General features: G+C 43.7%; 37 protein-coding genes and 1 pseudogene (2 of these 38 cut by a window edge). 25 read left to right on the forward strand and 13 right to left on the reverse strand.

The annotated features are described in order from the left end of the window. Both SD449_RS09240 and galE read left to right on the forward strand, forming a co-directional pair. A protein-coding gene (locus tag SD449_RS09240) for a glycoside hydrolase family 2 TIM barrel-domain containing protein (RefSeq protein WP_318310149.1) crosses the window boundary here: on the forward strand, nt 1-1112 show its end. It extends 1336 nt beyond the left edge of the window; 1112 of the gene's 2448 nt are visible here — the last part of the coding sequence; its start codon lies beyond the left edge, outside the window; it ends in the stop codon at nt 1110-1112. Nucleotides 1113-1193: 81 nt separating this feature from the next. Beyond that, on the forward strand, nt 1194-2222 hold the full coding sequence (gene galE / locus SD449_RS09245) for a UDP-glucose 4-epimerase GalE (protein WP_318310244.1): 1029 nt from the start codon (nt 1194-1196) through the stop codon (nt 2220-2222). Nucleotides 2223-2330: 108 nt separating this feature from the next. Here the strand turns inward: galE and SD449_RS09250 are convergent, their stop codons facing one another. Further along, a complete protein-coding gene (locus SD449_RS09250) occupies nt 2331-2936 on the reverse strand; it encodes an RNA polymerase sigma factor (protein WP_318310150.1) in 606 nt (201 codons plus the stop codon). Nucleotides 2937-3052: 116 nt separating this feature from the next. On the opposite strand from SD449_RS09250, the gene SD449_RS09255 reads away from it, so the two are divergent. The 12 genes from SD449_RS09255 (at nt 3053) to SD449_RS09310 (ending at nt 26047) form a co-directional block, all read left to right on the forward strand. Next, on the forward strand, nt 3053-4219 hold the full coding sequence (locus SD449_RS09255; RefSeq protein WP_318310153.1) for a FecR family protein: 1167 nt from the start codon (nt 3053-3055) through the stop codon (nt 4217-4219). 198 nt (nt 4220-4417) lie between these two features. Beyond that, nucleotides 4418-7726, forward strand: coding sequence for a TonB-dependent receptor (locus tag SD449_RS09260; RefSeq protein WP_318310154.1), 3309 nt, complete (start codon nt 4418-4420; stop codon nt 7724-7726). Nucleotides 7727-7748: 22 nt separating this feature from the next. Then, complete coding sequence (locus SD449_RS09265; RefSeq protein WP_318310155.1) at nt 7749-9227, forward strand: RagB/SusD family nutrient uptake outer membrane protein; 1479 nt, start codon at nt 7749-7751, stop codon at nt 9225-9227. A gap of 209 nt (nt 9228-9436) precedes the next feature. Beyond that, nucleotides 9437-12829 (forward strand): VCBS repeat-containing protein, encoded by a 3393-nt coding sequence (locus SD449_RS09270; RefSeq protein WP_318310157.1) that lies wholly within the window; start codon nt 9437-9439, stop codon nt 12827-12829. After that, on the forward strand, nt 12826-15006 hold the full coding sequence (locus SD449_RS09275) for an outer membrane protein assembly factor BamB family protein (protein ID WP_318310159.1): 2181 nt from the start codon (nt 12826-12828) through the stop codon (nt 15004-15006). The genes SD449_RS09270 and SD449_RS09275 overlap by 4 nt, the downstream gene beginning before the upstream one ends. 6 nt (nt 15007-15012) lie before the next feature. Beyond that, nucleotides 15013-16329, forward strand: coding sequence for a DUF4380 domain-containing protein (locus tag SD449_RS09280; RefSeq protein WP_318310161.1), 1317 nt, complete (start codon nt 15013-15015; stop codon nt 16327-16329). Between the two features lie 12 nt (nt 16330-16341). Beyond that, the gene (locus SD449_RS09285) at nt 16342-18258 is read left to right on the forward strand and encodes an SMP-30/gluconolactonase/LRE family protein (protein ID WP_318310163.1); all 1917 of its coding nucleotides are present in this window, start codon (nt 16342-16344) and stop codon (nt 18256-18258) included. 56 nt (nt 18259-18314) lie between these two features. Continuing rightward, complete coding sequence (locus tag SD449_RS09290) at nt 18315-21419, forward strand: glycoside hydrolase family 2 protein (protein WP_318310164.1); 3105 nt, start codon at nt 18315-18317, stop codon at nt 21417-21419. A 1-nt stretch (nt 21420) separates the two neighbouring features. Beyond that, on the forward strand, nt 21421-22914 hold the full coding sequence (locus tag SD449_RS09295) for a hypothetical protein (protein WP_318310166.1): 1494 nt from the start codon (nt 21421-21423) through the stop codon (nt 22912-22914). Nucleotides 22915-23080: 166 nt separating this feature from the next. Continuing rightward, on the forward strand, nt 23081-23746 hold the full coding sequence (locus tag SD449_RS09300) for a bifunctional 4-hydroxy-2-oxoglutarate aldolase/2-dehydro-3-deoxy-phosphogluconate aldolase (RefSeq protein ID WP_318310167.1): 666 nt from the start codon (nt 23081-23083) through the stop codon (nt 23744-23746). A gap of 22 nt (nt 23747-23768) precedes the next feature. After that, a complete protein-coding gene (locus SD449_RS09305; RefSeq protein WP_318310168.1) occupies nt 23769-24905 on the forward strand; it encodes a bile acid:sodium symporter family protein in 1137 nt (378 codons plus the stop codon). Nucleotides 24906-25006: 101 nt separating this feature from the next. After that, nucleotides 25007-26047, forward strand: coding sequence for a sugar kinase (locus SD449_RS09310; protein ID WP_318310170.1), 1041 nt, complete (start codon nt 25007-25009; stop codon nt 26045-26047). A gap of 783 nt (nt 26048-26830) precedes the next feature. On the opposite strand, the gene SD449_RS09315 is transcribed toward SD449_RS09310, so the two are convergent. The 4 genes from SD449_RS09315 to SD449_RS09330 form a co-directional block, all read right to left on the reverse strand. Beyond that, on the reverse strand, nt 26831-27007 hold the full coding sequence (locus SD449_RS09315) for a Lacal_2735 family protein (RefSeq protein WP_318310172.1): 177 nt from the start codon (nt 27005-27007) through the stop codon (nt 26831-26833). Between the two features lie 297 nt (nt 27008-27304). Beyond that, a complete protein-coding gene (locus SD449_RS09320) occupies nt 27305-27907 on the reverse strand; it encodes an integrase core domain-containing protein (protein WP_318310173.1) in 603 nt (200 codons plus the stop codon). A gap of 24 nt (nt 27908-27931) precedes the next feature. Next, a complete protein-coding gene (locus SD449_RS09325; RefSeq protein ID WP_318310175.1) occupies nt 27932-28141 on the reverse strand; it encodes a hypothetical protein in 210 nt (69 codons plus the stop codon). A gap of 10 nt (nt 28142-28151) precedes the next feature. Further along, complete coding sequence (locus tag SD449_RS09330; protein ID WP_318310246.1) at nt 28152-28394, reverse strand: transposase; 243 nt, start codon at nt 28392-28394, stop codon at nt 28152-28154. Nucleotides 28395-28679: 285 nt separating this feature from the next. Between SD449_RS09330 and SD449_RS09335 the strand changes: the two genes are divergently transcribed. From SD449_RS09335 to SD449_RS09355, 5 genes are all read left to right on the forward strand, one after another. After that, nucleotides 28680-31880, forward strand: coding sequence for a SusC/RagA family TonB-linked outer membrane protein (locus SD449_RS09335; protein WP_318310176.1), 3201 nt, complete (start codon nt 28680-28682; stop codon nt 31878-31880). Between the two features lie 14 nt (nt 31881-31894). Then, nucleotides 31895-33454 carry a RagB/SusD family nutrient uptake outer membrane protein gene (locus tag SD449_RS09340; protein ID WP_318310178.1) on the forward strand — a complete coding sequence of 520 codons (1560 nt, stop codon included), beginning with the start codon at nt 31895-31897 and terminating at the stop codon, nt 33452-33454. A gap of 90 nt (nt 33455-33544) precedes the next feature. Continuing rightward, nucleotides 33545-36844: a VCBS repeat-containing protein gene (locus SD449_RS09345; protein WP_318310180.1), complete on the forward strand. Its 3300-nt coding sequence runs from the start codon at nt 33545-33547 to the stop codon at nt 36842-36844. A 197-nt stretch (nt 36845-37041) separates the two neighbouring features. Then, nucleotides 37042-38178 carry a glycoside hydrolase family 26 protein gene (locus SD449_RS09350; RefSeq protein WP_318310181.1) on the forward strand — a complete coding sequence of 379 codons (1137 nt, stop codon included), beginning with the start codon at nt 37042-37044 and terminating at the stop codon, nt 38176-38178. 36 nt (nt 38179-38214) lie between these two features. Beyond that, nucleotides 38215-39405 (forward strand): glycoside hydrolase family 130 protein, encoded by a 1191-nt coding sequence (locus tag SD449_RS09355; protein ID WP_318310183.1) that lies wholly within the window; start codon nt 38215-38217, stop codon nt 39403-39405. A 116-nt stretch (nt 39406-39521) separates the two neighbouring features. Here SD449_RS09355 and SD449_RS09360 read toward each other — a convergent pair whose 3' ends face one another. Genes SD449_RS09360 through SD449_RS09370 form a run of 3 tightly spaced genes read right to left on the reverse strand, consistent with a single transcriptional unit; the run spans nt 39522 to nt 44967 of the window. Next, nucleotides 39522-41486 (reverse strand): hypothetical protein, encoded by a 1965-nt coding sequence (locus SD449_RS09360; RefSeq protein WP_318310184.1) that lies wholly within the window; start codon nt 41484-41486, stop codon nt 39522-39524. Further along, on the reverse strand, nt 41458-42459 hold the full coding sequence (locus tag SD449_RS09365) for a glycosyl hydrolase (RefSeq protein WP_318310186.1): 1002 nt from the start codon (nt 42457-42459) through the stop codon (nt 41458-41460). Before SD449_RS09365 ends, SD449_RS09360 begins: the two co-directional genes overlap by 29 nt. 18 nt (nt 42460-42477) lie before the next feature. Then, nucleotides 42478-44967 carry a glycoside hydrolase family 9 protein gene (locus SD449_RS09370; protein WP_318310188.1) on the reverse strand — a complete coding sequence of 830 codons (2490 nt, stop codon included), beginning with the start codon at nt 44965-44967 and terminating at the stop codon, nt 42478-42480. 138 nt (nt 44968-45105) lie between these two features. Between SD449_RS09370 and SD449_RS09375 the strand changes: the two genes are divergently transcribed. The 4 genes from SD449_RS09375 to mgrA all read left to right on the forward strand — a co-directional run bounded on the left by SD449_RS09375 (nt 45106) and on the right by mgrA (nt 49530). Continuing rightward, the gene (locus SD449_RS09375; protein WP_318310189.1) at nt 45106-46467 is read left to right on the forward strand and encodes an AGE family epimerase/isomerase; all 1362 of its coding nucleotides are present in this window, start codon (nt 45106-45108) and stop codon (nt 46465-46467) included. Between the two features lie 80 nt (nt 46468-46547). Further along, nucleotides 46548-47417: a helix-turn-helix domain-containing protein gene (locus SD449_RS09380; RefSeq protein ID WP_318310191.1), complete on the forward strand. Its 870-nt coding sequence runs from the start codon at nt 46548-46550 to the stop codon at nt 47415-47417. Next, a complete protein-coding gene (locus SD449_RS09385) occupies nt 47414-48532 on the forward strand; it encodes an SGNH/GDSL hydrolase family protein (RefSeq protein ID WP_318310192.1) in 1119 nt (372 codons plus the stop codon). The genes SD449_RS09380 and SD449_RS09385 overlap by 4 nt, the downstream gene beginning before the upstream one ends. A gap of 5 nt (nt 48533-48537) precedes the next feature. After that, complete coding sequence (gene mgrA, locus SD449_RS09390) at nt 48538-49530, forward strand: L-glyceraldehyde 3-phosphate reductase (RefSeq protein WP_318310193.1); 993 nt, start codon at nt 48538-48540, stop codon at nt 49528-49530. 140 nt (nt 49531-49670) lie between these two features. On the opposite strand, the pseudogene SD449_RS09395 reads toward mgrA, so the two are convergent. The 4 genes and pseudogenes from SD449_RS09395 to SD449_RS09410 all read right to left on the reverse strand — a co-directional run bounded on the left by SD449_RS09395 (nt 49671) and on the right by SD449_RS09410 (nt 53981). Further along, nucleotides 49671-50756 (reverse strand): annotated as a pseudogene (locus SD449_RS09395) (glycoside hydrolase family 26 protein). A 54-nt stretch (nt 50757-50810) separates the two neighbouring features. Further along, the gene (locus SD449_RS09400) at nt 50811-50933 is read right to left on the reverse strand and encodes a hypothetical protein (RefSeq protein ID WP_318310194.1); all 123 of its coding nucleotides are present in this window, start codon (nt 50931-50933) and stop codon (nt 50811-50813) included. 7 nt (nt 50934-50940) lie between these two features. Continuing rightward, nucleotides 50941-52122, reverse strand: a complete 1182-nt coding sequence (locus SD449_RS09405) for an AGE family epimerase/isomerase (RefSeq protein WP_318310196.1) — start codon at nt 52120-52122, stop codon at nt 50941-50943. A 26-nt stretch (nt 52123-52148) separates the two neighbouring features. After that, a complete protein-coding gene (locus tag SD449_RS09410) occupies nt 52149-53981 on the reverse strand; it encodes a sodium:solute symporter family protein (protein ID WP_318310197.1) in 1833 nt (610 codons plus the stop codon). A gap of 624 nt (nt 53982-54605) precedes the next feature. On the opposite strand from SD449_RS09410, the gene SD449_RS09415 reads away from it, so the two are divergent. Further along, entirely contained in the window at nt 54606-55853 is a 1248-nt protein-coding gene (locus SD449_RS09415) for a glycoside hydrolase family 27 protein (RefSeq protein ID WP_318310198.1), read from the forward strand. A 5-nt stretch (nt 55854-55858) separates the two neighbouring features. Here the strand turns inward: SD449_RS09415 and SD449_RS09420 are convergent, their stop codons facing one another. Then, nucleotides 55859-56872, reverse strand: a complete 1014-nt coding sequence (locus SD449_RS09420) for a glycoside hydrolase family 5 protein (RefSeq protein WP_318310200.1) — start codon at nt 56870-56872, stop codon at nt 55859-55861. Nucleotides 56873-57142: 270 nt separating this feature from the next. Between SD449_RS09420 and SD449_RS09425 the strand changes: the two genes are divergently transcribed. Next, on the forward strand, nt 57143-57671 hold the beginning of the coding sequence (locus SD449_RS09425) for a multiheme c-type cytochrome (protein ID WP_318310201.1). Its footprint extends 638 nt past the window's final position; only the first 529 of its 1167 coding nucleotides appear in the window; it begins with the start codon at nt 57143-57145; its stop codon lies off the right edge, out of view.

The following is a 57671-nucleotide window of genomic DNA, read 5'->3' on the forward strand; positions in this document are numbered from 1 at the left end:
GTCCGGTAACCTTGGTGAACGATAGCTGGCGGAGTGCTGGGCTAAGACATTTTGAGTACTATGATGTACATGCTTGGAACTACGATAGGCGTTACCGACTGGCGCGTCAATTGGAACCCAACAAATCAGTGGTTATCAGTGAATCGGCCTCTACACTCAGTACCAGGGGACATTATGAACTGCCGCTGCCAGAAGAGAAGACGGATTTCAGCAAATCCCTACAGGTCAGTTCATATGACCTGCACGCACCCTATTGGGCTGAGATAGCCGATGATGATTTCATGTGGCAACAGGAAGAGGAATATATTGCGGGGGAATTCGTGTGGACCGGTTTTGATTACCTGGGCGAGCCCACTCCCTATGGAAATCGTTCTGTAGAGGCCATGGGCTTCGATGACACGGCTGCGTCCAGAAGTTCCTATTTCGGTATAGTCGATTTGGTGGGAATACCCAAGGACAGATATTACCTCTACAAAGCGCATTGGAAGCCCCAGGAAGATTTCGTGCATATTTTACCGCATTGGAACTGGAAAGGAAAAGAGGGGGACACCATTCCTGTCTTTGCCTATACCAATGGGGATTCGGCCGAATTGTTCATCAATGGAAAATCACAGGGGATCAGGGAAAAAAAGCCAAAGTCCCCAACGTCGGTGGAGCGATTCAGGCTTATGTGGAAACAAACCACTTATGAGCCCGGTGAAGTAAGGGTGGTTGCTTATTCCAACCACAAAAAGATAGCAGAAAATAGTATACGAACCGCTGGCAAGCCTTTTAGGATTCAGTTGGCACCGGATAGAACACGATTAAAACCCAATGGCGTCGATCTTTCCTATGTTACCGTTTCCGTTCTTGACAAAGATGGCAACCTGTGTCCCAAAGCGGACCATGAAATACGTATTTCGGTAGAGGGACCCGCTGATATTGCAGGAGTCGGCAATGGTAATCCACAGTCTTTCGATTCCTTTATTTCAAATCGGTTGCAGCTGTTCAATGGTAAGGGGATGATCATCCTGCGGAGTGGGGAAGAAGCTGGAAATGTGGTTCTCAAGGTACAATCGGATGGATTACGATCAGCGACATCGACCTTACGGGTCAATGATGATGATAAGTGAAAGATAGGATTTTAGCAAGTGTTCACAATATCAATTGGACCTTTTGTCCAAGCAGGATTTGACCTATAAACCTAAAATCGAATTGAGATGATATTGGTAACTGGGGGACTTGGTTACATTGGTTCCCATACAACTGTGGAACTATTGAAGTCCGGAGAAAGGGTGCTTGTGGTGGACGACCTTTCAAATTCTTCCATACAGGTTCTTAAAGGTATTGAACGGGCCTCTGGGAAGGTTCCTTTGTTTGAAAAAACATGTGTTAGCGACCGTATGGCGGTAAAGTCTCTTTTTCAAAAGTATAGAGAGCTAAAGGGCATTATACATTTTGCCGCATCAAAGGCCGTGGGTGAAAGCGTCGAACGGCCGTTGCAGTACTATGACAATAACTTGACCTCCCTGATCTATCTTCTTGAGGAAGTGGAAAACATCGATCGCCCGTTCCATTTTATTTTCAGTTCTTCCTGTACTGTTTACGGTGATACTGAGCAGCAGCCCATAACGGAATCGACACCCCTAAAGAAGGCGGCTTCCCCTTATGGCAATACCAAACAGATAGGTGAAGAGATACTTTTGGATGCCACAAAAAGCAATAGTGACCTTTCCGTGATTGTCCTGCGATATTTCAACCCTATAGGCGCACACGAATCTTTGGAAATAGGCGAGCTTCCTATGAACAAACCCCAAAATCTGGTCCCATTCATCACACAGACCGCAGCAGGTCTGCATGCTAAGCTGACCGTTTATGGGGATGATTATCCAACCTGGGACGGTACCTGTGTAAGGGATTATATCCATGTAGTAGACCTGGCCAAGGCCCATGTAATGGCCATGAACAGGCTGATGGAAGGAAAAAATCAGTTATCATGGGAGGTATTCAACCTGGGTACTGGAAAGGGAAATACGGTATTGGAGGTCATAGCCGGTTTTGAAAGGGTCTCGGGAAGGAAACTCCATTATGAAATTGGGCCGAGACGGGAAGGAGATGTGGTCGAGGCCTATGCGGATGTATCCAAAGCCAAGGAGGTGCTTGGATGGACTGCAGAAATGAATATGGAACAGGGGTTGGATTCGGCATGGAAATGGGAAAAGAAGATTAGGGGCCTAGACTAAAGGTATCCCAAGTCTTTTGTTTCAGGATGGAACAACCGAGCTAGATAGCGCTGACGTTCTTTGACATTGATCAACAAAAAAATGAAGTCGCTGAAATCAAAATACGCCTTAGGAGGAAAGGTCAGTTGACCTTTGGATGTGTTTTAGACCAAAAACCAACACAAAAATGGACTCGAACTGTTCTCCCAGATTTGATCTCAGGATGTTAAAGGCCTTTGTGATCTGTGCCTCAACGGTCTTGATGGAAATGCCTAAATGTGCCGATATCTCATTGTTTGTCAGCCCTTCCCTTTTGCTTAAATTGAACACCTCTCGGCATTTTGGGGGGAGTTTTTCAATTTCACGATGTACAATCTTGATCATTTGTATGATTGTATTTTCGTCGGATTCCTCAACAATTTGATTCAGTGTTTCGATATACTTGTACTGCAGCAGCATTTGCGCCTTGTCCTTCTGATACTGATTGATAAACTCATTGTGGACGGATCGTAAAAGGAAATTTTTGATGTCATATTCATGGCTCAGTTTTTTCCGATGTCTCCAAGTGTTCAAAAAAACGTTCTGGACAATGTCCTTGGCCAGTGGTGGATTTTTAACCAATGTGAGGGCATAGGCATACATTCGGTTTCCGTAGGTATCCACCAAATACCCATAGGCTTGCTCCTTTCCATTGTTCAAGGCCTTGATCAATTCCTTATTGTCCTTAAAATCCATGCAACGTTCATTTTGTGAAAATAAAGGTAATAATATTGATAATATAAAAAAAAATACGCCAATTAATTAGGGTATTGTGATTTTGCTTTGTAATACTTAAAACAACTGAAACCAAAATGCCATCTAGGAATATAGATTTGCTTCTTGTCAATTTTCTTTGTGACTCTGCGGATAGCCATGAGTTGGACAAGCTGAATGTTTGGATAAACAACTCAGAGCATGAAACTTCCTTCAAGCAATATGTAAAAACCTACTATGCAATCACGATCTCAATGAATGAACTGGATAAGAAAGAAATAAAGCAAAAGCTTTTCAAGGATATTAGGAAAGAAAAGAATCTGTTTTACCAGAAAAGAATAGGTTCTTTTTTGCGTTACGCAGCCATGGTTTTGATTTTGATTGGGATAGGTTTTGTCTACAAACAACAAAAAAATGATATGGTGGAAGTCTCTACAGCCAAAATAGTACCCGATACAGATCAGATCACAGTACAATTGGCGAACGGGGAAACCCAAGTGCTCGAATATGGAGGCAATGGAACCATCCAGGCCACTGATGGAACAGTTGTGGGAACCCAGCAAGGCAATATGTTGAAATACGATGCAACAACACGGCAGGAAGAGATTGTTTACAATACCTTGAACGTTCCCAATGCCAAACGGTTTGACCTCATGCTTTCCGATGGAACAATGGTCCGCTTGAACTCGGGGAGTTCCATCCGGTATCCGATAAATTTTATTCCTGGTATGAAACGAGAGGTATTTTTGGAGGGAGAGGCCTTTTTGGAAGTGGCACATGATGAGGAGCACCCTTTTGTGGTCAATCTACACGATTTAAATGTAGAGGTCCTAGGTACTCGATTTAATCTCTCGGATTACAAGGAGAACAGGGATACTGAGGTTGTCCTCGTTGACGGAAGGGTTAGTCTCGAACCGCTCAACACTGTACAAGGAAGTGAAAAAGTTTTTCTTGAGCCCGGTTACAAGGGATCTTTTGACCGTTCGGGCAAGGATATCACCACTTCCAAGGTCAATACCTCTTTGTACACGTCGTGGATTGACGGAAGGATAGTGATTCGGGACGAGCCTTTTGAGAATATTTTGATCAAGCTTCAGCGTTATTATAACGTGAACATCATCAATAACAACGAATCATTGGCCAAAGAACGGTTCAATGCAACCATTGAAACCAATGATGAGACCATTGAACAGGTCATGAATTATTTCAAACAAGTATACCAAATAGACTATGAAGTAGTCGAAAACAAAGTAGTAATTAACTAAACATCAAAAGTCATGCAATACTCACAATCACCATTCTACTGAACGCTGGACATAATAAAATCGGGAAATGCGGCAACATTTCCCGATAAAAATCAGTGACCTCTAACTAAAAATAATCACTAAAATTTAACCAAAGTTATGAAAAGCTTCTGGAAGTCCGGGCAATTTTCGCCTTGGACGAAAAATCTAAACCTTAAAATGAAGATATCGCTTGTTGTATTATTTACGATAACTATATCGCTACAAGCCAATAATTCCTATTCTCAATTAACCAAAGTGACATTGGACATGGAATCGGCCACTGTGGCAGAAGTAATTGATGAAATAGAATCTACCACAGAGTTTACCTTTATATTTAAGACCACTGCGGTCAACCTTGACCACAGGGTCTCCCTAAAATTCAGAAAGGCCAATATAGAGCGGGTGTTGAACAAACTTTTCGCAACATCCGATACGGTTTATGAAATTCTTGATCGAAAAATCATACTTACCGAAAGTCCGCCCGTGCGCAATGATGATCCAAATCCCGGGGGCGAAAAGACCCCTTCCATACAATATCAGGTTTCGGGTACTGTGGTGGATAGTCAAAATATTCCGCTTGGGGGTGCCAATATCATTGAAAAAGGGACCACCAACGGTACACAGGCTGATTTCGATGGAAATTTTGAACTCACCCTTTCAGATCAAAATGCGGTTCTGGTGGTCTCCTTTATCGGATACGGCAGGAAGGAAATAGCGGTCAATGGACAATCGAACCTTACCGTTATGCTCGAAGAAAGTGCTGCAGGGCTCAATGAGGTCGTGGTGGTAGGCTATGGATCACAGCGTAAGGTGGACCTGACCGGATCGGTCGTTTCCGTGGCTACCGAAGAACTGGAAGAGCTGCCTGTAACAAGGACAGATCAAGCTCTTCAAGGCAGGGTTCCGGGCGTATTTATACAAAGTACGGACGGATCTCCCAATGGCGAGGTCAATATACGTATACGGGGTTCCAACTCCTTGAGCGCTGGGAATGACCCCCTCATTGTTATCGATGGTTTTCAAGGAGGGTCGCTGAACAATTTGAACCCGAACGATATTGAATCGATACAAGTGCTTAAAGATGCCTCTGCGACGGCAATCTATGGTTCCCGAGGTGCCAATGGGGTTATTTTGGTAACGACCAAGACGGGTAAGATTGGAAAGCCGGTATTTACTTACAATACGTTTTTTAGCGTGCATACCGTTAGGAGAAAACTGGATTTGATCAATGCCGCCCAATATGCCGAAACGGTGAACGCCAACAGGATTGCCCTGGGAGGCAGTGCGGTCTTCAGCGATACCGAGATAGCTGACTACAGGGCAAATGGTGGAACGGATTGGCAAGATGAAATCTTTAAGAATGGATTTGCACAAAATCATGTATTGAGCATAAGTGGTGCGAGCGACAATGTGGATTATTACATTTCTGGCAATGTGACCGACCAAGAGGGTATAATCCTCAATACAGGATATACCCGATACTCGCTTCGTTCCAATATAAAGACTAAATTAAGTGATAAATTCAGTGTAGGTGTGAATGCCTTTTTGGCTCGTGAGGAAAACAATCCCACCACCTTGAACGGACTGAACAGCCCCATCTTCTCCGCACAGCTTTTTGCTCCTGTACTTCCAGTTTACGAAGAAGACGGAACTTACAGCCAACCTTCTGGTAGTTTTGGCCCTCCAACACAATTCAACCCCGTTGGTGTTGCACAGGAACCCATCAACCAAAATATCTCCAATACGGTCAGTGTCAATGCCAATGTGGAGTATAAGATCATCGATGACCTGACGTTGACGGTTCGAGGTGCCTATCGCTCCATTGATTTGGAAAACAGCGCTTACAATAATCAATTGGCCACCAACAAGACCCAGTTGGAAACTGCTTCCATCACCAACCAAAGGAGCATGACGCTACAGAATACCAATCAATTGACGTACACCCCAGATCTTGGTGAGGCCCATAGGCTGACCATCACGGGAGTACTTGAGCAGCAGTACGAGAGGAATAATGGCAGTACCGCTGCTTCAACGGATTTTTTAACCGATGGGGTCACCTTCAATAATTTGGCCCTTGGAGCCAATCCACAGGTGCCTACCTCTTTTCACGATGAGCGCTCTTTGCTCTCCTATGTGGGAAGGTTGAGCTACGCCTATGATGACAGGTATTCCATCAATTTGACGGCACGTTCCGATGGTTCCTCAGTGTTTGGGGCAAACAACAAGCGTGGATTTTTCCCATCTGCAGGTTTTGCTTGGAACATGTCCAATGAAAGTTTTTTGGAAGACTCAGAAGTAGTCAACAATTTCAAATTAAGAGGTAGCTATGGTATCATAGGCAACCAGAACATCGACCCCTTTCTGTCTTTGGCACGACTTTCAACCACGATTGCCATCTTGGGAAATGGTGATCCTTCGGTCGGGGTAATCCAAGCAGCAACTGCAGGTAACCCCAATCTGAAATGGGAACAGACCCGACAGTTCAACGTTGGGGTGGATCTTGACCTTTTTAACAACCGGTTGAACTTGGTTGCGGACTATTACAACAAAACTACCGAGGATCTACTATTGTTCGTTCCCCTTCCAGGCACATCAGGTGTTGATAATATCCTTCGCAACATTGCCGAGGTGGAAAATAAAGGTTTCGAGTTTTATTTGGGCGGAACTCCCATCGAGGCAGGAAAATTCACGTGGGATTCCGGTTTTAATATTGCCTTTAATAGAAACAAGGTACTCTCTTTGGATGGAGATCGGGACGAAATTCCAGTGGCTGGGGTAAATTCCCTACCTAATTTTGGAAATGTCCTTTGGTTGGAAGTGGGTGAACCCATAGGCCAGATGCGTGGATTCGTCCAAAATGGGGTTTGGCAAAGTTCCGAAGCGGCCGAAGCTGCCACCTATGGCTCGTTTCCAGGTGCACCCAAATATCTGGACGTGAACAATGACAACCAAATTAACGGTGATGATATCACCTTGATTGGGAGTGCCCTTCCCGACTATACCTTTGGTTGGAACAATACCTTTAGATATGGAAATCTTGACCTTAATGTTTTTGTACAAGGGGTTCAAGGAAACGATATTTACAATCTTGGCCGGGTAAGGTCGGATAGGACCTCTGGCGATGCTGATGCCACAGGCGTGGCCATCTTGGACAGGTGGACACCACAGAATGAGGACACCAATGTTCCTTCTTTCGAAGGTACCAACTCCCAAGAGCAGCTACAATCCACCAGATGGCTTGAGGATGGCTCTTACATCAGATTCAAGAATATAGCATTAGGATACAGCTTCCCTTCGGAAGTTCTGGATAAACTGAACGTCTCTAGGGCGCGATTGTATGTGTCGGGAACCAACTTGATAACTTTTACGGATTATAGTGGTTATGATCCCGAATCTACCAATCAAGTGGATACACAGGCAGGTTTGGATACTTCATCCTACCCTTCCCAAAAGGTGATAACCATCGGTGTGGATTTAAGTTTTTAAGAAATAATAAAAATTGATATCAATGAAGAAGTTACATATTAAGCAATTTTTGCTAGGAATTACAGCCGCTTTTTGTTTGGTCGGTTGTACCGAGTTGGAGGAGCAGCCCGAAGGCCTCCTTGCACCTGAAAGTTTCTTTGCCACCGAGGCTGATTATAATGCAGCTGCGGTCGGAATTTATAGGAATCTATATGGAAATTGGTCCAATTTCGATTTTAACAATACGTTTTTGATGAGCGGTGGAAGCGAGGATGTCACCTCGAGACCGCCGGCAGCTAACCTGAAACAATATGATGAGTTCAATGCCGATCCCAACAACAGCCTACATGTCAATGTTTGGAGGTCGTTGTACCGGGCCATCAACAATGCCAACTCCCTAATTGCCAATGCTGAATCAAGCGAGTTGTCCAACTTAGATGGTGCAGTTGGCCAGGCTTATTTTTTAAGGGGGATGTCCTATTTCTATCTTACCCAATGGTGGGGAGAAGTACCCATCATAACCATCGAGAACCAAAGCGATGCAGCCAATGTCGGTCAATCGCCGGTAAGTGATATATATGCAGTGATCATATCAGATCTGCAAAACGCGGAAAGTCTCTTGCCCAATGCCTTTCCAGAAGAAGGAAAGGCAGATAGGTGGTCCGCCTCGGCTTTATTGTCCAAGGTTTATCTTACCATGGCAGGCTGGCCATTAAAGGATGCGTCGGGTTATGCGCTGGCCAGGGACAAGGCGAAGGAAGTCATCGATAGCGGCGCATTCAGTCTTGAAAGCGATTTTGCGGATCTTTGGCGGGCCGATAATAAATTTACCAGCAGTGAGTGGATCTTTTTGTTCGCGGGCAGTTCCACCGCTGGTAGTAGTACAGGCAGTAAACACCATCATGCCACAAGGCCAGGTAGCGAGGGTGGATGGTCCGATTGGTTTTCTGAAGCCAGGTTTTTTAACGAATTCCCTGATAGTTATCGTAAAGAAATCTCTTTCCATACTGAATTTGCCGATGGCACCCCATGGCAAGATGGTCAATTTGGACAGCCCTATATCGCCAAGTTCAGGGATGCCGGAGGCCCCTGTGGTTTTAACGATGCACCCTGTGGTGGTGGAGAAGGTGATGGTTTCACCCCCATCATCAGGTATGCTGATGTAATGCTCATCTATGCCGAGGCTGCCAATATGGCCGGCAGCGGACCAACGTCAGAGGCGTACGAGATGGTCAATATGATACGTAGAAGGGCCAACAACCAGGATATTGGATCTCCTGATCCTGCAGTGGACTTAGCTCCCGGTCTTTCCCAAGCTCAGTTTGATGAAGCCGTTCTGGCCGAACGGAAATGGGAACTGGCCTTCGAAAACAATCGTTGGTTCGACCTTGTCCGCAAGGAGATGGTAGTCGAGGTCAATGAAGGACTATATCCCAACGTCAGCGAGAACAACCGATTGTTGCCCAAACCGGGTACTGAGGTGGAACTCATCAATGGTCTTGAACAAAATCCCGGCTATTAGACAGAAAACAGCATTGGATCAGAGGAATTCTAAAACAGCGGTCAAAATGGATTTGACTGCTGTTTATGAGCCTTTGACATGATACGCATCGCAAGCTAAACGTAATTTCCAAACCATACAAGATATGAATGCCCATCAGGTATCTGCTGCCTCGATGCTACGGTGTGTATGGTGCGGGACGATAAATGTATTGAACAAAAACAATCACTATGGATTTAAGCAAAGGATGTCGGGTTTTTCTTTTGACCGTATTGTTCCTCAGTTCCTGCTCTGAAGCTACCGATCATACGGATGAACTTTTTGAAGTGCTTGATGGCGATTACACGGGCATTGAGTTCAACAATCAGTTGGATGAAAACACTTTTTTGAACGGTTTTGTATACGAATACTATTATAATGGCGCAGGGGTGGCCACGGGCGATTTCAACAATGATGGCCTTCAGGATATCTATTTTGTAAGCAACCGCAGGGCAAACAGTCTCTACATGAACCAAGGCGATATGAAATTCAGGAACGTGACACGTTCATCCAACACCATGGGTGGGTTCGGATTTCCTACAGGTGTTACTGTTGTTGATATCAACAATGATGGCTTTTTGGATATATACATTAGCAAATCAGGTAGGATCGATGACCTGGAGCATCTAAGAAATGAACTTTTGGTCAACCAGGGCGTGAACGAAAAGGGCATCCCGGTATTCAAAGAAATGGCCAGTGCCTACGGATTGGATATCCCATTGAATTCCACACAGGCTTCCTTTTTTGACTACGACCGTGACGGGGATTTGGACATGTTCCTGGCCAACCACGATATAGACACCTATAGTTTGGACAATATCAAAAACAGAATGCTTTCACTGCCCGACAATACCGGTGAAAGACTCTATAGGAACAATGACGGAGTATTTACCGATGTGACCATGGAAACCGGTATTGTTTCCAATAAACTTGCTTTTACCTTGGGAGTGGGCGTTGGTGATATCAACAATGACGGTTGGCCCGATATATTTACAAGCAATGATTATTCGGAAAAAGATCATTTGTACATCAATAACCGCAATGGGACATTCACAGAAAGTTCCTTAAAGGTGTTTGGGCATATTTCCAACTTTTCCATGGGAAACGATATTGCCGACATTAACAATGATGGCTTATTGGATATTATGACAGTGGACATGACGGCAGAGGACAACTATACCCAAAAGACCAGTATGAGCGGTATGAACGTGGACCTGTTCTTCAAACATGTGGACCTCAAGCTACACCACCAGTATATGTACAACGCCCTACACTTGAACAATGGGGTCGATCCCATATCCGAATTACCGATGTTCTCCAATATTGAACAAATATCCGGGGTTTCCAGTACGGACTGGAGCTGGGGACCCTTGTTCATTGATATGGACAACGACGGGTACCGTGATATTTTCGTCTCCAATGGAATCAAACGTGATTTTAGAAACAATGATTTCAAGTTATGGCATAAAGCATACCATGAGAAACAGCGGGAAAGGGCCTTGGAAAAGGGTACTTTGGACAGGGATGCGTATATGGAAGAGGTCATCGATCGATTGCCCAAACGAAAAAAGGAAAACTATTTTTTCCTAAACAAGGGCAATCTCATATTCGATAAATTGGAACTTCAGTCGCAACCCCTGACCAACTCCAATGGTGCGGCTTATGCAGATTTTGACAATGATGGCGATATCGATATTGTGGTCAACAACTCCGAGGACAATGCCTTGGTATACAGGAACAATACCAATGGGAACCAGAATTATATCAAGGTAAAATTAACGGGTGATTCCCAAAACATCGATGCGCTGGGGGCCAGAATCGTAATCAGTTCCAAGGGAACAAACCAAATCGGGGAACATTATTTTTCCCGGGGCTTTCAATCTGCCACGGCCGATGATTTGCACTTTGGTTTGGGACAAATGACCACTGTTGATACCCTTAAGGTCAGATGGCCCGATGGTCAGTGGCAATATCTCTACGATGTTGCTGCGAACCAGACCTTGGAAATAGCCTATCGACCTACCGATAAAACAGATAGGGATGGTCATAGGAACCGGGAACAACTATTCTCTGATATCACGGATTCCGTTTCCCTTGACTTTAGTCACAGGGAGAATCCATACAATGATTTTGAAAATGAATCCTTGTTGCCCCATAAAATGTCAATGATGGGTCCTGCACTATCCGTGGCGGACGTGAACAATGACGGCCTTGAAGATTTTTTTATCGGTGGTGCCTTGGGGCAGGCTGGCAAACTATATGTACAGACCTTGATGGGAACGTTTGAAGACACGGATATACAAGTTTTTCAAGAAGATCGGTACCATGAGGATATGGGCTCCGTATTTTTTGATGCCGACAATGACGGGGACCAAGATTTATACGTATCCAGTGGGGGCAACGAAGAAGTTCCCAACAGTATGTACTACAGGGATAGATTCTATGAAAATATTGGAGACGGCAATTTTGTTAGACGAGAGCTCCATATACCGGAAATTCTTGATAGTGGGTCTGTGGTTGTCGCAGGGGATTACGACGGGGACGGGGACAATGATCTGTTTATAGGAAGCAGGATGATGCCACAAGGATATGGGCGGCTTTCCAAGAGTACATTGTTGGAGAACAGGAGCGGTAAAGGCAGGATTGTTTTTGTGGACGTGACCGAAAATGTTGCTCCAATGCTTTTGGAACACACCATGGTCACGGATGCCGTTTGGTCCGATATCGATGAGGATGGAAGCCTTGATCTTATCGTGGCAAACGAATGGGGCCCCATCGAAGTGCTGGTCAATAAAAACAGGACATTTGTCGATGCCACATCAAATTGGGGATTGGATTCCCATATCGGTTGGTGGTTTGGCCTTGCCGTATCAGATATTGACAGGGATGGCGACAAGGACATCATCGCTGGGAACCTGGGTCTAAATTATAAATACAAGGCCTCCTTTGAAGAACCCTTTCATATCTATTTGGATGATTTTGACGACAACGAATCGAAAGATATTGTATTGGCCTATCACCAGGACAGTACGCTATATCCCTTGCGCGGTAGGGAATGCAGCTCCAACCAGATGCCCTTTATCAAAGAAAAGTTCAAGACCTATGATGCGTATGGGAAGGCCAGTCTTCAAGAAGTATATGGAGAAAAGCTGAATGAGGCCATCCAGTATAGCGCGACTAATTTTTCATCTGGGACTTTCAGGAATAACGGAGAAGGGAAATTTGTATTTGAGCCTTTTCCTATCCAGGCACAGATATCCTCGGTCAACACCATTTTGACCGATGATTTTGATGGGGACAAACTGCAGGATATGTTGCTGTTCGGCAACCTGTACTCTTCCGAAGTGGAAACACCTCGCAATGATGCCAGTTATGGACACTTCCTGAAGGGGAATGTAAACGGTGATTACACAGCGGTACCTTCTATGGCATCAGGACTCTTTGTGAAAGGTGATGCAAAACATGCCCAAACGATAAGAATAGGAAAAGGGGAGAAGGCCAAAATAGGTGTTCTTGTGGCCAAAAACAATGACAGGTTGACCCTACTTAAATTAAACAACAATACATTAAAAATAAAAATATGACAGGTTTACAAATAAAACCTTATCTGAGATGGGCACTATGCATACTTGCCGTTTCCAGTTGTACTACTTCCGAAAATGGAAATGGATTAAAGGATGATTGGCCCACCTACGGAGGAAACTACGCAGGGAATCGATATTCGCCTTTGGACCAGATCGACCGTGAAAACGTATCAGAACTGGAAGTGGCCTGGATGTACGATGCTTCCGATAAAATAGAGGAGGGTCAATGGCCAAGACAGATACAATGCCAGCCACTGATGGTGGATGGGATTCTCTATGGAACGACCCCGAAATTAAAGTTGTTCGCTCTTGATGCGGCTTCTGGGGAGGAACTATGGAAATTCGACCCCGAGGCACAGACCCAAGGCTACAACAGTTCCAGCAGGGGCATCATGTTCTGGCAAGGGGGTGATGAAAAGCGTGTGCTCTATACAGCAGGTACTTATCTTATGTCCGTTAATGCAGAAACTGGCGAACTGGTGGAATCCTTTGCCGACAATGGACGCTTGGACCTGCATACAGGTTTGGAAAATGACCGGTTCGAAATTCAAGATTTAGTAGTGACCGCAACAAGTCCAGGAGTCATTTATGACAATGTCATTGTGATGGGTTCCACTGTTTCTGAATCTGGTGATTCCCTACCAGGGGATATCAGGGGTTTCGATGTTCGCACCGGCGAACTCCTGTGGGTGTTTCACACCATACCCAGACCTGGCGAACCCGGCTATGAAACCTGGCCCAAAGATGCCTATAAAAAAATAGGGGGAGCCAATAACTGGGCGGGCATGTCACTCGATGAGGAAAGAGGTGTGGTCTATATGGGTACCGGTGCACCTTCGGTCGATTTTTACGGAGGTGAACGGGAAGGGGCCAATCTGTACGCCAATTGTATACTGGCCCTTGATGCCAAAAGCGGCGAACTGAAATGGTACTATCAAGTGGTGCACCATGACCTTTGGGATCTTGATCTATCCAGTCCGCCCAACCTAACGACCATAGAATATAAAGGCAAACAGGTGGACGTGGTCGTTCAAGTGACCAAGGACGGACTGGTATATGTGTTGGACAGGGATACTGGGGAATCGATTTTTCCGGTAGAGGAACGGAAGGTATCCATGGAAGGGCTTCCTGGTGAAAAACCTTTCCCCACACAGAAGTTTCCCTTGAAGCCAGATCCCTTGGTGACCCGACAGAACATTACTGAAGCCGATCTTCCTGATTCCATTGTTTTTCCGGAGCTCCATGCAAAGGCTAAGGAACGGTTTAGGAATACCAAAGGAGGCGAAAAGTTTCTTCCTCCGAGCATAGAAGGTGCTTGGTATATCGGTGTAAGTGGTGGAGCGGAATGGGGCGGGAGCGCCGTGACCCCCGATGGACTGTTTTTTCAAAATGTCAATGAAATGCCATGGGAAATCAAGATGGTAAACGTCGAGGAACAGTTGAAGGAAACCACCACCTTGGGCAGTAAACTATATGTTACGAACTGCGTCATGTGCCATGGGGTTGACCGTAAAGGGGATGGTTCCGAATTTCCCGATCTGACAAGTATAGGTGAACGGATGAACAGAAGGGAACTGTTCACGCTCATACGTAACGGTAAGGGAAGGATGCCGGCATATCAACATCTATCTTTTCAGGAAATCAGTGCCCTGACCGCTTACCTGACCAATGTCGAGGAAGAACAGCCCCGTGACGAACACACGGACGATGGTAACGTTGCCCAAAAGAACAAGGATTTCCCTTACAAACCGGAATATAACAGGGGCCGTGGAGGTAAAGTAAATATTGATGGATATCCCGCCATTGACCCGCCATGGGGCACCTTAAATGCCATAGACCTCAATACCGGGGAATATGTTTGGAGGGTACCTCTGGGAGAGTTTCCCGAACTCATGGAGAAGGGAATACCCGTTACCGGGACCGAAAATACAGGCGGGCCTTTGGCCACAGCGGGCGGACTTGTTTTCATCGGTGCCACCCCGGATGAAAAGTTTAGGGCATTCGATAGGGATACTGGCGAGATTGTCTGGGAATTTCAACTTCCGGCCGGTGCTTTTGCCACTCCGATCACTTATGCCTTGGATGGAAAACAATATATCGTCGTAGCGGCAGGTGGTGTAAGATTTGGTAAAAAACCGGGAGGAAATTATATCGCCTTTGCATTACCGGAACAATAGAAAAAGATGAAAAGAACAAATAATAATATCATGGTTTATTACTGTAAAATCCTGTTTTGTTCCACATTGATCGGTATTTCACAGTTTTCAGGGATTGCCCAGAGTAGTGGTCAAATGTCTGAACAGGAACTTTTTGAATTACGGGCTGCCAATAGTACCATGGTGGTAAACGGCAGTCTTGGAGCGCGGGTTACGTCCTATAAAATCGGGGATTTTGAAGTATTGGCAGGACCTGAAGCCCATCCCTTTTTCAATGGTTCTACCTTATGGTTGTCACCGGAAGGTAAATGGAAGGGTCATGGAGCTTTGGATAATGGCCGCTATGCCCAAGTTCCAACACAAGAGGGCCATTTGAATCTGGTCAGCCAAGAGGACGAGGAGAGAGGTTTTCAGTTTTCAAAAACCTTTTTGCCCAATCCAGCCGATACCTCCTTTGTCATCCGGTATACCATTAAAAACTTGGCAAAAAAAGAACAGAAGGTAGCACCATGGGAGGTCACCAGGGTCCCGACAGGAGGATTGGCCTTTATTCCCAAAAGGGATGAACGGGATATCCCTACACCCAACAAAATGTATCCCCTGCCTCCACTAAAGGATCAGGGAGGATTGATATGGTATCCCTTCGACGAGGACAAGAGTTCGCCGCAAAAATTCTTTATGGATGGCGGCAAAGGTTGGATGGCCTATGTGATGAAAGGAATTCTTTTCGTGAAAAGTTTTCCATTGGTGCCCAGAGGGGAGTACGCACCAGGGGAGTCCAATGTAGAACTCTATGTGAACAAGGGCAAAACCTATCTGGAATTAGAGAACCAAGGAGCTTACCAGAGGCTCGAACCAGACGGTTCCCTGACCTATAGTGTGAAATGGTTGGCGAGAAAATTACCGGTAGGGATAAAAGTCGAAGCAGGTAACCTGGAACTGGTGGATTTTGTGGAACAATTGATAGAACAGGGTGTCCGAGCGCAAGAAAATAACCTCAAGCAGGCTACTGCACAACTGGTATCCCTTATGTTGGAACCTAAAGCCGAAGGCCTGGAGCATTTGTTTTCAGAGAACCTTAGCTATGGTCATTCAGGCGGTTTGGTTGAAAACAAGGATGAGATCATCAAAGGCTTGACCGAAGGTTCATTTCATTTTGATACGATTGAAATCAACAATGAGACCGTAGCCGTCCATAATGACATCGGTATTGTAAGACATGTTTTGACAACCAATTATTCCGATAGCGGAAACAGGGGAACCTTAACGTTTGGAATCCTTCTTGTTTGGCGATCGGAAAATGGAAAATGGAAATTAATAGCAAGACAAGCTGCTAAACTTTAACACCTTAATACAATGAAAAGAATACATACCATAAAGAAAACGTTGTGGGCCCTTGGCCTACTGATAATGGTTTACTCCTGTAAGAGCGAACCCCGACCCGATTGGGCCGAAGTGAATCAAGAAGTCATCTCCGAATACCAGGTGGAAGGCCGTACCAGGGATGATGTGCCCAATACTGGGATACAATCCAACCTTGAGGATGCCCAAGTCACAAATTTGGACAATTTAAAGGAGGTAACCTTGGAAATCGGTGTCACCGCCAAAGTTTATTGGGGCATGGGCGCCTTGATGGAACTGGTTGATATGGAACCAGGGACCCGTATGCCCGTCCGAAATGTGGAAGGAGATCGTTTTCTCTTTGTATTGGAAGGAGAAGTGGAGGAGCTGATCGATGGAGATCCACATATCCTGAAGTCAAGGGAACGAGCAGAACCAGGTGCCATTAAGAGTGCTTCGCCAATCCATGAATTTGTATATCTACAAGGCGGTCAAAGCTCCATAAAAGCCGGAAGCCAAGGTGCCAAAATTCTTGAAGTCTTTAGCCCGGTACCTCCGTTTTATCTTGAAATGATGGGCTATCCAAAGGACATTCCAGAACCGGTTTCCATTGATGGATTTCCCGTAGAGCCCAATGTGGAACCTGGGGTCGTCATGAACCTTGATGAACTGCAATATACAGAATTGGTGCCTGGCGCAAATTCCCGAATCATTTCGGGAAGGGGCGTTCAGATGAGCTTTCTTCGCATGAACCCCAATACCACTTTTGCCAGACATATACATCCAGAGGAACAGACCATGTTGGCATTTAGGGGATGGATAGATGAAATCATACTCGATACCATTGTAAAGATGCAAAAAGATGATCTTGTCAACCTTCCGCCAAATTTGGTGCATGGAGGAAATCTGGGACCCTATGGTTGTGATGCACTCGATGTGTTCTTTCCCCCAAGAACGGATTATGACCAAAAGAGCGTCGATAGATTGGAAGGCTATCATAGAATAGTTCCCAGGGGGGCAAAAGCCAAACTGCTCATTGATGGAAGCAAAACACAACCGACATTGGTTTTTACGGAAGGTCCGGCATGGCAAGATGGCAAGCTCTACTTTTCCAATATGTTCTTTGATGAGGACTTCAACGGTAATCCGAACCGTAGCTCCTTGGTCGAAATGGATGTGGATGGTTCCTATCATAACATTGTTGAGAACAAGATGCAAACCAATGGTATAGCCCCCATGGGCGATGGCACACTTGCCGTATGTGATATGTTTGGGCACCGTGTGCTCCAAATGGATACCAATGGTAATATCCTAAAGGTTCTGGCAGATCAGTATGATGGAAAACCCCTGGATGGCCCCAACGATCTTGTCATCGACAGCAAAGGCGGTATTTATTTTACGGATCCCCAGTTTACGGGCGACGCCGTAAAGAACCAACCCGGCAGATCGGCCTATTACCGCAATCCCCAAGGGGAGGTTATCCGATTGTTGGAACCGGATTCCTATGCAATGCCCAATGGAATTGCACTAAGTCCAGATGGAAATACGCTGTACATCAACAATACCTTCGATGACCGTGAAGGATGGGATGTCAACAGTGACAAGGAAAACTTTGTATGGGCCTATGACGTGCAGGCGGATGGTACCATCACCAATGAGCGAAAATTTGCCGAACTCTATCTTATTGGCCATATACTGGACAAGCAGGAAAAATCGTCGGGTGCCGACGGCATGAAGGTGGATGCAGAGGGCAATCTCTATATAGCAACCTATGCAGGTGTCCAAATATTTAATGACCAAGGGGAATTTCAAGGTATCATTTACGTACCTGACTACCCAGTGAACCTGACCTTTGGCGGACCGAATGGAAAGACCATGTATATCACAACACATGATAAAATATACAGTATCGAAACCAATGTTGGTATATAAACCGATATGGAAAGATCTAATCAAAATAAGAATAGCAACCAACAAAAAATTTGAAAATGAACAAGGTTAAAAATTTAGGCAGGACCAAGACCATCATCCTTCTATGGGTGTGGGCCTTCGCTATGGCACAAGTTTCGGGACAGGAAGGTAGATGGGAAACGGAATTGTCGAATGCCCCATGGAAACTATGGTTGGACCATGGTGCATTATGGTATGATGATGAGGTATTCCTGCCTCCTGTGGACCTATCGGAGGTTCCCGTTAATCCACCTACCTGTGGATGGGACAATTTACACGGAAATCCCATGGCCATTGGAACAAATGTTCCCGGAACGGTCGAAGAACATTATTGGGGAGAAATTGGGGGAGCCATTCCCAACACTGGGGGAAATTACGAGGGCGTTTCCTGGTGGAGCAGGACCTTTGACCTTGATGCATCCCTTCGGGGTAAGCGAATCTTACTGGCTTTCGAATCTGTCAATCTGAGAGCGGAAGTTTTCGTCAATGGAAAGCTGGTAGGCTATGATGTTATCGGAAACACACCCTTTGATGTGGATGCGACCAATGCGGTTTCTTTTGGTGAAACGAACTATTTGGATATCAGGATTACCGATCCCGTCGGAAGTTTTTCATGGAATGACAATACGCTGATGCGATGGGGCGAGAATTTCGTTCCTGCGGTACATGGCTTTGGAGGGATTACGGGAAAGATTATGCTCAAGGCATTGGATGAGCACATCAATATCAGTGATATCTATGTACAGAACCAACCCAATCCAAAAAAGGTCAAGGTCATCACCACGGTCGAAAACCATTCGGGGATACCAAAAAATGGGCAATTGGAGATTTCTTTACATGAAAAGGGAAACCCTAATGCTGAGGTATGGTCGAGGACCATGGATGCCATCTTGGATGGACCAACGACACTTTTTGAAGTTTCGGCCTCGGTCCCGCAAGCCAAACTTTGGGAGTTGACCATCAATAAACCGGAAAATGAAAGGAAGGCCCAACTCTATGAGGCAAAGGTATCGTTTATTTCCAATGACCAAATATTGGATCATCAAAGCCAACGGTTTGGCTTCCGTTGGTTTGATATAAAGGAAAAGAATGGTGATAAGCGATTTTACCTTAATGGAAATCGGGTCTTTATGTTGGCGGCAATGACCCGTGGCTTTTGGCCCAAAAACGGTATTTTTCCAACTCCCGAGATGGCCGAAAGGGACAAGCAAGCCCTTTATGACCTGGGATTGAACACAATGTTGATGCACCGTGCCATTGGCCAACCTCTTGTTTTTGAATATTCCGATTCGGCTGGACTTTTTACCTATGAAGAACCGGGGGGATACCGGGTGACCCCAAATCGCTGGGACAGTATTGCCGGACCGGACGAACAAGCATACCAATGGAGGAGCGAGAAAGTACGACGAATGGTAATGAGGGACCGTTCGTTTCCATCCATGATTATTTACAACCTTAAGAACGAGGCAACCAATCCTCCCAATGAGGAGGATATCAAGGATATGGAAATGGTACATGAAATGGATCCGTCCCGTGTGATCACCTACAACAGTGGTAGCGATATCGGGAAATCAGGAGATGAATACTATAGGAACAAGCCCAATGATCCTTTTGAGCTCCATGCCCTTCCTTTCAGTCCTGGACTGATTTATGGAGGATGGTGGGACCAGCATCATTGGTACTCTTATTCAGGTTACACGGATGACATGTACAGAAACCCGAAATTTTATCTAAGGGGTGTCATCAATGCGGCCAGGGTACCTTTGGCCAAGGATTCCTTATACCCATTGAACAAGAAAAAGGTGATTTTCTTTGGTGAGGAAGGGGCATTTGGAACAATGGTGCGCCTGCAGAAGATCAAAGAAGAGATTGAGCGGACCAGCAGTACTGGGTTCAGGGAAGAGGAACATTTGGACTGGTATGACCATTATGACAGCTTTTTGGATGAAACGGGTTTTAGGGAGGCCTACCCAAATGTGGACAGCCTTACCATGAGTTTGGGCCGTAACCTTCACTACTTCCATGGCCGTAATATAGAAAATGTGCGTATGGGCAATATTGCGGATGCCTATAATATGAATGGCTGGGCTTCGGCCTCCACACGTACCGATGTTGTGGATATGTACAGGTACCCAACCGCCGATCCATCCATCATAAGACATTATACGCAACCTTTGTACGTGGCCGTAAAGTTGAGAAACAAGGTGATACCCACGGGTAAAGCCCCGTTGGCCGATATATACCTCATAAACGAAGAAAACCTTCGAGGTAGGCATCGCCTTGAGTTGACGCTGATTGATGCTGATGGCAATAGCTTGTTTCAAGATACTTATTCCGTTAGGGTAAAGGGAGGTGAACAATTTGGTCAAATGCTGGTCGAGGCCGTACAATTGCCGTCGATTCAAGAAGCGGGCCATTATAGGTTAAACGCTAGATTGGTGTCAAACGGACGTACCACTGCAACAGGCTTCGACAAGATATTTTCGGTGGATTTGGGCGAAGGAAGTTCGATTCAAGGTACCGTATCCGTTTTGGAGAACGATGGAATACTCAAGGATTTTCTTTCGGGGCATATGGGCCGGGAGGTCGAATCCTATACCAAGGACATGGGGCAAAAGGATATTTTGGTCATTGGCAACCAAGGAGAACAGGGTATCGACCCACAGCTATTGGATGCCATTCTTGACCAAGTGGAAAATGGAATGTCCCTTGTCGTACTTGCCCATGCCGAGAAAGTGGCCGAACAAATTGATGCCAGGTTAAAAAGGGTACCTGCCTTCTATGATGGTGAAGGTATTCAACGATGGGGCGGTTCCGGTCGATTGTTTACCGGTCTGAGCCCGGTTTTGACCGATCTTCCCCAAGGTGAAGGAATGAGTTGGGAATACCAGTGCTTTTATAAAGGTGCACACATGGGCGATTATGCACAAGTTGAGGGAATCATGCTCGATTATCTTGGATTGGACCTTATCGTGGCCTTGGGAAACCAGGGATCTAAGGAGATTTTGACGGCACTTAGCCGTGTTCCTTTTGGTAAAGGTACCGTAACACTTTCCACATTGCATCTTATTCCCCATATTGAGAGCAAAGAGCCCAATGCCGTCGTGGCAAAAAAACTGTTGACCAACCTATTGAAATATTGATATGGAAGGCAAAAGACAACACAACCCACGGATATTTAGGGACTTACGATTACAAATGAAATCGGGGATGATCCTATTGACGGCCCTAGGGTTCTTGACAGCCAAGGGACAGGTCAATGGTGAGGCCCAAGAGCATGCTCGAAATCTCTATTGGAGGGCACCGGATGTAATAGCGGGAACCCTGCCTGAAATGAGAACTGCCGATTATTGGGTAAACCGGATGGACTCTCCGGATAAGCTGATTCTATCCTTGGAAGCTATCCAACAAATGAACCAAGGGTATAGCGATCGCATGGAAAACTGGAAGAAAAATCTGGACAGTATATCGGCACGCCGCATTTCTTGGCAAATGTTAAGCCGACCCGGATTAATGCCTAAAGTTCCCGATATCGACGACCTCTCATCCAGCGAACTTCTTGATTTGGTAAAAGAAAGCCTCGATAAACAGACAACGCTTTTGGATAGGGGCACTTACGGTAATAAACTGGCCGTTGAATACGGCAAAGAGGAATTGGAATCCTTTAAGCGGGAAATGGCCATTGCCGAACTCCCCGACGTCATTAAGGTCAGCTCTGGGATTACCGTTTCAAAAACTCTTCTCAGAATCATCCCTTCGCTACGTGAAGAGAATATCGGATTGACCAATAATGGAAAGACCCGTTGGGACCTGTGGAACCTGGATGTCCTAGAACTGGGAGATAAAGTACAGGTAGTGCATCGATCTGCGTCCGGAGGTTTTTTGTTGGTAGTGACGGACCATGGCATCGGTTGGGTGCGTGCCCAACATATTGCCCTGGCAGAAGAGGATGAAATTGACCGTATGCGCAGTGCCACTGACTTTTTGGTGGTTACTGGTGAAAGCGTACCCTTTTATACGGATGAAGAGGCCTCCTTGGTATCTGGATGGATGGGCATGTCCACACGGATTCCATTTAAAGCGGGTAACCCTAGAATGATTAGGGTACCCACCAGAAACATAGATGGCTCTCTGGAAATTCAGGAGGCCTGGCTTGCCGAAGGAGCAGACGTCTCCATTGGATATTTGCCCTACACCCAGCGAAACATAATTTCCCAATCCATAAAATTATTGGATTTGGTATACGATTGGACCGGGGGGTGGTACGGGCGAAATCATGTGACCATGCTTTCCGACCTTTTTGGCTGTTTCGGTTTTCAGCTTCCGCGCAATGGTGTCCTGCTTTCCTTTTTTATCGAGGATCCTGGGTCAATCAGCCCTGACATGGGAAGGGAAGAACAAATACAGCACATTTTGGAACAACCATCATTCACCACAATCCAAATTAGTAACAGTGGACACAGTCAATTGTTGTTGGGGGACCATAAGAATATGCCGATTGTCCTTGATACCCATGGATATGGTTTTGAGAACGAGGATGGGAACGCTTTTGAAATACGTAGAAGCGTGATTGGGACGGTTGAAATACCTGACTATATGTTAAAGCAAAAAATGACATTCATCGAACTGAATAAATAATGACATCAATGATTGCGGGTTGGTTAAATCTTATCCCAAAGGAAATTTTCATAGTTGTTAGTTTGGAAAAAGGGTGTGGTCCAATAATTAACGGAAACACCCTTTTAACAAATCCATCGGGAATAAACCGCAACAAGTTTTCAACAATTTACAACAGACAATATACATGGCAAGATATTCAAGATTGGAAGTGGTCCGGACAATGAGCGGAACTGGGCTTGTCCCGCTCTTTTTTCATAAGGATCCTTCCTTGGGAAAGGAAGTGCTACAAGCCTGCTACAACGGCGGTGCACGATTATTGGAATTTACCAGCAGAGGGGATTTTGCACACGGGGTTTTCGAACAGCTCAATGCGTATGCACTGGAAAAACTTCCGGGAATGATTCTTGGTGTTGGATCGATCACAGATGCCGCATCGGCATCGCTTTACATGCAATTAGGAGCCAATTTTGTCGTCACTCCGGTGTTTAGGGAAGATATCGCAAAGGTTTGCAACAGGCGAAAGGTACTCTGGTCTCCTGGTTGCGGTACCGCCACTGAGATAGCAAGGGCTGAAGAATTCGGTTGTGAAATCGTCAAGTTGTTTCCAGGTAGTACCTACGGCCCGGATTTCGTAAAGGCCATAAAGGGTCCCTCACCATGGACCAGTATTATGCCGACAGGTGGGGTGTCCCCAACAGAGGAAAACCTCAAAAGATGGTTTGAGGCAGGAGTGACCTCTGTAGGGATGGGGTCCAAATTGATTTCCAAGGAATTGTTGGATGCCAAAGATTTCGATGCCTTGACCACTAAAGTCAGAAACACGCTTGATATAATCGATAAACTCAAATAAGTTAAAAGAAGCATTTTATCCTATGAAAAATATAAACAAATATACCTTGGCATTTGGTGTCGCAATCCTTTTGTTTTTAGTCTGTTTTATTCTGATTTTTTCGGGGAGAGGCTCAGAAATTGGACCCATGCTCATCGGTTTTTTTGCGGCCCTTGCCTTCGGATTTAGTGGATATCCCGCATTGAAGAGCTACATTTTTACCGCGATGATCTTTGTTGGGGTCTCACTTGCGATGTTCTATCCGGAATATTTCATTGAGGTGGCCGGGTTTAAATTGACCGGTCTTATCATTCCCTTGATTCAGATTATCATGTTCGGGATGGGCACTTCCATGAGTTTTAAGGATTTTGCAGCGGTCGTAAAAACCCCGAAAGGCGTTGTCGTTGGAGTCATAGCACAATTGGCCATTATGCCCATAATCGGTTTTCTCTTGGCAAATTTTAGCGGCCTGCCTCCAGAAATCGCAGCTGGCATTGTGTTGATCGGTTGTTCACCAAGTGGGGTTGCTTCCAATGTCATGGCTTATTTGGCCAATGCCAATTTGGCCCTGTCCATTACCATTACATCCATCGCCACTTTGATAGCCCCCTTTGTCACTCCTTTGCTAATGAAATTATTGGCTGGGGAATTTGTCGAGATCGAGGTGCTATCCATGATGTGGAGTATCGTCAAAATGATCATTCTGCCCATTGGTCTGGGACTGTTTTTCAATAAGGTCATGGGAAAATGGATTGCATGGTTGGATGAGGTGATGCCCAAAATTTCCATGGCAGGTATCGGCTTGATCATAATTGTGATAACTGCTGCGGGTCGGGACAGTTTATTGGATATAGGTGGGGTGTTGATCGTCCTGGTGTTGATACACAATCTTTTTGGATACTTTCTCGGTTATGGTTTTGCGCGTTTGGTCAGGATGCCTGAAAGGGACGCGCGGACCATTGCCATTGAAGTGGGTATGCAGAATGGAGGTCTTGCCTCAGGTATCGCCAATTCCATAGGTAAAATTGCGACGATGGGCCTTGCCCCTGCCGTTTTTGGACCATTGATGAACATTACCGGTTCTATTTTGGCCTCCTATTGGCACAAGAAACCAATACTGACCTCAAAAACGATGGATGACAGCCTGGAAAAAGAAACGGGTATAATCGATACGGAATAGTTTGTTTAGTTTGAAGAGGGGCATGCCCAATAATTGTGCAATTGAAGGAAGCGTGCCCTTTTTTATTATTTAAAAAATAAAAATGATAAAAATATAATTACATGAAAAAAGTAGTGACCTTTGGTGAGATTATGTTGCGTTTGGCCCCTGAGGGCTTTAAACGGTTCTCCCAAGCAGATAGGTTTGAGGTGATTTACGGTGGAGGTGAGTCCAATGTTGCCGTCTCCTTGGCTAATTATGGCGTTCCAGTGGAATTTGTGACCCGTTTGCCCACCAATGATATCGGGAATTGTGCTTTGATGGAAATGTGCAAGCGCAACGTCGGGACCCAACATATCGTTTTCGGGGGAGACCGTTTGGGCATATATTTTTTGGAAACCGGAGCCGTTAGCCGCGGAAGTAAAGTAGTATATGACAGGGCACATTCAGCTATGTCTGAGATAGCACCTGGAATGGTGGATTGGGAAAAAGCCTTTCAGGGGGCCGATTGGTTCCATTGGACGGGGATCACTCCTGCCATCTCCCAGGGAGCAGCCGATGCTTGTTCGGAGGCGCTGGAAGTTGCTGCAAAAATGGGTCTTACCATATCAACCGATCTTAACTACAGGGCCAAACTTTGGAACTATGGTAAAGAACCGGAAGAGATCATGACCCAACTGGTCTCCCATTGTGATATCATTTTGGGGAACGAAGAGGACGCACAAAAACATTTTGGAATCCATCCTGAAGGTCTGGATGTTCATAAAGCGGGACATGATGTGACCGCGGAGGCATTTTTATCGGTGTGCCAGCAGATGATGAAGAAATTTCCCAAGGCAAAAAAGGTAATTACCACACTCAGGGGTTCTATTAGCGCTTCCCATAATACATGGGCAGGTGTGATGTTCGATGGAACCAATATGTATAAATCAACAACCTATCAAATCACGCACATCGTGGACAGAGTAGGTGGTGGAGATAGTTTTATGGGTGGGCTTATCTACGGTCTCAAGACCTGGCCTGAAGATGACCAACAAGCACTTGATTTTGCCGTAGCGGCCTCCTGTTTGAAACATACCATAATGGGTGATGCCAACCTAGCCACGATTGATGAGGTAATGAAATTGCTCTCAGGAGATGCATCCGGTAGGGTTTCCCGTTGATTATTGGACAACACCTTCATAGAAGAAAGTTTGTGATGGGAAATAGATACTACAGTTTACAAGAAAATCATCATAAAATACTATTAACACCCATGAAAAATAAAGAAAATGGGAAGTTAATCACATAGGTCCGTTTATAAGATTTAAACATCGTTATGCACAACTAGAAAAGGTGGTGATAGAGAACAAACTTCTTGGAAAATATCATTTACTATATAGTGATTTAGATATTAGCTCCTGTTATTGAAAATTGAAATGGTTGTTCGCTCAACGCTTAGACTACCCCGTCCTAAAGAAATGACATTTGATACCAGTAAAACACGAATGATGGTATTATAATATCATTTTTTAAATTGTAAACGGTTTTGAAAATAGAAAAAGGAACATAAATACCAACGATATATTAATCAAGGGTTGGAGTGTTGATATGATTAGCCGAATTAACTTCCTTAATTGCCAAAAAAGGATTGTTCATTGACAAAAAGTCTGATTTGGTATACTTTTAGACAACGATATCATTTGTATTGACGGATTTTTTTACATCGATGATCAAGCTCCCGGTAAACAAGATTTGTTTATGGACAGTCGAAATTTAAAGTTAGAACATCTGAATTTTGGACAGTCCTATTCTAGGCGCAGGCTACTACATACTGTAAAGGAGACCGTATATCCGTTTTAAATTGGGTAAAGGATATTACAATATTTTTAAATAAATTGTTCTTGGCTCAAAATAACCTTAATCCCAAGTTTCTTTCTATTAATGTGTTCTGGATATGGGGAGATTCACGCGGATTCTTGGTCTAGTTGTTCAATTTTTTTGGCTATTTGTTCAGCTTCGTATATTTTTTCATCACTCAGTTTTCTATTTATAGTAGAGGCCGTGTGCGCTTCCCTTAGAAGCTTTGCGTATTTTTCTTGTAATTTTTCTTTTTCCGTTTTCTTCTTGAACAATCCAAACATAGGCCTTATCAAATTTAATGTACAACAACATGTATTGTTTTCAGCTAGCTTAAAATACAAAATGTTCAACTAATTGTAATTGTTTTTAAACAAAATGTCGGGTCACAAAAATTTGAACAATGAAATGGATAAGCTATATAACGCTCATTTTTCCGACATTTACGACTTGGTCCAATCAGGGTCTGAACTTTAGCGGGAAATTTGATTTGACCGTATTTAAACAATTTATCGTAGTTAAAATGGCTTACAACTTTTTTTAAGAACAATCATTCCACTGTAACCCTCCCTTTTCTCGGACTATTGGTTAGACAACTTTTGTTTGTTCTTCCAAGCAAGCTTGCTTGGAAGAGAATTCCTTTCATAACGTTCCGGGGTAATCCCACCCAGGGCCTCGTGTGGCCGTTTCATGTTGTAATCCTTTATCCATTCCTCGGTCAATATGCGTACCTGTGAAATATCCTCGAACAGGTGTGCATCAAGTACATCCTGTCTGTAAGTACGGTTGAATCGTTTAATGAGCCCGTTCTGCATGGGTCTTCCCGGCTGTGTATACTGTATATCTATTTCTTGGGCCTCGCACCATCTCGTGAAATCGAGCGCAAGGAACTCAGGCCCGTTGTCCACCATGACCTTTTCGGGTCTACCGTGTTCCCAGATGGCCCTCTTCAATACCTGTACCACGCCCATGGCAGGGAAACTGAACTCGGCCTCCACTCCAATGGCCTTTTTGTTGAAGTCATCGATGATGTTGAACGTCCTGAACCTTCTCCGGTGCACCAATGAATCGCTCATGAAGTCCATGGACCATGTTATGTTCAGACCATCGGGCAGCACCAAGGGCTCTTTGACCCATTTGGTTACTCTCTTTTTGGTCTTTCTCCTCAAGTACAAGCCTAGCATCAGGTATACCCGCCTGACCCGCTTCTAGTTCCATTTATGGCCTTCCAGTCTTATCCGCTGATAGTATTTGTCCTGTCCTTCCCTTGGCTGGGCCATGGAAAGTTCCAGCAACTTGTCGATTACCTCACTGTCATCTTTCACAGAGTGGTAGTAGTACATCGATTTTGGGAACGTCAATGTCCTGCAGGCCCTGATGATGCTTGCCCTGTAATATTCCCTCAGGTAGGCCACCATGGATTTCCTCTCACCGGAGCCACCACTTTTTTGAGAGCACGTCCTTGAGAATCTTGTCAAGGGCCATATCCGCATACATCTGCTTGAGCTTGCGGTTCTCCTCCTCAAGTTCCTTCAGGCGCTTGAGCTCGAGGCTGTCCATCCCCGAATATCGTCTCTTCAAATTGTAAAATGTGGCCTTGTGGATATCCAACTCTCTAAAGATTTGGTCCACTTTGCCCCTTGATTCGTACTGCTTGATGCAGGATACGATTTAGCTATAAATTAACCTGGTTCTATTCAAGATAGCCGATTATTCAAATTATACTTTTTGTCAAATAGCAACCAGTCCGATTTTAGAAACGGGATACCGTTAAAATCGTATTAACAAATGATTAAATTTTGTTAATCTTCCAAATGTGCATGTCATACATTTGGGATATCTAAAAAAATCATTCCAAAAAATGAGAATATTATGTTTTATTGGTAAACAAAGTATTCATTTTCAAATTTAGAGAGTGATTCATTTTAAAAGCTAACCTGATAACTCAAAAAGATTATGAAAGAACCTTTTTTTAAAAAGTTTATTTTTCTGCTGGCTTTTTTCGTATGTGCTTCTGGATACTCACAACGTATCACAGGTACGGTTACCGACACTAGTGGAATACCATTGCCCGGGTCTAACATTGTGGTCAAGGGCACTACCAATGGCACCACAGCGGACTTTGATGGAAACTATGCCATTGACGATGTTTCACCTGGCGCTACTTTGGTGTTCTCCTACATTGGTTACAAAACCATTGAGATTGCGGTCAATGGGCGAAATGTTGTAAATGCAAGTTTGGAAGAAGACCTCGAAAATCTAGATGAAGTAATTGTGGTGGCCTATGGTACAACTACCAAAAAAGATTTGACCGGCGCTGTTGGCGTGGTTAGTGGGGAAGAATTGGCAAAGTTCCCGACATCCAATATCGATCAGGCTTTACAAGGAAAGACCGCAGGGGTTCAGATTGTATCCAATTCGGGAGCTCCAGGGGCTTCAGTTTCAGTTAATATAAGGGGTACGGGTACCTTCACAACGTCTACTCCCTTATATGTGGTTGACGGTTACCCAACACAGGACATATCTTTTTTAAATCCAAACAACATTCAATCCATATCCGTTTTAAAGGACGCTTCAGCAGGTGCCATTTATGGAGTAAGGGCCAGTAATGGGGTGGTAATCATTGAAACCAAAAAGGGAACCTCGGGAAAGGTAACGTTCGAAGTGGATACTTGGTCAGGTTTTAGGCTTCAACCTAAATTTTTGGATGTATTGGATGCGCAGACCTTTGCTGAATTTGCAGTTGCGCTCTCACAGGAAAATAACGGTCCTGACCAACCCAACGAGCAATTAAGTCCTTTTCCAGGATGGAGTGATCCAAGCAGTCTTACCAATGTTGACTGGCAGGACTTTGCCTTTAATAGTGGTTTCAGGACCTCCACCAATATAACTGCTCGAGGCGGTGGGGAAAATTCCCGTTTTTCATTTACCGCGGGTATTATCGATGAGGAGGGAGTGGTTGTTGGGTCATCTTATCGTAGATACAATACGGGGTTCAATGGACAGTTCGATGTAACCGAAAAGTTCAGGGTCAATGGGGATATCAAATATGCTTATACTGAAAATGTGACCAAACTGAACCAAGGCTACTACAACATCGTTAAATTGTTGGGCAATGTACCCCATTTGGCCGATGGAGATGCCGTGAATATGCAGGGAGGTACCAATGGGACCAATCTACCTTATGACAACAATGGCAATTACGGCGGATATCCAGATATTGCATTACAAACCTTCCGCGGAAGTGAAAATGTAATAGGGAGGGCCCTTCAAAACGACCAAGAGAATGGAAATACTAATGTGTTTGTAAATCTTGGCCTGGAGTATGATATATTGGATGGTTTAATGGCCAAACTTAATCTTGGTGGAAATTCAAACACTTTTTATGCCCAAGATTTTTTTCCAGAATATTATCGCAGTTCCGTAGCTGTAGACCTTCGTGGGGACGCCATTTTTGATGTTCAGACCAACTATAGCAATGAGATTTTGGGGGAAGCCCTCTTGGAATATAAAAAGGAGTTGGGCAAGCACTCCTTCAGTATTTTAGGTGGCATTTCCGCACAAAGGAACTATTTTAAACGGGTCAGAACCCGTGCCACGGGATTCTTGAATAATGAGATTCGCGATATCTCACAAGCTTCCGATGTACAAGCAATGGAAGGGTATCGTACGCGAAGGACATTGGCCAGTCAATTCGGTCGACTGAACTACAACTTTGATAGTAAGTACTATGCAACCGCCACTGTTAGAAGAGATGGTGTTGGCGATACGTTTGGACCGAACAATCTTTGGGGTGTTTTTCCTTCTTTTGCTGCAGGATGGAACATTGATGAGGAAGGCTTTATGGACAATAGCATTTTTGATATTTTGAAAGTGAGAGGTAGTTGGGGCGAGACAGGTAGTTTCTTTGGAATAGATCCATTTCAATTTGCAGTATTCTATTCTGCTGGAGACGCAAATAATAATGCCAATTATGATTTTGGCGGAAACACATCCGCAGGACTGTATCCCTTGGTATTGCCTAACCCGGACTTAAAGTGGGAAGCGCAAATACAGACCAATGTGGGACTCGAAGCTGAACTTTTCAACAGAAGTGTTTATGTTACTGCGGATTGGTTCAAGCGGGAAGCCTCGGATTTCCTTTTCCGTGAACCAATTCCCATACAGAATGGTTTTGGTTTTAGGTCTGTAAACTCGGGAAGTGTGGTCAATGAAGGATTAGAACTTTTGGTGGGCCATAGGAAAAGTGAAGGAGAGTTTACCTGGGATATTTCAGCAAATATAACGCTATTGAACAATGAAATAACAGAGTTAACGTCCCAACAGGATTTTGTTGTGCTCAATTCGGAGTTTGTGCCCAGCTTCAGTACCGCTAATTTTTGGTTTGGGTTGACCCGATCTGAGGTCGGTGGTGAAGTCGGTTCGTTCTATGCCTTTAGGGCCGACGGACTTTATCAGACCCAAGCAGAAGTAGATGCAGATAATGAAAGTGCCCAAGCGGCAGGTTTCGATTTTTACCAATCCGAGGATACTGCGCCCGGAGACCGAAGATTTAAAGATTTGAATGGTGATGGGCGCGTTGATGGTGATGACAGGGAAATTATCGGAAGTCCCATACCAGATTTCTTTGGTGGATTGAATATGAATTTCAGCTACAAAAATTGGGATTTTGGTATTGACATCTATGGTTCCTATGGCAGCGAAATCATGAACTTTGTAAGATTGGAGTTGGAGACAGCAGGCGGTTACGGACTAGCTGATGCTTTTACAAATATTGGAAGGGACTACTATGAGAACCGTTGGATCGGACCGGGGACTACTAATACCTATGCCAGAGCAATCGGAAATGACACCCAAATACAAAACGGTAGGGCATCAGATTATTTTATGGAAGATGGTTCTTTTCTTCGGTTGAGAAATTTAAGGGTAGGTTATAATTTTCCTACCAGATTGATTGAAACTTTGGGGATGAGCGGTGCTAGAATGTATCTAAGTGGTCAAAACCTTGTAACATTGACGGGTTATTCAGGCTATGATCCAGAAGTTGGACAAAATGCCGATATCAATGGTGTCAACAATGCTCAAACCAGAGGTATTGATGCCGGACAATATCCTAATTCACCCTCTTTTACTTTGGGAGTTAACGTACAATTCTAAAAAAAAAATGAGTTATGAAGAAATATAAGTTAGTAAGAATTTTAGCTCTAATCACAATTACAGGGGCGTTCATTTATAGCTGTGAAGATGAAATGCTGCAAGACCCGAAAACGGATGGGGTGAGTGATTCGACCGTATTCACATCAGAATCCACAGCTATCGCAACTGTTACCGGCATATATGATGCATTTCAAAGTGCTTATGGTGGTCCGGATGGCATACCTAATGAATACAATACCAAAGCCATACATACCTTGGACAGATTGACCCAGGATTGGAAAGGCAATGCCACGGACGAGGAGTACCGAGATTTTGAATTGAACCCCGACAACGAGATATCCAATAAACTTTGGCCAGTTCATTACTACGGAATTGGCAGGGCCAATGTGGTTTTGAACAATCTTCCCCCTGCAATTGATAATGGTTTTATCAGTGAAAATCTTGGAAACAGGTTAATCGGTGAGGCTTTGGTGCTCCGAAGTATACTTTATTATTACTTAACCGCCAGTATGGGGGGAGTTCCGCTCATTTTGGAACCCAATACAAGTGATTCTGACTTTTTTGCGCCCAGGAACACCGAAGAGGAAGTTTGGAATCAACTGGCCATAGACCTGGAGAATGCTGTTCCAAGACTGCCATGGAGTTACGATTCGGAGAAAGGGAGGGTTACTCGAGGAACGGCATATGCCATGTTAGGCAGTGTATATATGTGGTTGGAGCGTTACGATGATGCCGTTGATGCATTTGAACAGCTGGAAGGATATTATTCCCTGGAAGCAAATTATCTTGATATCCATGCGCTGGCCAATAAGAATGGCGTTGAGTCACTGTTTGAAATACAATTCAATGATGAAGGCAATCTGGGCTGGGAAAGAAATGAGGAGAAAACGTTTCTTCAATCTTTTAATATGCCCAATGAGATCAACGGGGGCTGTTATGGAGGAATACCCACCCAAGCATTATATGATTCATTTGAACCTGGGGATTTAAGGAGGGATTACACTATTATTCCCCCAGGAGGTGAACACCCAGATCCTTTAATCAATATTTCAGATTATCCAAATGTTCAGACCAATTATGGTGGAATAAATACTTGTGGAACTGTCGATGAACCATGGTTGGGTACCGATGGCTCTGTGGGAAGAACGGGATATTATCTGGTAAAAACTTGGCGCAATCCACTCATCAGTGGATGGAATGGGCCAAACATTTTTGGCGGACAAAACCACATCTGGTTGCGATATGGGGAGGTTTTGATTAGTCTTGCCGAAGCATATCATAAAAGTGGGAATGATGGTATGGCGATGCAGACATTGATGAGGGTAAGAAATCGTGCATGGGGAGGAAACGCACCAAATCCAACGGGGGATATGATGGATATTATTTTACAGGAATACCGTCATGAACTTGGAGGGGAGTTCTCTCTTTGGCTTTGCCTGAGACGATCGGGAGAAGTGTATTCATATATGCAGGAAGTCTTTGGGATAACCATTCCGCCTGGACGTGATCTTTTACCCATTCCAAGAACACAAATTGATGTAAACCCAAATTTGGAACAGAACCCTGGGTATTAAGACTATTTTATAAAAAATTAAACAAGGACTTTGGATAACATCCAAAGTCCTTGTTAGCTTTGGAAAAGCCGTGGAGCTAAACCCTGTTTTATGAAAAGAATACTATTTCTAATGGTTTTGGCATTGATTATTTTTTCCTGTGGGGAAACGGGACAAGGTAAGGCAAAACTACAATTCACCATGCTTTCACCCGAGGAAACCGGAATACCGTTCTCCAATAATATAAAGGAAACGGATAGCCTTAATTATTTCACCTATCCCTACATGTATATGGGAGGCGGTGTTTCAGCGGGAGATATCAATAACGATGGTCTGCTCGACCTTTTTTTTACTGCCAATATGGAACCAAACCGTCTTTATCTCAATAAAGGGGACTTCAAGTTTGAGGATATTACCGAACAAGCCAATATTGCTGGTGATGGGAGATGGTATACAGGGAGTACCATGGTAGATATCAACAATGATGGTCATTTGGACATCTATGTAAGTGTTTCGGGAAAGGGAGAAAGCCGTCGAAATTCGCTTTATATCAATAATGGGGATTTGACCTTTTCCGAAAAGGCGGCCGATTACAATATTGACCATAACGGCCATACTACCCAGGGTACATTTTTTGACTTTGATAAAGATGGGGATCTGGACCTTTATCTGGCCAATTATCCTCCAACACCGTTCAACAGTCCTGTGGAACTCTATGCCTTTAGAATGAGGGACCCAAGGATTGAAGCATCCGATATCTTGTTCAGAAATGATGGGAACGGTTCTTTTACCGATGTGACAGAACAAGCAGGAATACTGAATTTTGGACTTTCCCTAAGTGCTACTAACGGTGATTTCAACAATGATGGGTGGCAGGACATCTATGTTTCAAACGATTTTGATTCGCCTGATTATTTGTATGTCAACCAACAGGATGGTACTTTTAGGGAGGTTTCTCGGGATGCCCTTAACCACACATCACAATATGGTATGGGAACCGATGTTGCCGATTACAACAATGACAATCTTCTGGACATTGGGCAGATGGATATGACACCTGAGGACAATAAAAGATCAAAAGCCAATATGGGTAGTATGAACCCAGCCCTTTTCAACAGGATGGTGGATTATGGTTTGCACCACCAGTACATGCAGAACAGCCTCCAATTGAATCGTGGCTTGGACGGGAATGGAGAATTGAGGTTCAGTGAGGTTTCCCGTATTTCAGGGTTGGCCACGACCGATTGGAGTTGGGCCATCCTTTTTTCGGATTTGGACAATGACGGTTTGAAGGATGTCTTTGTCTCCAATGGGACCCGAAGGGATATCAATAATAAGGACTACTTTAAAAAACTGGATGCAAAGTTAAGGTTCAACAAGGCACTTACATCCGACGAGATTGAAAATATACCCTCTGAAAAAATAAGTAACTATGTTTTCGCCAACAAGGGTGATTATACCTTTGTAAATGTAACAACAGAATGGGGTATGGACAATAAGACCTTTTCCAATGGGGCCGTGTATGCTGATTTGGACAATGACGGTGATATGGATATGGTTATCAATAACATTGATGAACCTGCATCCATATACAGAAACAATAATCCAAAAGACCATAATTTTTTAAAGGTGAAACTCGTAGGGACTCCAGAAAACAAAAATGGATTGGGTTCACGGGTTCTTATAAAAACCGCAATTGGAAATCAAATGCAGGAATTGACCCTTAGCAGGGGTTTTCAATCTTCAGTGGCGCCCGAATTGATTTTTGGTTTGGCCGACCAAGAATCGGTGGAAAGGGTTAAAGTAATCTGGCCTGATGGAAAGGTATCCCAAACGAAGGCAAAAATGGCAAATCAAGTCCTGACCTTTGACTATCAGGATGCACAAAGGGATCAGAGTAGTGAGATGCCCGTAAAAAAAATCTTTAGCACCTTTACTTTGGACAAATTGGCGATTGACTTCAAGCATATGGAAAATCCATATGATGATTATGGAAAAGAACCTTTGTTGCCTCATCAAACATCAAGACTCGGGCCTGGTCTGGCCGTTGGGGATGTCAATGGCGACGGCTTACAGGATTTTTATATTGGCGGTGCATCGAAACAGGCGGGGTCCCTGCTCCTACAGACCGAGGAGGGTACCTTTATAACAGCAAGTGATACGACATGGGCCTTGGATAAGGAAGCCGAAGATATGGATGCGGTCTTTTTTGATTCGGACGGGGATCGAGACCTTGACCTTTATGTGGTTAGCGGCGGAAATGAGTTCGCAGCTGGTGCAATGGAGCTCCAGGATAGGCTTTACATAAATGACGGTGCTGGAAATTTCACAAAATCAAAGAATGGTCTGCCCCAAATGTATACAAGTGGTTCAAGGGTCAAACCCGCAGATTACGATGGGGATGGAGATTTGGATCTGTTCGTTGGGGGGCGATTGACCCCTGGAAAATATCCATGGCCCGCCAAAAGTTACCTACTTGAAAATAATGGAACTTTTTTTGAAGATCGAACCGAAAACCTGGCCCCTGATTTTGGGAAGTTGGGGTTGATCACCGATGCCGTATGGACAGACTTTGATGCCAATGGGACCATAGATATCATTATTGTTGGGGAATGGACACCCATTCTTTTTTATTCCAATACCGAGAACGGTTTCATCAATGTTACCGAAAATACGGGCTTGGAAGATACTGAAGGATGGTGGTTCAGTTTGGCACAAGCGGATTTTGACAATGATGGCGACATGGATTATGTGGGCGGGAACCTTGGTTTGAACTATAAGTATCAGGCATCCCCAGAAGAACCCTTTGAGGTCTTTGCGGATGATTTTGACAATAATGGAAGCAAGGATATTGTATTGAGCTACTATAACTTCGGCGAGGTCTTTCCGGTTCGGGGAAGATCTTGTTCCTCCCAACAGATTCCTTCGATAACCCAAAAATTTGAGGACTACAATTCCTTTGCCTCGGCTGATTTGGTCGATATTTACGGAAAGGAAGACCTTGATTCGGCAGAAATCCATTATGGAGCGAAAACCTTTGCAAGTAGCTATATCGAAAATTTGGGCAATGGAAAATTCTCCATGCGCAAATTGCCCAAGGAGGCGCAATTCTCATCCGTTAACGGTATTTTGATAAGGGACATTGATGGCGATGGTTTCAAGGATTTGGTCCTCGCTGGAAACCTTTATGTCTCTGAAATAGAGACCCCGAGGAACGACGCATCCTATGGCACATACCTCAGAGGTGATGGCACGGGAAAGTTCCATGCGTTGCCTAACATGGAAAGTGGACTTTTTATCGGTGGAGATGTGAAGGACCTGGCCTTTGTGGAAGTGAATGGGGAAAAACTCATAATCGCAGCAAAGAACAATGACTTTCCACAGTTCATAAAATTGGTCAAGGGTGAATAAAGTCCATTAAGGCTTAAAACAGGATCAAATGACCAAGCAGGTTGTAAATACTGGTTTTTTATTGCTTAAAATGATCAAAAAGTATCAAGACCTAAAAATGTTAAAATTTATATTTGTGACTGAATTGTTAAGGTGAATATTAAGTGCTCGATACTTTGATATTCTCTTTAAAATAAGGATAGGCTAGGAGGAAAAGAATGAAAAACATGTGTTCCGGTTCAAATAAGGCTTTTTGTGGCTTACTTGGTTTTTTTGTAGTGGTCATGCAGTCCTGCAGTTCATATAAAAAGTTTGTCGACCAAAACACCTCCCTTACCGATAAGACCCCCACTTTAGGTATTAAGTTGTTATATCATAAAGTCAACAACATAAAGAAAGAAGGGTATGCCTTTGGCCATCAAGATGCCTTGGCCTATGGGATTGGGTGGAAAAATAATGGTAATATCTTCAAAAGTGATGTCCATGAAGTAACCGGTGACCATCCCGCCGTTTATGGTTTTGAAATTGGACACATAGAAAAAGGCAGGGTCCAAAATTTGGATACGGTCAATTTTGACCTGATGAAAAGCCTCATTCGAAAGGCCAATCACGAAAAGGGAATTGTCACCATTAGTTGGCACCCTGATAATCCGGTTTCCCAAAAGAGCGCGTGGGATACCACCGAAGCTGTAAAACATGTGCTCAAGGATGGCCCATTGCATCCTAAATACAGAGGGTGGCTTTCCCAGGTAGCTGATTTTTTAAATGATTTGAAGGACAAAAAAGGGAACTTGATACCTGTTATCTTTAGACCCTATCACGAAATGAACGGTGATTGGTTCTGGTGGGGGGAAGGCAATTGTACTTCAGAGGAATATCGCCAGCTCTGGCGCGAAACTGTTGATATTTTAAGCAACGAATTTGATGTACACAATGTATTGTACGCCTACTCTGTAAATACTTTTCGAACGACGGAGGAATACTTAAAATATTATCCCGGGGATTCCTATGTGGATATTTTGGGAGTGGATATCTATCAGCATGGTACCGTTGAGGACTTTGTTGAGGCCCTAAATACAGATCTTGCGATATTGAAGAAAATAGCAAATGACAAAAACAAACCCCTTGCACTTACAGAGGCCGGATTGAACAAGGTCCCAATTGAGGATTGGTGGACACGAATTTTGGATAAAAACATTGCCCCATATGATATATCTTGGGCACTGTTTTGGCGCAATGCATGGCCAAGCCACTATTTTGTGCCCTACACAGGGGCAACAAGCAGCTCGGATTTCGTAAAATTCAAAGAGCTTCCCCATGTTTTGTTTTTAAAGGATATTAAAAAAATTAAATGAAGGTTAATTGCTGAATATCTACTATAAATCCCGACTATGAGAAATAATTTTATCGCCCCAAATTTCACGACAAAATATCATAAACTCTTAAAAGAGCATCAAAAGTTGGTGGATAGAAAAAATGTGATGGAGATGAAGACCAATGGAATATACAATAGGTACAAATATCCCATCATCACAGCGGAACATATTCCCATCCACTGGCGTTATGATCTGAACATGGAGACCAATCCGTATGGTCTTGAAAGAATAGGCGTCAATGCAGCCTTTAATGCCGGAGCCATTAAATGGAACGGAAAATATGTTTTGGCCATAAGAGTTGAAGGGGCTGACAGAAAATCCTTTTTTGCATTTGCCGAAAGTAACAACGGTGTCGATGGTTTTACATTCTGGGACAAGCCCATGATACTTCCCCAGAATGAGGAACCTGATGTCAATGTCTATGATATGCGTTTGGTGAAACATGAGGACGGTTATGTCTATGGCATTTTTTGTACGGAAAGAAAAGATACAAAGGCACCCTCAGGTAATACATCCTCAGCGGTGGCCAATGCAGGTATCATACGATCAAAGGACCTCAAAAACTGGGAACGTTTGCCAGACCTGATATCAACGGCAAAACAACAGCGTAATGTAACATTGCATCCAGAGTATGTAAATGGAAAATACGCAGTATACACTCGGCCGCAGGATGGTTTTATCCTTACCGGGTCGGGTGGGGGTATCGGACTTGGTTTTGTTGATGACATGACCAAGCCTGTGGTCAAGGATGAAGTCATTATCTGTAACAAGGAATACCATACCGTCTATGAGCTAAAGAACGGACAGGGACCGTCGCCCATCAAAACTCCTGATGGTTGGCTCCATTTGGCCCATGGAGTGCGCAATACCGCTGCCGGATTACGATATGTGCTATATATGTTCATGACGGACCTTGAAGACATTACCAGGATAGTCCATAGGCCGGGAGGCTATTTAATGGCTCCCAATGATCAAGAAATCATAGGTGATGTCGGGAATGTGCTTTTCTGCAATGGATGGATTGTTGATGACGATGGCAAGGTCTTTATCTATTATGCTTCGTCCGATACCCGGATGCATGTGGCAACAACAACGATCGATATTTTGGTGGATTATTGCAAGAACACCCCCGAGGACAAACTGTATTCCAATAAATCGGTCGAGGCCATTATTGATTTGATTGAGAGAAACGAAGGATTGTACTGATCTCCAAAAGAAAAACCTCTCAAAATAGTAAGGACGATAAAACAAAAGCCCCAAGATGGAATGCCATTTATGGAGCTTTCTAAGGGTCAGTGTCTAGGAAAAATCAATAGCTGATTCTAGTCGTCGATCAGTGAGATAAAACTTGCCCCTTCCAATTCCAATAGGGCCGAGCCGTTTCGAACGGGTATCGTCTTGGTAGTTTCATAGGATTTCTCTTGGTTCGTTGTGAAGACCTTTAACCGTTTGATACGATTAGGAATTCCGGTAATGGTGGCATTTCTTGTGGCCCCTTTATTGACAAGATGAATGGCCAATTTGTTCTTCCTTGTACTTATAAAAGCGGCAGGGGTCACAAGATCTTCACTAGAGGTTATTGGAATTGCTTGGAGCCCCTTGGGGGTGCTTCCCAACTGTTTTAAATTGAAGAATCTCTGCGTGGGGTAGAGGTCCTGGGAATCGTTACCGAAGATTCCTCCCCCTGACATAGGTGAGTAATCCGATGTCAATTGCCATTGTAGAATAGTCAATGGTTGTGATATGTTCAATATTTTCAGATATACATCAATTTCATCCAGTGCATAGGTCGGTTCTTCAAAAATTTGCGGATAGCGCCATGCCCCAGCATCTATGCTTCCTTCCCCGACGAACAATGGCACATCCACCCGTTTGGAAATGTCAGACCATTTCAAGAGATTTTCATCGGTCCATCCTCTCCAAGAATGGAAAGAGACCCCGCCGATATAGGGTCTTGTCTTTGGGTCCGTGGATGCAATGGTGGTGAATTCCCATCCATTGGCATCGGCCGTATCGCCTAAAAGAAATTTGGTGTCCACTCCCCGTGACCTGAAGTAGGTCCCCAGCTCTTTTATCAATACATTGTGTTCCTCAGCTGTTTGGCGGACATCTATTCCCAAATCTGACTCATTAAATGAAAACATCACCGTTTCCACACCATAGGCTTCTTCCAAATACACTATATAGTCCGTAATGGATTTGTAAATAGCCATTTTTTTACTTTGGTCCAATGCATTGCCCCGTGTTCCATCCGGATGGGCCCCACGTACTCTTTCTCCGATGATGGCCCAATCGGGAGGGAACCATGCTGCCAATATTACCGGTATTCCCATTTTGTCCAAGCGCTGTGCCATTTCCATGGCGTCCCTTACTTTTGGATGAAGGTTTCCATTTTTGGCCTCCTCAATGGGGTTTTGGGAATGATCAGGGTGCCATTGTCTCCAAGGCATCTCAACCCTCGACCAAGAAACCCTTAGATTATCCAGGCTATAGTCGATGACCTGTGGATCCATTCTAGGGTTCTGTAATCTAAAATTACCTCCGATCCCATCAAATTTCTCCCCTAATTGATCAGGAAATACTTCAAGCTCAATGGGGGATGTATCTATCACACCCGATGCGCTTATCGTGAAGGTATTGCTATACTGGGTATGGGCAGGTATTTGCCCACTGGCCAACCCAAAGTTGAGCTCTATTTTTGGGTGAATGGAATCCAGGGCACGAATGCTCACCTCAGTGGGTTTTTCAAACAAAATGTTCAATTCCCGTGTTGGGGATGTTACCTTCACCGACGTGGAAGGGGCCTTATAATCAGCACCATCAAATGATTTATTGATTTCGGCTAAAGGGAATTGGGATGGGGTATTGATGGCAAATTCGGTATCCGACCCAAACTCTTCGGGCAATTCAATTCTAAAGTAAGCGCCATTGATCAAAGTGTCAACGGTTGATGAAAAATCAATCTGTACCACAGTCGACTCCTTTTGATAGGAATGCAGGGTTTCCTTCCATAGGATGCTGTCCATGGCATATGAAAAAATCTTTTTACCCTGCTCTCTTTTAAAGCCTATGCGTTGACGCTCCTTTCGGGTGGCCCTTTCCTCGGAATTCTGGTCGACCAAGACCAAACTGGACCTGAACGCCATCAATTGATTGTCAATTCGAATGCCAGTGATGTTTCCCCATGTCGTAAATTCGGTCTGGGAAAATCCTGATAATGGAATCAATGGGACAATTAGCAGTATAAAACAGTATTGTTTAATGCTTGCTGGTAAACTGTATCTCATCTTTTGTAATGGTTTTATCATAGTCATAAACTTCTTTGACCCGTTCTGGCGAATTGGAGGTTTCAATCCAATTGGACCAAACCATGAACCAGGACCATTTGGGTTGCGCTTCCAAAACCAATGGTCTCGGTAATTGGCCAACCTCACCCAAGGCAATGGGCTTTCCCTTGGCGAGTTTTACCAATTGATCATAATCTTTTTGTTCATAGTCGCCATGGTAGACATCCGTGGCCAATATATCCACAAACTTGTGCCCAGGATAAAAATCCTTATAATCATAGGCTTGGTCCCCAGGTATGTCCCGTGGCCCGTTGGCATTCCAAACCCAGATCAAATTGTTCAATCGGTGATGGTTGACCAATCTGTCATAGAGCTGTTTCCAGAGTTTGGCAAAGCCATCCTTCCCCTTTTTATTGCCCCACCAAAACCAAACGCCGTTCATCTCATGATAAGGCCTCCAAAGAATGGGGACCTTGGCCTCTTGTAATTTTTTAAGGTGTATGGCCACTTGGTCCACCTGCGCTGCCCATCTTAGGTATAACTCAGTGCCGGGAGTCAGCATATCCTCCCACTCCTTCTCACTAATTTCCCCTTGTACGCTTTCCCTCCAAGAAAAGGGGGGGTCATGTTTTGGTTGCCCTACGTGCCACATCAGGGTTACAATGGCCCCTTCGTGATATTTGCCAATGGCCTCTTTTACGATCCGCTCTCCGGGATTATCCTTTCCATTCCAGTAAAAATCCGTTCCCCAGACCGCAGGGGCCTTTCCTGATATTTCCATGGCCTTGTTGTAAAAAGAGCTTGGGTTTTCATTATAGCTGTGTTGTCCGGCCAAGATTTTCCCATCCAGGGAGTAGATGTAGTCCAAAAGCACTTTGGCCCCTTCCGTGGCATTCCCATTCACCGGGCCGTATTGGCCCTTTACTGTGGACAATGCCAAAAGTAACATGGAAGAACATATAATTTTTATCATTTTTTATGTTGTTTAATCTTAAGGTTTATTGAGCAGTTCGTCAGCTGCCAAAATCAGAAATAGGTAATCGGTGGTTCCCCCACCCAACACATATTCGGTCTGTTGCCAAAGAAATGGCCATTCCAGCAGTTCAGGGAAATCAGGGCGAATCAGTGCGGTACCAGAGCCAATCCCACCAGGGATAAAAGAAAAATCGCCCCTGTTTACCCCATAGGCTTGGGTCAGGGAACGGGACCCGACACCGGAGGCAAATGAGGAAGTATTGATACCGGGATGTACGCCCAAGATGAAATTCATGGCATTGAGCATATAGGTTTTTGGGAATATTTGGGGAAAACTGGTATGTAGAAAATACTGTCTTACCCCAAAGTTTTGGATGCCCCATCCCGCACCCCAAATATTGGGCTCATATGGTATTCCGTAAGGCGTTTTATTGCCCAAACCCTCCACTTCCTTAAAGTAACCATGAACGGAATCCGTAATTTTCCTACGGAAGGCCGAGTCGTCCACAAGGGGCAACACAGGGCCCACTATCCACCCCATCCTTGAAATGGCACTGGCAATTCCATCACCGTGTTCCACTAAATAATCAGCATATTTTTTATCCTTTGTGGTCTGTAAAAGCTCTACGGCCAGCCCAATCTTCAAAAGCGGGTCTTCCACCTCCGTCAGATTCCATACCTCAAGTGCTATGGATAAACATTCCTCTGCCAAGGTATCGTTGTACCCCTTTAAGGTCCTTGCTGTCGCTGCCAAGGCTGTAGCGGTTCCCAATTCCCTGGACGGGTTCATTTCTGTGAACACCCAACGATCATCAGGAGCTCCCGACTGGCCCAGGGCAATTCTGTTGTCTTCCACCTCATTTGAGAATATTTGGTTATCACTGTGGTTAACAGGGTCCCCAAGCAGTACATATTGCTCCAAAGTAGGTACGATGATCCCACGGTAGAATCGGCCCATGCTCTTGTATCCTCCAACAATCGGTAATGCCCCATGTTCAATTTGTTGCAAAATATCCGGTTTCCCGTCGGGGGTCAATAGATCCACGGTCCTTTTGGACTGATCTATGGCAGTGTTATCATAATTGACGGCAAAAATCTCGTATATTTGGGAAAGCCCATGGATGGTGGAGGCTTGGGATTCTACCCGGAGGTCATAATCCCCCGCATCATGCCAACCCCCTATATTAATTCCAGGGACATGTTCTCCAGATTGGTATGGGGTCAGGGTCTCAGGACCTTGGAGATACCCATCAAAATGATTTGTATTGATGGGAGCCATGCGGGCATCGTCCATGTGACAGAGTCCATGCCAAACCTTATATCGGTCATTGACCCGCATGTGGCACATCTGTACCGGTAAAAAATGCTCCAAGGTAGGCTGCCAAACATGGCGTTGGTAAACGGTGCTGCTTATTTGAAATGGATGTGTGGTGTATGGTCCGTAACCAATTTGGTACATTCCGGGTTGCTTTACTTCCGAAAAGTCGAATTGGTAATACCGATATCTTAAAAATTCGCCCCAAAGCTTTGGAGTCTCGGACAAGACCTTGTTGAGCATGCCATTTTCTCCAACACGAAACAAATGGGCTTTCTCAACGGTTTCATCGTTTTTATCCGTTTCGATCACGGAGATTTTTTGCTGCGAAGGATGGTACCCCACTTGGGATACCTGTACAACAGGACTATACGTGAAATTCTCCAGGGTTTTGGGTGTAACCAACCACTGCACGGCATTTTTTGTGGCCCCAGGGGCAATCTCAGAACGTACAATGAACCATCCATTGCTGTGTTGGGCGCGCCCATCCAAAAGTTGCAGCGGGGATTCGTTCATGTTCTCTATGACCAAGGTCTGTCCAGGTGTTTCCGGTGCGATGACCAATTTCTTGCCCAAGGCCATGGGTTCGAGTTCATAAATGCCATATGCATTTTTTGAGCCTGGACCATTGGCTTGGCGATTGAACAATCCAAAAAATCGGTCCATGTAATACGACTTACCGAAGAGGACCCCGGGAAACAGTTCCAAATTCATCCCTACCCTTCCGATCCATTCTTCGGGCAGGGGCTCATCAAGATCAACAATTATCTTAAAGGATTCACCTGATGGCACTACTTTTAAGGTGTAAGCGAAATTCAGGTCAGGGTAATCAATGGGATTAAACCCTATCTTGTTTTTGGATTCGTCGGGATATGCCATCCTAACGCTGATTTCCTGTTGTTCACGATCTACCTTTCGCTCACCTACTTTAGGAACGGGTTGCCATTGTCCGGGAGCGGCTTCAAGGCGGAGGTCACCATTGGTGGCCACCCGGATGCCGTTTTGAATGATACCAACACCCCCTTGGTGGCTTTCAGGGTAGAAATCATGGGCAAGCATCACATTGGCGCCCCTACGCTCCAGATACTCAGAATCATTGATGATAAAACCTTGTTTTTGGAGTTCCTTCGAGCTCTGGGCATTTACCAGTGCGATATGGAAAAAAAGAAAAAGAAATGGGAAAAACTTCATGGCTGGGCAATAATTAATGTAAAATTATGGGATACACCATCCAAGTGTCAATATTATTTTGTCAATATAGAATATGATTTTTTCAAGAATATTTAAAATATAAGGATTATTATATCTTTATTGTCAATTATGTAGCATATGAAAACTATTTGGACCCTATCTTTTTTTGCCTTTATGTTGGTGTTGGCCTGTACCGCCGAGAAAGGAAAAAATCCTGTCAATGGCGATGTGGCAATAGAATTCCAAACCGCGGCCAACGATTACTTATTGGAGAAGTGGTATCCCTTGGTATTGGATACCGTGGATGGAGGTTATTTTAGTGAAGTGACCTTTGATTTTAAATTAGGGGAACGGCATGACAAGATGATTGTTACCCAAGCCAGACATATCTGGACAACTGCTACCGCGGCAATCCACAATGATGATATGAAAGAGGAATATCTTTCCTATGCAGAACACGGATTCAAGTTTTTACGTGATTATATGTGGGACGGAAAAAATGGGGGCTTCCATAATTTGGTGACCAAAAAAGGCAAGCCCATCGTTCGTCCGGGCGAGGCCAAAACAGCATATGGAAACGCATTCGCAATTTATGGATTGGCCACGTATTATGCCGCGTCGAAAAATTTGGAGGCATTGGATTTGGCTAAGCAGACGTTTCGTTGGCTGGAAGGGCATAGCCATGACAGCATATATAAAGGATATTATCAATCTATGGAGATAAATGGAACACCCATTGTAAGAACTGGGGATTTTCCATCGACTTCGGATATTGGGTATAAGGACCAAAACAGTTCAATACATCTGTTGGAGGCATTGACGGCCCTTTACAAAGTATGGCCTGATCCTTTATTGGGAGAACGGGTCAAAGAACTCCTTCTTTTAATACGGGATTCCATTACGTCCGATAAAGGGTATATGAATCTTTTCTTTGAGGCGGATTGGACGCCCGTAACTTTTGTTGATGCGCCCAGGGATACCATTCAAAAGCATTATTATCTCGACCATGTTTCTTTTGGCCATGATGTGGAAACCGCCTATCTTATGTTGGAAGCTTCCGAGGCACTTGGCGGTCTACAATTTGACCAAACTTTAAAAAAAGGAAAATCCATGGTGGACCACGCCATTAAGAATGGTTGGGACAATAAACTTGGAGGCTTCTACGATGGTGGATATTATTATGCGGGTGATGAAAAACTGAGCATCGTAAATTATGATAAAAATTGGTGGTCGCAAGCAGAAGGATTGAACAGCCTCTTGATGATGGATGCTTACTTTCCAAAAGATTCCATAAATTACAGGGCATACTTTGACAAATTATGGCAGTATACCAATACGTACATTATGGATTCCTATCATGGGGGTTGGTATGAGTGGAGTATTGATACCAGACCTGAAACCAAACTTCAGCCCAAAGGCCATATTTGGAAAGGGGCTTACCACAATTACCGGGCACTCGTCAATTGTGCAGTCCGACTTGAACAAAAAAGTATAGATTGATTTTGTGTTGACAGACCAAGGTTGCCCCAATACTTGTATCCTTAATTAGATTTCGAACAAAAATGGAAAATGAGCATCTTTTGAAAAATGTACACAGGGAGATAACCCCACTTGCGCCGGAGGATAGCTTTTTGGTATTTGATCGGTTGAAGCAAGATTTTGATTTTCCAATTCATTTCCATCCTGAGTTTGAACTCAATTTTATCAGCAATGGCAAAGGGGTAAGACGCATTGTTGGGGACAACTTGGAGGAGATTGATGATCTTGAACTGGTGCTAGTAGGCCCAAACTTGGTACACGGATGGGAAATGCATCGTTGCAGATCAAGGGAAATCCATGAAATAACCATACAGTTCCATGAAGATCTTTTTGATGACAAGTTGCTTTCAAGGGCCATTTTTAAACCAATCAAGGACATGTTCTATCGCGCAAATCATGGAATTCTTTTTTCCAAAAAAATTTCAACGGATATAATGCCCAGGATATTACGTCTTTCCAAAACAGCAAATATTGACTATTTCCTTGAACTCATCTCCATTTTGCATGATTTGGCCAATTCAAGAAATCAAAGATTGCTCTCCACGAATGTATCACAGTTGAATGATTTTGAGAACAGTAAAAAGATCAAGAAGGTATATGAGTATATCCAAGAGAACTATGACCGAAAAGTATCCCTGAGTGAAATTTCGGAATTGGTCAATATGAGCGTGGTTTCTTTCAACCGGTTCATCAAGAAAAGAACCGGAAAGACATTTATTGAATATATCAACGATACCCGTATCAGTTATGCTTCCCGATGGTTGATAGAAACCGATCTGAGCATCGGTGAAATTGGCTACAAGTGCGGTTTCAACAATATGGCGAACTTCAATAGGGTCTTCAAGAAGGTCAAAGGTACGACCCCAAGTTTGTACAGGGCTGAATTCATAGGTATCAAAAGAGTGTTATGATAGCATTGCGTAGTATATGTGCGCTGACCTTACGGGTCATACTAATTCTTCTGACCACGCATCTTGTGGGGTGTAGCGGTGATAAAAAAACTGAAGTCTCCCTCTATAAGGCCAATGATTCCATTTTTTGCTATCAGGGTAGAATTTTAAAGGAAGATGGGCACATCGCTTTGATAAGCCCCGCTTCCGGGGTTGAGTTCAATGCCATGGGGGATAGCCTAGAACTGTTTCTCAAATCGGAAACCCCTCCGTACAACTATATTTCCCTTTCCATGGACGGAAGATATGGGGGCAGGTACCAAATTAATGGCGATTCCATTCATAGAATAGCCATTGCGTTGCCTGTCGGTAGATCGGAATCCCATGAAATAGGCCTTTACAAGGCAACGGAAGCATCCAACGGCTCCATTCTTTTTTATGGTGCAAAAACTAAAAAAATTACACCACCGAAAGTAAAAGGGACAATTAAAATCGAGTTTATTGGCGATTCCATAACCTGTGGTATGGGTGCGGACCTGTCTACCGTGCCCTGTGGAGAAGGGCACTGGTTTGATCAACACAATGCCTATCTTGCTTTTGGGCCCAGGGTGGCAAGAGCACTAAATGCCGATTATTTACTGAGCTCGGTATCCGGCATTGGGATGTACAGGAATTGGAATGACGAGAACCTTGTGGAACCCATTATGCCTGAGGTCTACGATAATCTTTTTTTAAATTCCGACAGTGCATATCAATATACCTTTGACCATGTTCCTGACATCATTTGTATATGTTTGGGGACCAATGATATGTCCGAAGGTGATGGATCCAAGTCCAGATTGCCTTTTAACAAGGAAAAATTTGTGGGCAACTACATTGCATTCACAGAGCACTTGTTTGACATACATCCAAATACCCAATTGGTACTGCTCAATTCTCCCATGGTTTCCGGTGACAAGGGAAACTTGCTCTTGGAAAGTCTCCAGAAAATCAAGGACCATTATCAAGATACACGAAATGTATCCATTTTCCAATTTGGGGAGATGCAACCAAACGGTTGTACATCACACCCAAATGTTACAGATCATAAGGTAATGGCCGACCAGTTACAGCCCTTTCTAAAACAAATACTATAAAATTTATGGAACCTTATATTGCAGAAGCCAAACGCTACGATAACATGCTTTACCGACGATGTGGGAAGAGCGGTCTTTTATTGCCCGCTATATCGCTGGGGCTATGGCATAATTTTGGACATGTGGATTCATTGGCCGTTGGAAAAGAGGTTCTCCATGCCGCATTTGATAATGGGGTGACCCACTTTGATCTTGCCAACAACTATGGTCCTCCTCCAGGATCCGCGGAAGAAAACTTTGGAAAGATTATGAAAGAGAGTTTTCGGACCTACCGCGATGAGTTGGTCATATCGAGCAAGGCGGGTTGGGGCATGTGGCCCGGACCTTATGGTGATTGGGGGTCAAAGAAATATTTGGTGGCCAGTCTTGACCAAAGCTTGAAGCGTATGGGTTTGGAGTATGTGGACATATTCTATCACCACAGGCCAGATCCAGAAACCCCAATGGAAGAGACCATGATGGCATTGGATCTTATCGTGAGGCAAGGGAAAGCACTTTATGTGGGTATTTCATCCTACAATCACCAAGATACTTTGAAGGCCTCAAATATTCTGAAAAGTTTGGGCACTCCATGTCTCATCCACCAACCCCGTTACAGTATGATGGATCGATGGGTAGAGGACGGTCTGATGCATGTTCTGGGTGATGAAGGTATCGGGTGTATTCCATTTTCACCACTTGAACAAGGTATCCTTTCGGACAAATATCTAAAATCAATTCCTAAAAATTCCAGGGCAGCCAAGAGCACAGGGTTTCTGCAGGAGGACAAAATCACTGAAGAAGTGCTTAGGAGAGTAGATAAATTGAACCAATTGGCAGGCAATAGGGGACAGAGTTTGGCACAAATGGCAATTTCTTGGTTGTTAAAAGACGATAGAGTGACCTCGGTACTGGTCGGGGTGAGCAGCAAAAAACAACTGATCGACAATTTGGGAGCTTTACAGAACCTGTACTTTTCCAAGGATGAACTTGAAAGAATCGAGAAAATCCTGAAGTAAGGGATCCCAAAAAATTAAAGCCCAGTTCTTTGATTTTTCCATCACACGCATATCTCGCTTTATTTCTAACAACTTTTCTTGAGATTCATCGACGATAGATGAGATTGCTCCAATTTAATGAGGGCACCTTACTGTAGTTATCAATTGGGCGGTAACCGGTACATTTCCGGAAGACCATTTGCAAGAATCACATTTTGTTTGGACACAAACTCCATAAAATCATCGGCACCTGGCAACCCAGGTACAGGTGTGCAGTAGGTGTCCTGATGGTTATACCAAAACATGGTATATCCAATCTTGATGTCGTTAAGTGTCAAGGCTGCGAAGAGGTTATTGGTGAAAAAACCTGGAATGGGTGTATTTTCGTTCAAAGTCACAAAATATCCTGTTTCGGTAAGGGATGCTATTTTGACCCTTTCCTCTGCCAAGTCGGAAACAATTTTTAGTTTTTGGTTTGCCCTTTGAACGTCTGCTTGCCCTTGGCCATCGAAATCTCCATAATTGTCCATTCCCATAACATCAACATAAGCATCCCCGGGATATCGTGCCAAATATTCGCTTTCTGAAAAAAACCGGTTATCCTGTGAAAATGCAAAGAGCATGTTGTTGACAGACAAGGTGTTTTTAAGGTATGATACCGTAAACTGCCAAAGCTTAACATATTCTTCGATGGTACAATAGGACTGTCCCCATCAAAACCAATCACCATCAAATTTATGAAAATGCCTGAATATGATGGGTGCCAATGTACCATTGGAACCAATCAAACTTTTGGTGAATGATGCTATTTTTTGAAGCTTTTGCTTGTAGTAGTCATGGTTTTCACCTCCCGGCAAGATACTTTTCAAGGCATTTTCCCTTTGAAATTGGGTCATTTCACTTGTATAGAAATGTTCGCCCCCAAAAGGTTCACGAAAGTGCCAACAGAAAACATTTACCAAATCCATATCAAAAGCCCTGAGAACGTCATCCCTGATCTTGTTTTCCTGTTGGAAAAACCAATTGAAAGGGGTTCCATCGTTAAGGTCGTCCGTAATGAACATAAAGTCGGACCCCAATAGTACAGGATCACTCCCGGTCATTTTTTTGATATCAGAATCCCCGGCATTATCTTGGTAGAAGCTGTTGAATGCATCTTGCTGACCTACAGTAAAACTATTTTGTGAAAGCAATTTTAAATTGTAAAAGAGCGCGGTAGTCTCTTCAGCGGCATCCTGGTTTACCATGAAACCTCTCGTCTCTTCAGGTTCAAAGTCAAGTTTACCGGGTGGAAGTGGATTTTACGGGTTTGGGTCTTCTTCAACGGGTTCAGTGTCATAATAATTGGAATCCGAATCTTTGGAACAACCGCTCAATGTCAGCAAGATAATTGTGGCCAAAATAACAAAGTATTTATTGGTCATGGTCCGATTATTGGTTCATTAAAATACAGGCACGGGTAGTATGGTAGGGAGCCTTCCACATGCTCACCTTATCCTCTTGGGTATATGGGTTTCCATAGGCATCGACCCTAAAATGCCATTCGCCATTTTTGTGATCGATCAAATATTTTTTTGTGAAATTCCAAATATCAAGGGATTTTTTAATGTACCCAGAATCTTGGGTAAGTTTATAGGCCAAATCTAGGCCCAAGAGGGCCTCAACTTGTGGCCACCAGTGCCTGTCCGTATCCAAACGGTCCGATGTTGTTTCCCTTTCATTCATAACGGCACCCTCCGTATCCAACGCTTCCAAAACAAAAGTGTCGATTACTCTTATAGCCGTTTTTTGTGTCTGTTCGACCAACTCATTATCGTTCAACGCCTTGGCCGCTTCAATGACCAACCAAGCGGTTTCTATATCATGCCCAAAGGACACAGTGCTGCTCATGAGTTTCCATTTTTCATCAAAGAACAGGCCATAATGATTGGAAGAATCCAACAATGTGTCCTGAAAAAGAATTATGAGTTGGCGCAGGGCGTGTTTCACTTCTTCGTTGTTGTGGACTCTCAATAAATTGGTGTATGCTTCCAAAATATGGAGATGGGTGTTCATGGACTTGGCCGAGTTCATATCCTTTTTACTCAAACGCATATCGCCGATAGGTGACCAATCTTTATGGAATGCCTCAAAATAACCTGAATACTGGCTGTCCTTAGCATAAGTTTCCAAGCTTTTAAATAGGGAAACGGCCCAATCCAAGGCTTCTTTCTTATGTGAGGACCTATAATATTCTGTCAAGGCATATATGGCAAATGCCTGAGCATATACTTGTTTTCTTTGATTGATTGGAGTTCCAGCATGGTCCACTTCCCAAAAAACACCTTCATGCAAGGTATCTCTGAAATAGGTGTTCAAATACCTGTAAGCCCTGTGGCAAAACGATTCATACTCTTTTGATTTCAAAAAATTGGCCGCAGCCGAAAAAGACCAAAGAAGCCGGGTGTTTAAAATTATCCCTTTTGGAGCTTCGGGTACAAGATTATTATGGAAATCCCGTCGTCCCACGAACCCTCCATGGTCGTCATCTATACCATAGATTGACCAGTAGCTTAAAATAGCCTTCAATTCATTGAGAAGTTCAGCTTTCAACTTCCTATATGCATCCATCATATTGACTTGTGTTCTTTTTTTGGATTTCAATCAAGGGATTCCTCAAGGGTGTCCCACCAAAATTTTTTGAGCAAAAGAATACATAAAATCAAGATGCCCGAAAGAATCAAGACGGGAGTACTTTTTCTAAAGATCATGTACATTGGAAGCATGACCAGGACGGTCTGTGCGGTTATTCCCGTGAATACATTGAACATATCCCTTTTAAAATGACTATTTTTCTTGAGACCAGGGTTGTCCTTCCATATTTTTTCCCTGATTGGTTTCCAAAAGCCCCAAGGCCTAACATCGGTATAAAATGATCGTAGAACATTTTCTTCAGTGGGTGGAGCGGAATACGTACCGATCACACACCCTGCCATGGAGGTTATGAGCAAAATAGGAAAATAATATAGGTCCAGTGTTTCTGTGAACACATAGGGGAGAATAAGCGCAGGTACCATTCCGGCTACCATGCCCCAAAAAAAGCCATGGCCATTAAAACGCCACCAATGCCATTTTAGAATGTTGGCCACGACATAACTGCCAAAAAGAGCGGAAACCAACCATTGTAAGACTGAATTGACGTCTTCAACAAAGAAACCTAGAAAGATGCTCACTAGGACAACTAGGATTCCAGAACCATAATTCATGATCTTTACTTGATTTGGGGTCACGTCCGATTTTTTGTGGTTGAGGTATATGTCATTGATCAGGTAGGCCTGCGCCGCGTTCAAGGTTCCTGCAAAAGTCGACATAAAAGCCGCCAAAAGTCCCGCCAAGAGCAACCCTGTTAGGCCCACAGGAGCAAATTCCTTTATGGCCGAAGGCAAGATTAATTCAAAATCAACCTCCCCTGTGGCGGTTATCAAATCCAATTTTTCATAATAGAGCAAAGCGAGCGCAGCAAATCCGGCTATCATCAAATAGCGAATGGGCATTAGAATGACGGATACAAAACCACTCATTTTGGAGGCTTCCTGAGGGCTTTTGGCGGAAAGAATCTTCTGCATATCATAATTGGGTGCCGGACCAGCCAAACTCACCAAAATTCCCTTGAAAATCATCATCATAAAAAATATGGTGAAGAGCCCATATCCATCAGACCTAATTTTTTCATTTACCTGAGGAATGATTTTGGACCAATCAAGATCAAGTTCCCAACCGAAAAAGGGAGTTCCCCATCCCTCAGGAACGTTCAAGGGATAGTCCCCGATGGCCACAAATCCCAAGTATCCAATCACTACGGCAGAAATTGTCATTATGCCGAATTGCAGTACATCGGCCCATACAATCCCAGACATCCCTCCCAAAAGCGAATAAAAAACAGCGAACAAAGTAAATACGACACCATAAAAATGGGGTACATAAGCAGCTGGGATGTCAAATGGCACATATCTGCCCAAAATTTCCCATGGAATAAAAATCTCCATGAATTTCCCCAATCCAATGAACCCATACGCCAAAAAACCAAGACAGCTCAAAAGCGCAAATACAACAACAATGGTATGAGAGAGTTTTCCGCCTTTGCCACTGCCAAAACGTGTCCGAATCCATTCGGCGCCAGTGGTCACATTAGATCTTCGTAACCATTTGGATAAATACACCATTAAAAATACTTGGTTGAAAATAGGCCAGAGCCATGGGATCCAAGCACTTTTAATTCCGTAGACGAACATGAGGGTTACCAACCAAATGGTTCCTGAGATATCAAACATGCCCGATGCATTGGAAAGCCCCAGCATGTACCATGGTATGGAATTACCGCCAAGCAAATAATCTTCTTTGCTTCTTTGTGCTCTTTTTCTTAGCAATAGTCCTATGAAAATGGTCGCCAACAAATAAGATGCAATGATTACAACGTCAATGGATCTAAGCATTCCTATAAATCTTGGTTAAATGGATTTTCATGGATTTATTTTGAAAATGACTGCGAATAAAAGCTCGATGCATACTGCTTACAATTAAGTACTTGGGTTGATCATTACAGAGAAAGATGAACATACGAATTACTGGCAAGTGAATAAAACAACTCTTTTGATAATTTTAAATTTAATAGAGTCGTTTGTTGCTTATTCATCAGTAAATCACATTGAACAGATAAAACTTATGATTCAAAAATAATTATAGGGACACAGAACCTATGATACTAATTTGTCATACTAGAATAGTATTATGACAGCAGATAATACTAATGCTAAAAAAAGGGGCGGAGAGTGGTAAGGGAAAAAGAATAAAACCTGCAAATTTAGTTTTTAAAGATTTTATAATTACCAATATTTGATGGGGAATTGACAAATTAATACTAAAAAAAGCAATTTTGGTGTAATACTTTTAATATTAGAAAAATGATTACTTAAGATATGTAATTTCGGTATCAAATTTAGATGAGTTAGTAAACCAAATTCCAAGTTAGTTTAATTTTTTTTCGATTTAGTTATTTTTAATTCAATTGAAAACCCCGTTTGTACCTGCGGGGTTTTTTCCTGTAAAGAATATTTAAAATGGAAAATTTCAGAATGATCTATCGAAAATTAGGAAGCATTTTGATTGGTTGTATTCTTTTGACCGGCTCATTCTCACATGGTCAGAAAGTTACCGGGCTTGCCAAAACGCCACCTATGGGGTGGAATAGCTGGAACACCTTTGCCACCAATATTGATGAATCCCTTGTTATGGACACAGCGGACCTGTTTGTTTCCCTTGGGCTAAAAAGTGCAGGTTATGAGTATATTGTGTTGGATGATGGTTGGATGTCGAAAGAACGCGATAATAATGGCAATTTGGTGGCGGATCCTGAAAAATTTCCCAAGGGCATGAAGGCGTTGGCCGACTATGTACATAGCAAGGGTCTTAAATTTGGGCTATATGGATGCGCAGGCTCAAAAACATGCGCAGGATATCCAGGGAACAGAGGGCATGAATACCAAGATGCCCGTACTTTTGCTGAATGGGGAGTGGATTTCTTAAAATATGACTGGTGCAATACGGAAAATCTGAACGCAAAGGGGGCTTATGAAACCATGAGGGATGCTTTGTTCAAAGCTGGTCGCCCCATACTTTTTAGTATTTGTGAATGGGGAGATAATCAACCTTGGGATTGGGCCGAAGATGTGGGCCACATGTGGCGAGTCTCCGGGGATATTGCCAATTGTTGGGATTGCGAGGTAGATCATGGGGATTGGTCCTCGTGGGGTGTATGGAAAATTATAAATATGAGAAGGGGTATTCGTGATGCTGCCGGACCTGACCACTGGAACGATTTTGATATGATGGAGGTCGGCAATGGTATGACAGATGCAGAGGATAAAAGCCATTTTGCCATGTGGAGCATTTTAGCTTCCCCTTTGTTTTTGGGTAATGATTTACGTAAGGCCAAACCCAAGACCATTGAAACATTGACAAATGACCTTGTTATCGCGATCAATCAGGATCCTTTGGGCATACAAGGTTTTAAGGTATCCGATAAGGGTGATGTGGAAATTTGGGCAAAACCTCTCATCAACGAGGCTTGGGCGATGGTTTTTATAAATATGTCCGATAAGATCTTGGAATTGCAGTTTGATTGGAGCAATGGAAATTTTGAAGACAAGCTGAACAATCTCAAACTGGAAACTGAAACCTATAACTATACTATCAGCAACCTGTTCCAAGATAAACAGTTAGGGGATACTTCAGGAAAGTTAAATACCACACTAAATAGTCACGATGTTTTAATGGTCCGGCTTGAGAAGATTGGAACGAAATACTAAAACCATCACCTGTTGCCAGGATGATAACTTTGCAATTTTTTCTTGAAATACTTTCCTTGTCTTGAAGGTGTGTAGCTGTCATCCGTATAAAGTCGAGGAGCCCAGTGTTTGTCAAATACCCAGACAACATATGAAATTCCCCGTTCATCACAATATTTTGTGATGGCGTCGCCATAGGATTCATCACTGATTACAGGGATATGCGCTCCCGGGTCATCTGGACCCGAAAACCCCATCTCGGTTAGAATTACAGGATATTTTTTCTTGGCAAATCCCCAATCCATTGTCCATTTTTCTTCCCAAGGCTTTTCCCTTTTTTGTGGATAAGGATGACTTACATAACCGATTTCTTTTACGTTCAATGGAGCGTGTTTAATAGGGGTAAGATCATAGGCCCAATTAAACCCAGCAACAAGTGGGATACCTTTGCCTCCGTTGGCCCTTATGATGGTGATTATCTCCTGGTTTATCGCTATCCATTCCTCCCAAGATATTGTCCCGAACTTTTGATTGAATGTTGTAGGTTCGTTATAAAGCTCATAAAATGCAACTGTAGGATTATCCCCATACCTAACAGCAATGGTCTTCCAAAAACTTAAGGTTTCTTTCATATTGGTATTATACATATCGGCTAAATACATACCTGTTTTAAGGTTGCCAATACTATGCCAGTCTATGATAACATAAAGCCCTTCTTCCCCTGCCCATTGTATTCCGTCATCCAAAAGCTTTAAATATTCTTGTACGCCCCTTTCCCGCACCCGCCCAGGATGAATGGGAAATCTAACAAGATTTGCTCCCCATTTTTTAATCTCTTGAAAATAACCTTTGGTCCAAAGACCATCTTTTTTCAGTTTATCAGGATCGCTGGAACTAACCCCCCTAAAAACAATGGTCTTGCCATCTTTTGTGACAAAATTATTGCCTTCGACAGCTATACGTTCCAACGTTTGCTGGGCATTCGTGAAGGTGCCTTCGACCAAGAGTATCAATAAAAACGTTCGAAATCGATGTCCCATAATGTTCATGTTTAAAAAACATATTCAAAAATAAACTCAATTTCCAATACGTTTTTGTCAATATGTGGTAGAAAAGTTAGTTAGACGACTTCACAAAATAAAATCTCAACGAAAAATAGTATTTTGCTTTGAACATACATATCAATTATGGCAAGATTACTCTAAGATTGTGGAGGAACCAAACTGATGAGAGCTTGACAATGTACTATTATGAAATATCGAAAACTCCTTGCCTTTTTCTTGTTTTCAATACTTCTCACGGGAGTCCTATTGATTTTTGACAAGATTTTTGACTCAAAATACGAAAGTGCTTACTATACGATTGAGCCCGTCGCAATACATGCTAATGGAGAGGGCTTTTCAGGGTCGCGCAATTGCATAGGTTGCCATAAGGATATTTATCTAACGCATATCAAGACAGCACATTTTCAATCCTCCAGGATTGCTGATAGTATCTCTATCCAAGGAAACTTTGAAAATGAAAATAGCTTTTTGCTCAATGATGAAATTATTTTTTTCATGCGTTCCAGGAAGGATGGATTCTATCAGGAAGCATTTTCAAGGAGGGATGGTTCTTTAGTAGATTCCAAAAGAATTGATATTGTGATCGGTTCTGGTACCAAAGGACAATCCTACCTTAATTGGCAGGGAGATGATTTATACCAATTACAGATTTCATACTTTGGACCTTCTGAAAGTTGGGTGAACAGTCCAGGTTACCCAAATGGTATTTTTGCCCCTAATCGACCTATAAGGCAGCGTTGTCTCGAATGTCATGTCACTTTTGCAAAAAGCAGGA

The sequence above is a fragment of the Flagellimonas crocea genome (assembly GCF_033441595.1).
Lineage (GTDB): Bacteria > Bacteroidota > Bacteroidia > Flavobacteriales > Flavobacteriaceae > Flagellimonas > Flagellimonas crocea.

Bases quoted from the DNA above. Each gene is read 5' to 3' on its own strand.
- SD449_RS09325 (WP_318310175.1), bottom strand. From the start codon at position 28,141: ATGGTGGCCTACCTGAGGGAATATTACAGGGCAAGCATCATCAGGGCC.
- SD449_RS09360 (WP_318310184.1), bottom strand. From the start codon at position 41,486: ATGAGATACAGTTTACCAGCAAGCATTAAACAATACTGTTTTATACTG.
- SD449_RS09295 (WP_318310166.1), top strand. From the start codon at position 21,421: ATGGAAGGCAAAAGACAACACAACCCACGGATATTTAGGGACTTACGA.
- SD449_RS09405 (WP_318310196.1), bottom strand. From the start codon at position 52,122: ATGATGGATGCATATAGGAAGTTGAAAGCTGAACTTCTCAATGAATTG.
- SD449_RS09285 (WP_318310163.1), top strand. From the start codon at position 16,342: ATGAAAAGAATACATACCATAAAGAAAACGTTGTGGGCCCTTGGCCTA.
- SD449_RS09260 (WP_318310154.1), top strand. From the start codon at position 4,418: ATGAAGATATCGCTTGTTGTATTATTTACGATAACTATATCGCTACAA.
- SD449_RS09280 (WP_318310161.1), top strand. From the start codon at position 15,013: ATGAAAAGAACAAATAATAATATCATGGTTTATTACTGTAAAATCCTG.
- SD449_RS09270 (WP_318310157.1), top strand. From the start codon at position 9,437: ATGGATTTAAGCAAAGGATGTCGGGTTTTTCTTTTGACCGTATTGTTC.
- SD449_RS09385 (WP_318310192.1), top strand. From the start codon at position 47,414: ATGATAGCATTGCGTAGTATATGTGCGCTGACCTTACGGGTCATACTA.
- SD449_RS09345 (WP_318310180.1), top strand. From the start codon at position 33,545: ATGAAAAGAATACTATTTCTAATGGTTTTGGCATTGATTATTTTTTCC.
- SD449_RS09355 (WP_318310183.1), top strand. From the start codon at position 38,215: ATGAGAAATAATTTTATCGCCCCAAATTTCACGACAAAATATCATAAA.
- SD449_RS09300 (WP_318310167.1), top strand. From the start codon at position 23,081: ATGGCAAGATATTCAAGATTGGAAGTGGTCCGGACAATGAGCGGAACT.
- SD449_RS09410 (WP_318310197.1), bottom strand. From the start codon at position 53,981: ATGCTTAGATCCATTGACGTTGTAATCATTGCATCTTATTTGTTGGCG.
- SD449_RS09420 (WP_318310200.1), bottom strand. From the start codon at position 56,872: ATGGGACATCGATTTCGAACGTTTTTATTGATACTCTTGGTCGAAGGC.
- SD449_RS09255 (WP_318310153.1), top strand. From the start codon at position 3,053: ATGCCATCTAGGAATATAGATTTGCTTCTTGTCAATTTTCTTTGTGAC.
- SD449_RS09335 (WP_318310176.1), top strand. From the start codon at position 28,680: ATGAAAGAACCTTTTTTTAAAAAGTTTATTTTTCTGCTGGCTTTTTTC.
- mgrA (WP_318310193.1), top strand. From the start codon at position 48,538: ATGGAACCTTATATTGCAGAAGCCAAACGCTACGATAACATGCTTTAC.
- SD449_RS09375 (WP_318310189.1), top strand. From the start codon at position 45,106: ATGAAAACTATTTGGACCCTATCTTTTTTTGCCTTTATGTTGGTGTTG.
- SD449_RS09365 (WP_318310186.1), bottom strand. From the start codon at position 42,459: ATGATAAAAATTATATGTTCTTCCATGTTACTTTTGGCATTGTCCACA.
- SD449_RS09290 (WP_318310164.1), top strand. From the start codon at position 18,315: ATGAACAAGGTTAAAAATTTAGGCAGGACCAAGACCATCATCCTTCTA.
- SD449_RS09370 (WP_318310188.1), bottom strand. From the start codon at position 44,967: ATGAAGTTTTTCCCATTTCTTTTTCTTTTTTTCCATATCGCACTGGTA.
- SD449_RS09400 (WP_318310194.1), bottom strand. From the start codon at position 50,933: ATGACCAATAAATACTTTGTTATTTTGGCCACAATTATCTTGCTGACA.
- SD449_RS09275 (WP_318310159.1), top strand. From the start codon at position 12,826: ATGACAGGTTTACAAATAAAACCTTATCTGAGATGGGCACTATGCATA.
- SD449_RS09250 (WP_318310150.1), bottom strand. From the start codon at position 2,936: ATGGATTTTAAGGACAATAAGGAATTGATCAAGGCCTTGAACAATGGA.
- SD449_RS09310 (WP_318310170.1), top strand. From the start codon at position 25,007: ATGAAAAAAGTAGTGACCTTTGGTGAGATTATGTTGCGTTTGGCCCCT.
- SD449_RS09415 (WP_318310198.1), top strand. From the start codon at position 54,606: ATGGAAAATTTCAGAATGATCTATCGAAAATTAGGAAGCATTTTGATT.
- SD449_RS09340 (WP_318310178.1), top strand. From the start codon at position 31,895: ATGAAGAAATATAAGTTAGTAAGAATTTTAGCTCTAATCACAATTACA.
- SD449_RS09315 (WP_318310172.1), bottom strand. From the start codon at position 27,007: ATGTTTGGATTGTTCAAGAAGAAAACGGAAAAAGAAAAATTACAAGAA.
- SD449_RS09350 (WP_318310181.1), top strand. From the start codon at position 37,042: ATGAAAAACATGTGTTCCGGTTCAAATAAGGCTTTTTGTGGCTTACTT.
- SD449_RS09305 (WP_318310168.1), top strand. From the start codon at position 23,769: ATGAAAAATATAAACAAATATACCTTGGCATTTGGTGTCGCAATCCTT.
- SD449_RS09320 (WP_318310173.1), bottom strand. From the start codon at position 27,907: ATGCTAGGCTTGTACTTGAGGAGAAAGACCAAAAAGAGAGTAACCAAA.
- SD449_RS09265 (WP_318310155.1), top strand. From the start codon at position 7,749: ATGAAGAAGTTACATATTAAGCAATTTTTGCTAGGAATTACAGCCGCT.